The organism is Spirosoma taeanense (assembly GCF_013127955.1).
Lineage (GTDB): Bacteria > Bacteroidota > Bacteroidia > Cytophagales > Spirosomataceae > Spirosoma > Spirosoma taeanense.
Map to the genome: position 1 here is coordinate 1,614,346 of NZ_CP053435.1, position 57,671 is coordinate 1,672,016.

Below are 57,671 nucleotides of genomic sequence, written 5' to 3' on the forward strand. Positions count from 1 at the left end.
ATACACGCTGAGTTTGCAGGAGGCTCAGTCGCTGGAAGCTATGGAGCGAATGCGGCTCAATACGGCCCGGCGACTGCTCCGCTATAAGGTGGCGTTCCTGAACGATGTAAACGCATCGGCAGCCGGGCGGGCGCTCGGTACGTCGGGCAGTGCCCTAACCGGACTGTCGGGGCTGGAACGACGCATTTTCCGCAAAACCGGCCTGATGCAGCAGCAACGCCGGAAAATTACCACGCCCCTGACCGATTTCTTCGAGGTGCAGAACGCGGGCGCAGGACTCCAAACGTTCCGGCTCAAAGATGCTGCCAGTACTGTGCTGCTCGTCAGTGCAGAGACCTTTGCGACGGCTCCCGAACGGACAGTGTTCGACGGCATCCGGACAGTCATTCGCTTCGGCAGCGAGCCCGGTTATTATGTAATCGAGCAAACAGGAGCCGCCCAATGGCGGGTCGCTCTGACCAACGGCAACGGGGATGCCATCGCCCGCCGATCAACGCCGTTTGCCAGTCCGGCCGAGGCTAACGCCTTCATCAATTCAACCGCTACGTTCCTGTACGACACCTACAGCACCGAAGGCTGCTACCTGATTGAGCACGTGCTGCTGCGCCCAACCCGCCCCGGCGACAACACGCTGAAAGGCCCCGACCCGTATTCGCACCAGTTAACCCTGGTGTTTCCGTCGGGTTTTGAGCGCGATTTTGCTAACCCGGCCGATTCGCCCAAGCCAAGTCTGCCTTACCGATACCAGGCCAAAGATTTTCGGAACTATGTCGAAGCGGTTATCGAGCAGGAATGCCCCGCGCACCTGATTCCAACGGTTTTCTGGCTGGACCTGAACACCAATTCCGCGGCTGCCAACGCTGTGTCGTTCCAGGCCATTGAAGCGCAGTACCTGTCCTGGCTGGGCCATTTTACCGGCGGAACACTGGCTACTCAGCCCGGACGAAACGCCCGCGCCGGACTGATCGATCTGCTGAACACGCTACGCCAAACCCTCGCCTAAGCCATGACTGCCCTGAACCGACATATTATTCAGCGCCAAACCGTCTGGCTCGACACCCCTGGTCTGGAGCCTCCGTTCGCGTTGCAGGAGCGCGTTTCGGCCTATTGCCGACACCAGCTACCGGCCGTGCTGGAAACCCTGTTCGACCAACTGGCCGATGCCGACACGACTATCCGGCTGGACCAGCTGATCATTGATGCCGGACGATTGTCGGCCCAAAATCTGGAGGAAGAACTAACCCAACAGGTAATTCGGCAAATCGAAACGGCGTTTGGGCAGAATAGTGACTCGATGAATGGCTCGGCGGCAGGATTCTATCGCCTAAACCGGAACGAACAGATGGCGCAGCAGCTTCGGTATTTTCTGCAAAAAGGTCTTTTGTCGGCCTGGATGGATACCCGCGATTTTGCGCAGGTGGACGCATGGCTTAGAACACCCGCAGCCGTTCCGTTCAGAAGCGAACTAAGAAGCATGCTGTCTACAAATCCAGATCAGCTTCGGCGGTTCATGGGGCACAGCAGTAATGAAACCCTGGTGATGCTGGCGTTTTCGGAGGAAGAGAACGTATCCGACGAGACCATCCGGCAGTTACTGACAAGTACTCATTCGCTAACCCAACAACCCGTAACGGTCCTGCACGAACGCTACTGGGGCGCGGTTCTGACCGTAGCAGTAAGAAAGGGCACAATGACTTTTGCCGACAGTCTGCGAACGTTACAGCAGATAGCGGCACCCGCTGAATCAGCAAGAGCGTTCTTTGGTCAAATGCTGTCACTGTTGCCGCAACAACACATTTCACCTGGTTCGACAGTGAAGAATCAACTGGTGCAGACGCTGACGCAACTGCTTGCTGGTACGCCGTCGGCTGGTCGCTCCAGCATCGATCAACAAGGTCCCATAGACATACCCAGCCCGGTAGCTCCGAGTGATGGCGAGGATCAGACGCAGACTTATCCTTATTCCGAAGAAGCGGAAGATCGCTTAGAGACCAGGCCAGCGCAGCCGGACCGCGAACCCACTACGTTCCTAACCGACGAATACGATACGGAGCAGGATGTCCTGCTAAGTCAACCGGCCTATCCTTCACCTGAGCAGCCACGGCCGGTGAAAAAAGCTAGCAGAGAGGTCGATGCTGAAGAAGGGTTATTCGTGCCGATGGCGGGCGTGGTTCTGCTGCACCCGTTTCTGGTTACGCTGTTTTCGGAGATGAGCCTGCTGACGACTAACCGGCAATGGGCCGACGAAGCCGCAGCCGCAAGAGCCGTGCAGAGGCTGGCCTTTCTGGCTACTGGTCAGGAATACTGCCCCGAATATGAAATGCCGCTGCTCAAGTTTCTCTGTGGGATACCGGTCGAAACGGTGGTTTCGCCCCAGCTATCGCTGACCGACACCGACCGGCAGCTAACCACCGAACTGCTCGAAGCCGTCATAAAGCATTGGAACGCCCTGGGTAACGTATCGCCCGATGGACTGCGTGAAGCCTTTCTGCAACGCGAGGGCAAGCTCGTTCAAACCGAAACCGGCTGGCGGCTAACCGTTGAACGGAAGACGCTCGATATCCTGCTGGGGCGGCTGCCGTGGGGGTTTTCGATGATAAAACTACCGTATATGCCCGACCTGCTCGTTGTTGACTGGAACTAATCACTAACACTAAAATCGCCTAATTCCATGACCCCGCATTTGCTTCAACGTATCCGTTTAGCCTGTCTGGCCCTGCTGTTCGCCACTATTGTCCGGGCGGCCGATCAGGACATCGATTTCAATCAGGATCTGCCAACGTTCAACATCACGCTGATTGTGGGTGCCCCCCAGGTGATCAACATTGGAGTGCTGGGGGCGCCGGGTAACGTTACCTGGGATTACTTTCTGGCGCCAACGCCTATTGGTGTGCCGGGGTGTGCATCTTCACCGACCAATCCGTATATCTGTCAGGGCCTTACCATTACCCTGCCTACCGGCTCCGTGTCGAGCGCAGCAACCGCTACGGTTAACTGGAATGGGTCGGCACCGCCATCCGGGGCTCTTGATTTCAGCCTGATCGTTGATGGGCATGCTCGTGGGTATCATATCGACTTCCGGCGACCGCTGGATATCACCTTTGTGCTCGATAAGTCGGGCAGCATGGGGCTGGCCTCCTCCGGGGGCGGTGGCGTCACCCGCTGGGATGCCCTGAAAACAGCGGTCAATAACTTTATGCTGAAACTCTCAAACCCGGCCTTTGCCCAGGCCGGCGACCGCGTTGGATTGACCTTTTTCGACAATGGCATTACGCCTTCTACCTTCGGTAACAGCCTGGTTCCGCTCGACCCCGGATCGGCTACGCTCGTGCAGACTGCCTTAAATGCGCTTGCGCCGGGCGGGGGTACGGCTATGGGTGCCGGTCTTAACGATGGCAAAGCCAAACTTGCCGACGCGGCCCGATCGAGGGATGTGCTGCTGTTTACGGATGGCGAGCAAAACGTAGCGCCCCTGGTGAACACCAATGGCTGCGACATCGGTGGTACGGCCATCAACGCCAACTGCCCGATTTTACCTGGCTCGTCGGGCAACCTCAAGATGTTTACCATCGGCATCGGCAATCCCAGCCCTACCTATCTGTCGACGCTTCAGAACCTGGCCACTAAAAACGGCGGCAACTGCCTCTTAACCTCAAACGGCAGCGCCTTTACCAACACCACCAGCATGGTTATTGGTGATATCAACGCGGTTTTCACCCAGGCGTTCATTGATTTGCTGCGAAACAACAGCCCACAGCTGATCAGTACCCGCGTAGGCACTATTGGTAATGACGTTCAGAAACTTGTTGACTTTCCGCTCAATAAAAACGTCGATAAACTGCTCATCGAAGTTTCTCTGGGCAAGGGATTCGAGATTCCCCAGCTTGCCCGGGTGCTGAATGACATACGCGTGAGCCGAAACGGACAAACCGTGACCTCGGTAGCTGTGCCCCGCTGGGTAGGCAACGCACCGGATACTTATATACTGGTGTTTTCGTTCAATACGGCCCGGGCCATCACGGCCAAACTGCGCTCAGAAGGCCAGTGGGACGTAACCGCTCAGCCCAATCCTCTGACGAACGGCCTGAACTACCGCATTACGGTTATTGCCGATGACCATTTGCTGGACTATAGCTGCAGGCAGCAGGTTGCCCAGCCCAGCGCGGGTAGCACCCAGCGGTTTGTGGTTGAGCTCAACGACCGAGGTAAACCCATTACGAATGCGACCGTTACGGCTACTGTTTATCAGCCCGGCGACGATGTGGGCGACCGATTGGCGCGTAATCCGCTGAAAGTGAGAGCCGATGCCCGCCAGCAGGACCGGACGGCCGTTGGAATTTTAAAATACAATACCCTGCTCGCGCGCGACCCCGACTTCGTGCGGGCGCTCCTGCCTAAAGAACAGGTCATTACGTTGACGTCCATGGGGAATGGCCGTTACGAAGGAAGCTATCCGGTTCCGAATATAGCCGGGATATACCAGATGGTGTATCGGCTGCAGGGCAACGACAGTCTGCATGGAGCCTACAGTCGCATCGAGATGCAGAGTATGTATGTTCAACCGGGGCAAATTGATCCCGGCAAATCGCTGATCGATAAGGCCGTTGTCAATGGGCGATTGGTGGTAACCATGCGGCCGGTCACCACCTATGATCGGTTCCTGGGTCCGGCCGCAGCCGACGCCTTCGACGTGAACGCAGCGTCGGCTAAGCTCAACAACGTAGTCGATAACCAGGATGGGAGTTACACGCTCACGTTTGCGGGCAATGCGAAGTCGAATGCTACGATTTCAATTCTGCAAAAACCCGTGTTTGCGGGGCGGCTGGACAGACTACAGGTGAGCGAAAGGATTCCGGATGTAGCCAGGCCGTTCCGACCGAACGCAACCAATGTCCTGATTCAAAATCCCAACCTCAACCGGATTAACCGCGTCAACCGTATACCGAGGTAAGGTTTGGGAGAAGCAAAAGAGCAAATGGCCCGGCGAGTGAAGTTATATCGCAAAGAATCGCCTACCCTTTCGGCACAGGAGGGGCCAGCCTTTGTTGCGCCCCTGCTGAATCAGCCCGCTGAGTCATTCTTTGGCCCACTGGCTTCATCGCCATCACTGGAAATCAGCCAGCCCGGCGACGCTCACGAACGCGAAGCCGACGCCGTGGCTGAGCAGGTAAACGCATCGGGATATCAGTTACGGTCGGGCTTTGGGAGTAACCTGTCCGGCGTTCGGTTGCATACCGACCAGCGAGCCGCCGAACTGAGCCAGGCGCTCAATGCCGATGCGTTTACGCTGGGTCGCGACATCTATTTTGCCGAGGGTAAATACGCTCCCCAGTCATCTGAAGGGCAGAAACTGCTGGCTCACGAGCTTACCCACGTAGCGCAGCAGCAACGTGGTTCGGCCCGGCTTGACCGGAAAGTTAGTGACGCCGACGTAGAGGCAGACTTTCAGGCGTGGGCGACGAAGGCGACCCGGAAGGTTAATAAAGGCGACCCGCAGGATCTCTGGGATTTTGTGTACAGTCTGATCTTCGATCCCACTACGTATCTGCCCCTTGCCAAACCAGCTAAAGCGGCCGCGGTGCCCGAGTGGCAGAAGAAGTTTGAGAAAGCGGAGGTCGTAGCGCGGTGGCTTTTTCAGATTAAAAGTACCAGCAAGTCAACCGATGTGCAGGGGCAGGCCGACAGCCGCGGATTTGGCGTTCTCGACGCGCTGGTTCAGGCCGGATTCGTGGGGCAGGCCATGGCGCAGTCGAGCGGGCTGAGCGATGAGAAAAAGAAGCTGCTCTTCGAAACGGTGCTGAAAACGCCATCGGCCGCGTCGGCCACCGACCTCGAAACCATCGTAACGGCCCAATGTACGGGCGTAGCCGACCCTGCCAGCGTCCCGATTGTGCAGACTCTGACCGACGGTAACAAAAGCCCGCTCAAAAGCCTCGACGCTGCGCGTACGAAAGCCATCCTGAACGTATTGATTAAGCAGTACGGGTCTAAAGATAGTATCATCAAGGCGATTGCGCAGGTGCTGATGTTCAACCCGGCCATTCGGGTTGCAATCTCCGATGCCCTGATGGCGAGTCAGATCGGCTCGCCGGATCTGCTGTTCAAGGTACTGAAACAGCCTTATTTCGTTGAGCCGGGCTACGAAGGGGCGGAACTGCTCCAGGCACTGCTCCCGAGTGGTAAATCAACTACTGATTACGATACCGAACGGATGAAGAACGACATGCCGTGGGTCTATACCTATAAGCAGAAGTACTACGTCCAGTTCCTGATCGATCTGGCTAAAGGACAGAAGATTACAATTGCGCCCCCGGCCAAGTTTGACGCGCCCACCCTACGAAGCTGGCTGGAATCCAATAACGCAAACATTGCCGCAGCCGCGCAGGGAGCCTACGCCAGTAAGCCAGCGGATATGTTTGAGCTGTACCGGAACATATCCGATATTTTCTTCTACCACATCCCCCACGACCGCAATGTAGACCCCGACCTGGAAGGTAAAATCAGCCATCTGGTGCCGGGAGAGCCATCGAAGCAGCGACTCGAAGCCGACTGCGACGTATTCGCGACCTACGCCATGCGGTTGTTTACCAGTACGGGCTTTGAGCCAGTCGGCTACCTGGCCATTGTGCCCACCGGAGCCGACAAAGCGCGGGCGGCCCACGTGGCAGGCCTTGTTCGCAAAAGCAATCAATACTATATCATCAACAACAAGAACATCCTGAATCCGGGCCTGGCCGACACCAAGCCTAACGATAAGAAAGCCGACGCCATCAAAAAGCTGTATAGTATGGCCCTCGCCGATGCCTATGCGTCGCCTTACCCGACCAGCGTGGAAGTTTTCTACGAAGACGCCGGGGCAAAGGGCCAGATGTCGCCCGATTTCAAAAAGCAGGACCGTAAGCTCTTGCGAACGGATATACCGTAATCATTATCATTCATGAACCGGGTTAAACAACGTCATTCGGGCAGAAAGCCCGCGCCGGTACGTCCCAGCTCGACTCCGTTTGTTGCCCCGAGTCGGCAGACGGAATCGGCCGTGGTGGAGCCGTCGTTTGTGTCGCCCGTTGTTCAACCTAAATTCAGCATTAGCCAGCCCGGTGATGCGCTTGAACTGGAAGCCGACACTACCGCCGATCGGGTTATGCGCATGACCAGCCCTTCGACGGGTGCCACTCCGCCCGATGATCCCACCGATACGCCGATTCTGCCGAAGAGACATGATAACGTAACGGTTATGCCCAAGTGCGCAGCCTGCGAGGAGGACGAAAAAGAAAAGCCGGATGTGCAGGCTAAAGAACAGTCCGGCGGTCTGGCTGACTTTTTTTCGATCATGCGGCAGCCGCTTGAGGAAGAAGACGAACGGCCCAACCTTATTCAGGCCAAGCCAATGGCCGGGGTTACCCACCTGATGCTCAAATGCAGCCACTGCGAGGAAGAAGAGCGTCAGCAGCAGGGCGTACACCGTAAACCCAACAGCGATGGCCCGGCAGCGGGCTTTCGGCTGGATAGTTACCTCCAGAACAGCCGTTCGGGCGGGGAGCCGATGGACAGAACGACCCAGTCGTTTATGGAGTCCCGGTTCGGGGCCGACCTGTCTGGCGTTCGGATTCATAGCGGTTCGCAGGCGGGTCAGGCGTCCGAAGCGATCCGGGCACGAGCCTTCACGCACGGGCAGTCGATTCACTTCAACCGGGGCGAATACCAGCCCCAGACTGATAGTGGCCGGTGGCTGCTGGCCCATGAGTTGACCCATACGCTTCAGCAGGGTAGTAGCTCCGTTCGGCCCATTATGCGAAAGGCCAAACCCGACGAACCGGCCTTTTACGTGGATATAATGGGTGGTAAAGAGGCTTATGCCGTAGCCAAAACCGCTAATCTGGACAGCTGGTATGAGGGCTATAAATTCTTTAACCTCTTTCTGGAAGAAGAAATTTATCCCGGCTCTCACCCGAATGCCTACGCCACCCGGGTCTATGAACTTCAGGAAAAATTACACCTGTATTACGGCGAAAAATTCCCCAAGGAAAACATCACGGGGATGCTTGAGCCGAGCTTTCTGACCAGCCCCACACTGAATGCCTTATTGGGCGTGGCGGCTAATTACGTCAAGCAGAACGGCGACGCGAAGGCCACAGAAGCGGGCTTTAACGTCGACATGCTGAAGCGGATAAATCGGCTCAACACCTCCTTCGATCCGAAAGCCCCTCCACTGGAATCACGGCTGCTTCAGGGAGTGCCGCAACTGAACATGGTCAACAGCAGCCCCAATTTCACGATTGGCAAAGGCGACCGGGGCTTTTATGTTTCCTTGATTCAGTCGGCATTGCTGCAGCTAAACTATTCGTTAGGTAAAGATTATGTGCTGGCGAAAGGCCAAACCGAAAAGACCGTAACGGGTATTTTCGGTGACGATACGCGCAAGGCCGTCGAGCAGTTTCAGATTGACTCCGGCATGGAGGGAAAAGATGTCGACGGCGTGGTTGGCCAGATTACCCTTCGCCTGCTCGACCGAAGACTCGAAAAGCGCGTCAGGACAAATCTCTCCTACGACCTGGCGAACGTTATTGGCGTTATGGTGCCCGTAACCGAGGCCGATATTCCAACGGATGCCTCGAAAGCCGAAGAAATCAAGCGGTCTATGCTGATTCGGTCCATCATGACGGCTATGCCGTTATCCCAGAAAGAGGCTGAGAACCTGCTTGCCAGTGGCTGGAAGTGGCAGAACTACCGCGACGTAAACCGGAATGACGTGGCGAAGGGCTATATCGTCAACGCCATCACCAAGGAGGACTATGAAAAGATTATGGGCAAACCCAAAGGAAGTACCGGCGGGATTACGGCCCAGCAGTTATCCGAGCAGATCGTCGATCAGGCCCTTGAGCTGCAAACGACAACCGATCTGTACCAGCTTAACAAAGAAGTGAAAGCCCTTCAGGATGAGCGCGATTCTGTTCAGAGCATCATTAGTATGCACGAAAAGTATGTTCCGCAAAGTCTGTACGATCAACTCCATAGCCTGAACAGGAGACTAACGGCCAAAATCGAGGCCCGCGACCGCGAACTCAAGCGACTGGGCTATAAGAGCATGGACGAGTACACGGCCAGGAACGAGCAGTTTGTCAAGACGTTCCTGCAGTATGCCGCCATGATTGCCTTTCAGATGCTGTCCAGAAACGAAGCCAAGGCCAGCGTCGAGTATCAGCACTATGAGAACCCGGATGAGATCAAAGCCCTGAAAGATACGATCACCCAGCTAAATACGTATTACGCCAACAGCGAGACGTATCTGATGCAGGGCGTTAGTTACGAGGAAACTAACGGGGCGGATACCAACAAATACAAAACCCGCAGTGATTACGTCCTGGCCAATGAATACTGCGACGATATGGGCTGCAACGGGGCCGCCTATGAGGCTATTCTCAAGTCGCGCTGGGAGGCCAACGTTAAGGAGAAATCAACGAAAAACCAGTATTACGCCAAACTATTCGACGAAGAAGCTACGGCCTTCAAATACCTGAAAGAAAACAGCGAACGCTTCCCGATTCTGGGTAATCCCAAATTCAATGTCCGGGATAAGGGTCCGGCTTACGTTAAAAAACCAGATACCTCCCTGCGCGACGATATAAAGGAAATCATCGGTACCCGCACCTCCGGCGACGGTATCATGCAGAACATCGCCAACACCCGCGAACGTATTCGGGGCGATGTGGAATTACTCTGGGAAATGCCGCCCGTTATTGCGCAGGCCAAGGCCGAACTGGGTATTATCGACGGAACGGTGCTGGACAACATCATCACCGACGCCTATAAAGCGCATCAGGACAAAGGGTTCTGGAGTACCGTTTTCAAGGCGGCACTGGGTATCGGGCTGGGGCTGCTCGCTCTGGTATCGGGTCCGATCGGCTGGATAGCGCTCGGCGCCAGCATTGCCTATGGGGCTTACGATGCTTACCAGACCTACCAGGATATTAAGATGAAGCGCGAAGCTTCCGAGACGGCTGTCGACGAGGAAGCCATGGCACTCATGCACGAGAAACCGTCGTATTTCTGGTTTGTGGTCAGCCTGGTCGGGGTAGGACTGGATGCGCTGCAGGCTGTTAAAGTGATGAAAGCAATTGGTCAGGGCATTGAACTGGCTGAAACCGCTCAGAAAGGCATCCGGGCCGAAATTGCCGCCAGCGAACTTGAAAAATCGGCGTTGAAGGAAGGCAGCAAGGAAGCGGTGGCTATCAGCCGACGCATCGAGCGGCTGAACAAGGCGCTGACCGAAATTGACTGGGTGCAGTACACCAAACACGGGGAGATTCTGAAATTCCTGAAAGACAGCCCATTTGCCATGCGCTTTATGGCCGACGCCCTCAAAGAGTCTGGTCTGGCAAAAGCCTTTACGAAGCTGACAAAACTCGGTTTGTCGGAAGACCTGATGAAAACGGTGGTGGGGATGTATGCCGGCGTGGGAAAGAAAGCCGTGGGTGAGTTTCCGGAAGTGATGCGGTTAATTGAAAGCGGCAAACTGGCCGGCAATTCGACCTTAGTAAAAACCCTGCTGACGGATCTGAAAGCGCAGCGGGCCCTGCTCGACAGCGGTGATCCGGCCAAAATTGCCAGCCTCTTTGCCGAATGGGAAGGCAAATCAGGCAGCAAAGCGCTGAGTTTCGCCGAGCATCTGGCCCAGCAGGGCATGAATACGACCTTCCGGAAAGGGATTGTTCTGACGGAACGCTACGGTCCCGAGTTTGCCGAAATGAGTAATCTGCTGAAGAATAAACTCATTCTGCGCGAAATAGAGCCCTCACTCGTCGGAGCGCTGAATGCCAAACGCCTGCCGCCAGCGGTGCAGCGGTCGCTGGAAGTTACCCTGCAGCGCGATGTGCTGGGGCTGACCAACGACCTGGGTATTGCGCAGGAGCGCATGATGAAGCAGCTTTCGGCACTGGGCGAAACCCTGCAGTTCCAGAGCGAGTACCTGGCGGTAACGTCCTTGCTGCAGAATTCCCGCTCCCGTAAGGTTCTCTGGGAAGCCGCCGTGAACCTGCCCGGCCGGGCCGATTACCTCAAAATCATGGATGAGGTGGCGAAGGCCAATCCGGATAAGATGGGCAAGATCATGGACGATCTGATCCGGATTGGCCCCCTGACCGACAAAGCCACGCTGGAACGGCTGGTAGCAGATGACGTCCTGCGGAAAACCCTTGCCGACAATCCGCTGGCGGTGCTGGCCCTGAAAAAATGCGCATCGCCCTGCTTTCCGCCGGCTCTCACCCCCGACCAGATTCCCCGATTGACGAAAGTGATGTCGGGCAAAACCGGTGATGAAATTACCAAAATCAATAACCTGATCTACCAGAGCCGGGCGACAAAAGATACGCTCGAAGTGGCCATTAGAAATCTGGAAACTAACTTCGATGAGGCTATTAAAGCGGTAAAAAGCATTGATGTCGCCTTTCCGAAGGGCCTGAACGTAACCGAGAACATGCGCACAATGGCCAATGTGCTCGTGTCGATGGGACTGCCGCCGGATCAGGTTAGCAACATCATTAAGAACGTAGTCAGGCATGGCGGCACCAGCAGTTCGCGGGTCGAAAATCTGCTCGACAGCATGAGCCGGATACTGAAGCTGAAAAACCTGAACGTTGTGCTGGGCGGACTGGAAAGCAGCGATAAGAGCCTGTTTAAAACCGCCGAGTTTCTGGTCGATGAGATCGTATCGCACACCAACCCGTCGGACCTCGATAAAGTACAGGGTATCCTTAAGTATCCGGGACTGCTTAAAACCGACTCACTGCTGTCAAACTTCACTCTGGCGGAGCTGCGTGACCTCCGGACGGCCCTCAGCAACCAGACCGAGTTTGTCAATAATCTCTATTACGTAACCCAGAAAGTCAGCGGGACCAAGACCGAGTGGATTAGTGTGATCAAGCAGGCGGGCACGGGCGGCAAGACCGATATTGAGCGGATGATTGCGGTTCTGGAGAGCCAGACGGGGAAACTGACCTACCAGCAGGCTATTGATACGATTGCAAAGTCAAAAGCGTTTGCGGGAGAGGTGGCGAAGGCTATGGACGACCCGGTACATGGCTACCAGAGTTTAGCCAAACTCATCTGGGAAGTGCCCGACGATGTGGCGAAAAATTTAAAGGCTGGCGACGCCATCAGCGTACCGCAGAAGTTTATTGATTCGGGCAGTGCCGCCTATACGCAGGTAATCAAGACGCATGGCGTTGACCTGGCTAATAAAATGCTGAGCGGGAACACCGTCGACTATTCCCGCTGGAAAGTGGTGAAAAGCATTATTGAAAAGTCGAACATCGACAATTCGATCAAGAACGGCATCATCGGAGATTTGTGGGAAATCGTGCATGGGCAGGCTTACCGGAAGATGGACTTCGATTTTGTCCTGACGGACGTAAAACTAACCGATGGCACCGAGCACATTTTTGCCGATATCGTGGCCGTGAAAGGCAATCAGGTCTATATAGTCGAGTTGAAGTCTATGGGGGCTACATTGAGTACTGGGCAGGCCAAAATCTATCCCCTGCTCAGGAGTGATAAGATCAAGACGCTCAAGTTCTCAACCAACCCGAAGCTGGATGCCATTTTTGCCGCCAATCTGGACAAAGTATCGTTCAACATGATTGAAGAAGCCGTTGTCGCGCCATAGTATTTAACGACCCGTAACCTATGTCCTGGAAATTTGGCGGTATTTACCTGAAGCACGATTTCGGCTGTGATCCCGTGCTGGCCCTGAACCGGCTGGATATCAATAAACGGTTCACGTATGAACGGGTGCGGTTTTCGGATACTGTAGCGCATTTCTTTGAGCCGACGGCCATTGGTATTATCGGAGACGTAACGCTTGTTCATAATCGGCCGCTGGCTTATGACCATAGCTATAACGCCGATACCTATACCAATGCCGACCACCGTCTGCTGGTGCTGAGCCGGGAGATTGAGTGCGTGGTTTTTTATTTGGATGGCAGCACCGACAGCTACGGTCTGGCTCACTTTCGCGACGGTCGGCGGGTGGGCCATTTCAGTCAGCTAGGGGGGGAGGTCGTGGTGCAGGAAGGGGATTTTGATCGGAAAGATAGTACCGCTGAAGCCGCGATGTTTGACCGGCTCGAACAGTTTACGGGAATATCATTTAATCAATTAATGCTGGACGAGAAGCCGATTATGTATGTGTTCACCGAAACGGGTTTTTGATCGCCATGAAAAGCATGCTATCCAGAAAATTGGAGCCGGAACGACGTAAAGCCAGTGGTTCTTTCATTAGTTCGGGGCTGACTATCAGCCAGCCGGGCGATGCGGCCGAACGCGAAGCCTATGCGGTAGCCGAGCAAGTGGTAGGGAGTGGGCGGACCACTACGTTGCCAAACAGCGGAACGTTTGTGTCGTCCGCTGTTCAGCGGAAATGCGCCGAATGCGAACGGGAAGAAAAAGAGCAGAGTGTACACCGTAAAGAAACCACAACGGCTGCACCTGTAACGGGTTCGTTTGCCCTGAAAAGTCAGCTGGAAGCCGCGCGGGGTCAGGGGTCGGCGTTACCGGATCAGACCCGCCACCAGATGGAGAGCGCGTTCGGGGCTGACTTTGGTGGAGTGCGCCTGCATACCGACAGTCAGGCCGTGATGCTGAGCCGTCAGCTCAACGCCCATGCCTTTACGTATGGCCAGGATATCTTCTTCAACAGCGGCAAATACGACAGCCGATCGACCGACGGGCAGAAACTGCTGGCTCACGAACTAACCCACGTGGTGCAGCAGAGCGGTTCAGTACAGCGTCAGATTCAGCGGCAGACCCAGGTTAAGGTTACGGTAGATAACGTGCCGGGCGCGTGTTCGCTCGACCAGCACCACAAGATTGAGCCCGCCGTCCGGCAGGCGACTACCTGGCTGCAGGGCACATTGCGCCGTCTGGATAATTTTATCAGCACGCCCGCCCGGGAACCCGGTGTTCAGGCTGCACTGGAGCGGCATTTTCACTCGTCAACGCCCGAAACCGCCGGACGGGTGCGCCGGATACTCAACCGGATTAACAGCGAAATCCTTACGCGTCCCGACCTGCAGGTTGAGTGCCATACGGCGACCGATACTAGTTGTAGTTCGGCCGGTGCCTACGTAACGGGCAATCTCCTTGCTTTTTGCCCTAATTATTTTGAGGGGTCGGCGGGGTGGCAGGCTTCTACGCTGATTCATGAAATGGCCCATACACTCACCGGCGTTACCGATATAACCGACCGGGCGTACCGGAACGATCGGTACTACGCTCAGGAATCACCCATCGAAGCACTGACTAATGCCGCTGCCTACGAATATTTTTGTGTAGAGATCGGGTCCGGAACGGTGCAGGCAAGCATGGCCCCGCGCGATGAACTTAACGACTGCTCAGACCGGCAGGCAATACCGGCCCGGCGTTCCATCGCAATGTTTGAACGCTGGAACCGGAACGCACAGGTGCTGACCGATGATCAGCGGCCTGGTATGCTGTCGCAGTGGCAGGATTTACAGACGCGGCATCTGGGCGGTACAACCGCGGCCCATATCCGGCGCGCCAAGGCAGCCTACGACCGCATTTACAACCGAATGAAATCGGCGCTGACGTTTGAGTGCGAGCGGCATTGTGACGAAAACGTATCGGGCTACTATCGGTATTTCCTGTTCATTACCAGCGACACCCTGCACCTTTGTCCTCTTCTGTTCTCGTTGAACGAAGACGACCGGACGCTGGAAATGTATAAACTGGTTCTGATCCGCTACGGCGATGTTTCAGAAGCCGTTGCCGCCGAACTGGCCAGTATGGCCCACTCACTTACGAACCGATTCTGGGCCGTACCGGCATCACTGACGGGTTTTGATTAACGTACTCTCTCATGTCAACCTACCGACATCCAGCCTCGTCAGTTCCGGTTCTGCAGGCCGGTCTGGACTACCTCGAAGCCTACGTTCGCGAACGGCTCGATGTGCATTTCGGCCGCAAGCCGGCGTTTCAGATTCCGCCGTCGCCCGCCTTCGAAGTCACTTCGGCGCTGTCATCGTTTGTCATCAGCAATAATCTGTCGGCGGAGGAGTTTGTGGTGCTGATGCTGGCGTTGGTACCCCACCTCAGTCCGGCCCTGCTTACCAACTGCGTTAGTTCATATTTGCCGCAGGGGGGCGATTTTGTGGAGCTTGGGGGCGTAAAAGGAATCAATCATCGGGGAATTCTGCCCACTGGCGAAACCGCGCTGTTCGTGCTGGCGGGCGACAATCTGCACCAGCGGGTGGAGCTACAGAAACTGTTCAGCCGAACCCATCTCTTCGCGAAAAACCGGGTTCTGGCGCTCGAATCCCTTAAACCCGGCGAACCGCCCCTGAGCGGCCGACTGCTGATCGACGCCGAGTTTCTGTCGCATGTGCTGTATCAGACCAGCTACATCGAAACGTTCAGCGCCGAGTTCCCGGCCGAACTGCTGACGACCAGCCTGGAATGGGATGACCTGGTCCTGAGCCCGGCCACCATGCGTCAGATTCGCGAACTCGAAACCTGGATCAGCTACAACGACGTCTTGCTGTATGAATGGGGCATGCAGCGGCAGCTTAAACCGGGTTACAGGGCCTTATTTCATGGCCCCCCCGGCACCGGCAAAACCCTGACGGCGAGCCTGCTGGGGAAGTTCGCCAACCGGCCCGTGTTTCGGGTCGATCTATCGGCCATCGTGTCCAAATACATCGGTGAGACAGAAAAGAACCTGGCCGGACTGTTCGACAAAGCCCAGAATAAAAACTGGATTCTGTTCTTCGACGAAGCCGATGCGGTGTTCAGCAAACGGACCAACGTAAAGGACGCCCACGACAAATACGCCAATCAGGAAGCTTCCTATCTGCTGCAACGGGTGGAAGCTTACGCGGGCATCGTGATTCTGGCCTCGAATTTTAAACAGAATATTGATGAAGCGTTTCTGCGTCGGTTTCAGTCGGTGATTTATTTCCCCATGCCGGCGGTTCAGGAGCGGCTGCAACTCTGGCAGAAAGCCTTTCCGAAGCAGGTCGAGCTGGACGAGGCCATTCAACTGGTGAAAATAGCCGAAAAATACGACCTCACGGGTTCCAGCATCATCAACATAGTGCACTACTGCTGCCTTCAGACGCTGGCTTTGAACACCCGTACTATTACCCTGAACAACCTGCTCACGGCGATTGAGCGGGAATACGTAAAAGAAGGACGCATGTTATAGTCAGTCTGGTGCAATTAGCCCGTTTTGACGGACGGCTGCGGCAGGCGAGTCAATCTCGCTAATTGGTTGCCGTTTGCTAAACGGAATCCAATTGCAGTGGAGGGAAGCCATACATTCGGGTAAGCTAACCTCCGCGCTATATGACTCCCGTTGATCTGGTCAAATACGTAAAAACCAACGAGGCCCGTATCTACGGCTTCGACGAAACGACTCGTGCCCGCAAAACCCGCGCGGTCAATCGGGTGCTGATGGGTACCTATCTCAAGATTACGTTCGAGGAGGGTGACTATTACTTTGCCATCACGGCTGGTCCTGATGGATGGATCCGAAAAAGCGACACTACCGACCAGATGGGGCTGAAAGTATTCTATCTGGACGTAGGGCAGGGGGACGGGTCGCTGCTGGAGGTCGGGCCGTTTCGGATTCTGATTGATGGGGGACCGGGCGCGAACATGAAGAATTACCTGACGCACTGGCAGTACACCTACCTGCTGCGCGTCAACCAGAAAGTCCATATTGACGCGATCTATATCAGTCACTTCGATTCAGATCATTACTCGGGTCTGATTGACGTGCTGGAGAACGTAAACTTCACCTTTGGCACGGTGTATCATAACGGCATCGGCAAATTTGTGGGGAAAGACCGGCCCGATAAATACAACACGACCCTGGGCGAAACGCGCAAGGAAGGCGGCAAAGAGTTTCTGAAAACCTGCTTTAATACGCTCGACGACATGCTGGCCCTGCAGGAAGAAGGCTTTCTGCAGGACGAGTTTACGCGGTTCGTATTTGCCCTCAAAAATGCGCGTAGCCAGCAGCGGCTACAGGCCGTCAAGCGCTTACGTCGAGGAGATATCATCCCCGATACGGTGGTGGATGGCAAGCCGTTCCAGATACAGGTGCTGGGCCCCGTCTGCACCGACCTCGACGATTTTCCGTACTTCAAAGACGAATCGCATACGGTCAATGGCCACAGTCTGGTGCTCAAAATCACCTTCGGGACATGCACCTTTCTGTTTGGTGGTGACCTGAACACGGATTCCGAGGACTATCTGCTCGATACATATAAGGACCAGCCTGGTATTCTAGAGGTCGACGTTGCTAAAAGTTGCCACCACGGCGCTTCCGAGTTTACGGTTCCCTTCATGGCCGCCGTGAACCCCTACGCAACGGTAATTTCATCGGGCGACAATGAAACGTATTCGCACCCCCGGGCCGACGCCATCGGCTGCGCCGGACGATACAGCAAAGGCGAACGTCCGCTGGTGTTTTCGACGGAACTGGCCCGTTCGGTTTCCAAAGAGAAGATCATTTTTGGGATGATCAATCTGCGCTGCAATGGCGAATCCATCTATATGGCCCAGATGAAAGAAGCAAACACGCCCAGCGATATCTGGGATTCGTATTTAGTGAAGTAATCAGGTAATTGCCTCCAGCAGAGCCCATCCATCAGAGCCAACCATCGATTTAAACCGTCAGTCTGTCGGTATTTCTAAGCTAATAGTCGAGCCTATTTGTACTTTCTGCTGAAAAGATATTGCTTTGACGAATGGCGAATACCGTCAGGTGGAGGAGTATCTCAGTAAAAAAGTCTGACTAAGTGCTTAAGAGATTATTAGGTGGTTACGAATAAAAAGCCTAAGGGTTAGTCGGTTCTGATGGTATAATGAAACATTTCAATGCAGTTCAGTTGACCGTCGCCCTGGGCGCGGTTTCGTTGCTGGCGTTCATGGGGGCCGACCCCGTCCAGCAAATTCGGTTACAGCAGCATTTCGCGGCCGATACCCTTCCCCGGCTTACTCTGCCTGAGGGCGCCAATCCCGATGACCCGGATTGGAAAGATATTGATCTGGAGCCGAAAGCGCCCGTGCAGCCGTTAACGCCCGCCGAAGAAGCCAAACGGTTTCTGCTGCCACCCGGCTACAAAATTGAGCCCATTCTGACCGAGCCGGCTATTGAGCAGCCCGCAGCCATCTCGTTCGATGCCAACGGACGGATGTACGTGCTGGAACTTCGTACCTATATGCTCAACGCCGACTCGAAAGATGAGTTGAATCCAACGAGCCGGATTTCGCGCTGGGAGGATAAAAACAACGATGGCGTCTACGAAACCGGCACTACGTTTGTCGACAACCTGGTCTTCCCGCGGTTTGTGCTGCCCTACGGAAAAGACTGTATTCTGACCATGGAGTCAGATGCCGACAATGTCTATAAATACACCGATACCAACGGCGACGGTAAGGCCGACAAGAAAGAGTTTTTTACCAACAAGTATGGCCGGTCGGGTAACGTAGAACACCAGCAGGCGTTCATGTACTGGGGCATGGATAACTGGCTCTACAGCACTGTCAATGCGTTCCGGATTCGGGAAACGCCCAACGGAATCATCCGCGAAAAAACTGGCTTCAACCGGGCGCAGTGGGGCGTTACGCACGACGACGACGGTAAACTATGGTTCCAGGGCGGAGCCAGTGGCCTGCCATCTTACTTCCAGTTCCCGATTCACTACGGCAATTTCGAAGTGCCGAACGAGTTTGCGCAGGGCTTCGACGTGCCGTGGGGCGCTCCGGTGAAACTTGCGGATATGCAGGGCGGCATGGACGAAGTTCGCCAGCCCGATGGCTCGCTGAAACGGGTGACGGGTGCGGCCGGGAATGACGTCTATCGTGGTGATCGGCTGCCCGCCGACCTGAAAGGCCAGTATTTTTACGGTGAACCCGTAGCCCGGATTGTCCGCCAGATCAATCCCGTCGTTACGGATGGACTCACGACGCTGCACAACGTCTATCAGGACAAGCAGGCCGAGTTTCTGCGCTCGACCGATCCGCTGTTCCGCCCCGTCGATATGACAACGGCCCCGGATGGTACGATGTATATCACGGATATGTACCACGGAATCATTCAGGAAGGACAGTGGACGCAGAAAGGAACATATCTGCGGACCAAAATCGAGCAGTATCAGTTGGACAAAGTCGTGGGACTAGGCCGAATCTGGCGGATTACCTACGAGGGGAAGGAGCGTAACAAAACGCGGCCGACTATGTACAGCGATAAAACGGCCGCTCTGGTTAAACACCTCGAACACCCCAATGGCTGGTGGCGCGATGCGGCTCAGCAGGTGATGGTGCAGCGTAAAGACCTGTCAGTAGTGCCGCAGCTAACCGCCCTGGCGCTCACCAGTCAAAACCTGCCTGCCCGGATGCACGCCTTATGGACACTCGAAGGACTGGGCGCGTTAAAAGTGGATGTTGTTCAGAAACTGCTGAAAGACGCTAACCCGCGCCTGCGTATACAGGCGCTCCGGGCGGGCGAAACGCTGTATAAAGCCGGCGACAAAACGCTGGAGGCTGATTATAACCGGGCCTTCGCTGATTCAGATACCGATGTACAGATTCAGGCCATGCTGTCGGCTAAGGTGCTGAAGCTGCCCGACATGGAAACGGGGATCAAAACCGCGATGGCCAGCAATAAGGCTGCGGGTGTCAAACTGGTGGGTGAACAGATTCTCACCCCGCCCAAGTCGCGGAACATGGGGCCTTTTGGCGCCCCCGAACTGGCGGCCAGTCAAAAAGCAATGGTAGAGCGTGGCACGTTGATTTATAACGAGCTGTGTTCGCAATGCCACGGCAACAATGGTATGGGTACCCCCGCCGGCGATGGTCGGCTGCTGGCTCCGGCGCTGGCAGGTTCGCAGCACATACAGGCGCATCCGGAGTATGCCATCCGCGTAGTGCTGCACGGGCTGGAAGGTGCCATTGAGGGCAAGACCTACGCGGGTGGCCTGATGGCCAGTATGAAAGAACAGTCAGACGAGTGGGTGGCCGACGTGCTTTCGTACATTCGGAACGGGTTGTCGAACGATGCATCGCTGGTTTCTCCGCAACAGGTCGCCAAAGTTCGTCAGAAAACGGCAGCCCAGAAGGGACCATATCAGTACACCCAACTGGCGAAGCTGACCCCGTTTGAGGTGCAGCCGCAAACCCTGAAAGTGACCGCCAGCCACACGAATTCAACCCGGATCGGGGGCAATGCGTCGCCCGCGAGCGCCTTTACGTACGAAGGCTGGTCGACGGGCGGCCGTCAGGAAAAGGGCATGTGGTACCAGATCGAATTTCCGCAGGAAGTGAACGTGGCCGAACTGCATTTTACGGCTCCGCAGTCGATCAAGCCCGGCTGGCGACGTGATCCTAACAAGCCAAACGTACCCCCGCCCTTTATTCAGGCTTATCCGCGAGCCTACACTATCGAGGTGTCGCCGGACGGCCAGCACTGGCAGGCGGTCATGGCCGACGTAAAAGGCGTAGAGGGCGACAATATCGTCTCGATTAATGCGCCAAAATCCCGGTTTATGAAGATACGGCTCAACGAAAGCCTGGCCAGCGATGGCGAAGCCATTCCGTGGTCCATGCGGCAGTTGAAAGTTTTTGCACAGAATTAACCGGGCCCGTAGCTACACGGGTTACAGCCTAAACCCTAACAACTAAAACTATGAAAGAACAACAGACCCGTCGTCAGTTTCTGGGCGCATCAACTGCTCTGGCCGCCAGTGCCGTTATCGGCACCAACAAACTGTTTGGCGCTCCCGCCATTATCCGGAACCTGAACAAGCCTAACTCCATGTTCAATGGTGTCCAGATCGGAGTCATTACGTATTCGTTCCGGGATATGCCCGACCAAAGCGCCGAGGCTACTTTACAGTACGTACTGGACAGCGGCATCAGCGCCATTGAGTTGATGGGCGGTCCCGCCGAGTCGTTTGCGGGTGCGCCAAAGAGCACGGTCGACATGCGGTCGGTGTTTCCGTTGATGCGAAAGCGACGCGAGAATCAGGCGCTGACCGAAGACGAACAGAAAACCCTGGCCGAAGCCGAAGCGCAGATGAAAGCATATCGGGCGGAAGTGTCCAGGTGGCGGCTTTCGGCGCCTATGGCCAAGTTTGAACAGGTTCGGAAAATGTACAACCAGGCGGGCGTTTCGATCTATGGATTCAAGCCCGATGCGTTTGGGATGCAAAGCACCGACGCGGATATTGACTACGGCATGCGGGCTGCCAAAGCCCTGGGCGCGAACCAGGTAACGCTTGAGCACCCGGCTAACGATGCGCATACGCTGAAATTGGGGCAAATGGCCCAGAAACACGGCCTGCGCGTGGGCTATCACGGCCATGAGCAGCAAACGCCCACCTTTTGGGATACGGCGCTCGCGCAGTCGCCGGGTAACGCGATGAACTTTGACTTAGGCCACTACATAGCCGCCGGTCAGCCCGATCCGCTGGGATTAATCCGGCAGAAGCACAATCGCATTGCCAGCATGCACATCAAAGACCGCCAGAACCCGGCGCACGGCAAGGGCAATCTGCCGTGGGGGCAGGGCGATACGCCCCTAACCGAGGTCTTGAACCTGATGCGTGAGCAGAAATACACCTTCCCGGCTACGGTCGAACTGGAATACCAGGTACCCGCCGGCTCCAGCTCCGTTGCCGAAGTGAAGAAGTGCCTGGAAATATGCCGGAAGGTGCTGACGTAGATTATCCTAGTTTGATAGTCAGATTATAAAACCCGGATTCTCAACCCATCGTTTTGAGCTGAGAATCCGGGTTTTGCTGTATTCGTTATTCTTAAGTTGGACAGTCGGTCAGACTAAATTCCGTTTTTGCAACTGGTTGTTAATGAAGGGCAGAATGGGCAAACAGCAGTTAATTGGTGAGCGCTGGATGGCCTTAGTGCGATCTGCAGGCCATGCAGCTTATCTATAGTTCCTGATTAATCTATTAGGTTCGCTGAGTATATTCACATACGCTAATCTGCGGGCATATGAAAGAATGGTTTACGCTGGATAGGTATGATGTTTTCGTCATGGTAGTGAGCTACCCAGCGGTATTTCTAGCTAATTATCTGATTCTTGAATCGTCTTATTTTAGGGATATAACGGTGTTTGTACCAGTTACGCTAGGGTCCACGGTGCTGTATGTCCTCTTTGCCTGGGGCGACGATGCCTGGATGAAATACATGCGTTACCGGTACAGGGAACACAATCAGCTCATCCAGCGGCTTGTTTACTGCCTGGTCGCTTATGTGGCCCTGATGGTTGTGCTGGTGTGTTCTATTTTCTGGCTATACGATCTGCTTCGCATACCTGGCTATCAGTTCGACGCGGATAAGTTTCGTCTGGTATTGTTCATTGGTTTCATCTGTAATATCGTATCGGTCGGGATTTCGGAAGCCATTTATTCGTATCGTAAGTGGCAGGAGAGCGTAGCGCGGGAGTATGAGCTGAAGCAGTTGCACATGCAGCAGCAACTAGACGTCCTGAAGCAGCAGGTAAACCCGCACTTTCTTTTTAATAGTCTCAACTCGCTTATCTCACTCATTGGCGAGAATCCGCAACAGGCTGAGGTCTATGCTGAAGAACTGAGTTCGGTGTACCGGTATGTGCTGCGTGCCAATGAGCAGAACCTGACGGACCTCGACACGGAGCTGGATTTTATCCGTTCGTATTATCACCTGCTCAAAACCCGACATGGGAACGGTCTGGATCTGGTGGTATCCGTCGAGGAGCGATTTGGCCGTTACCAACTGCCGCCCCTGACCTTACAGCTACTGGTCGAGAACGCCGTTAAACACAATATTGTCTTACCCGATCAACCACTCCGGATTAAGATCGGGACCGACGGTCAGGCTCATCTGTCGGTGTGCAATTCGTTGCAGAAGAAGTCGGTTCGGGTTTTAAGCAACGGAGTAGGACTAACAAACATCATGGCCAAGTACCAGATGCTGGGCTACCCGGTTCCGACCATCCGGGAAGCGGATGGCCAGTTTGTGGTGACGTTACCACTGATTGCCGGCACAAAATAACGCGCGTACAAACCGAACACTTCCCTAAGCCGCTTCACAGGCGGCTTTTTCCGTTTCAACCGGTCAATCATTGAGCAGGAGCGGGCGGTCGGCCAATTTTGAGCCGTAAACAACACAAACGCGACGACGTACCGTCCTCTTCTAAACCAATGAAAAAGTTATGGTTCTGCATTCCCGTGCTCGCGCTGCTCTTTGTAGCGGCCTTCAGCGTAAGCTGTAAAAAAGATCCGGATATCGTGCCGGGTGGCCACATGGCTCCGGAAGCGGTAGGCAAATGGATGTATGGCTCCTTCTCAATGGCCGACTTCTGGTCGTATGACGGCGCGTACCAGGGAAAACCATTCGAGCTGGCCGTCGTTTTCGATTTCAAAGCCAATGGAACCTACGAGAAGTATTTTGTGGCTTCCACCCGCGACTACGCGAACTGCCGGACCGAAGCCTTTACGTATGAAAAAGGCCGGGTGGATTTCAACGAAGCCGACGGGTCGTTCACGACTACGCCCACCGAGGGTACCTACCGGGGCTTTTACTCATGCTTTCCGCGGAAAAACATCGACCGGAAAATGAACCGATCGGAGCTCACTGCGCAGACGTATTACTACGAGGTCAACCGGGGAAGCAATGGACAACCCAACCTGGTTGTGCGGTTTGAGAAAAGCGGTACCAATGTCAGCACCTTCCTGCCGACGTCCTGGTAAGTGCAGGTCTAACCTGCACCTTCAGCTTATTGAGAGGCCGCTTTGATAGCTCTGTCCGGCCGTATGTCTAGACGTCTGTTTCACTATGTGCCGATAGACTCCCAAATGGTCGGCCGACTATTCGGAAATCTATCGGCGTACTGATCATTGCCTGGCAAGCAAGCTTTTTTGCTCGGCTGGCCGGGTCAGCAGCACAACACGTTCGGTTTGCCGCGGCATAATCTGAAATTCCTGCCGGTGCTGAAGGGACGACGTACTAAGCTCAACGGTATAAGTCCCGTATGGAAGTGCTGACACGTCGAACCGACCCGCGAACTCGGGTCCTGATGCATACTCGTCGTACACCGCCTTTTGCTCTTCATTTATAAGCCGAATCCGTACGGTTCTGGACGACCGGTTTTCAATGCGGATGTTGATGACTGACTTTTTCTGAGCCGGAAAGACAAACGCCTGAAAGTCGATGGGAAATTCAGCGAGGTAATCCCGACCGATGAAGGTCTGGGCAGACAGCGATGGCGAAGCCAGGCTGATACTGGCGAACAGCAAGCAGCCGATGAAGCCGCGCGGCTTTGGGAAGGCGTAAGTTGCATGCATGGTGTGGAAGGGTTTTTAGTTAACGCAGCAAACGTATCCCGTGAGCAAACGAACTAAAGCTCCTGAGGATGAATATGTTTACGTTGCGCCTGAATAGTCGGTGTTTCGAGCCGTTAAGCAAACAGCAGTAATGAATAACATGTCTGAATACTGCTTTGCAACAGATGGTATGGCTATTTCAGTAGGTTCGTTATATTTGAATGAAAATAACGCCTGCTCTGGCCGAGCTGTTCTTTATGGTGCAGGCTCGCATCGTCTAATCAAGCTATAATGAACCGACCCGTCGTATTTCTTTTGGGCCTGCTACTGATGGTGAGTAAAGTCTACGCTCAGACACTGACCGTTTCTGGCGAAGTAACCAAACCGCTCACGCTACAGGCTGCTGAGCTGAAAGCCATGCCGCATACGGACGTAACCAGCCCGGACCGTGATGGCAAGGAGCACCGTTACTCGGGAGTTCCGGTGATTGAGTTGCTGAAGCAGGCGGGCATCAGTACGGGCAGCGAACTGCGGGGTAAACACCTGACCAAATATGCCGTGGTTAAAGCCGCCGATGGTTATGAAGTGGTGTTTGCGCTGCCGGAACTTGATCCGGCGTTTGCCACCCGAACTATTCTTCTGGCCGACAGCGTTGATGGGACTGCCTTACCGGCGGGCACGGGGCCGTATCGGGTTATCGTGCCCGGCGAGAAAAAGCCCACCCGCTGGGTTCGGGTAGTGAAAGCTATTGAGGTGCGAATCGCTGAATAAGCCCTGCCTGAGGTTCTGTCCACTCTGAATTACCATGACCAAAACGATTCTTTTTTTTCTTTTACTCTGGACAAGCAGCTTACAGGCGCAGTCGCTTCGGGTAGCCGTGGCGGCCAATGCCCAATTTGTCATGGAATCGCTGAAGGCGGCTTTCCAGAAACAGACGGGCATCAGAATCGAGTCCATTGTCAGCTCCTCCGGTAAACTCACGACGCAGATTCAGCAGGGGGCGCCCTACGACGTGTTTTTATCGGCGGATATGGATTATCCCCGTACGCTGCACCAGCAAAACCTGACCACAACCGCTCCGGTTATCTATGCCTATGGTTCGCTGGTGCTCTGGACGCTGGGCAACCTGCCGCTTTCGGCGGATTTGAGCGTTCTGCAAAACCCAGCCGTTCGGCATATCGCCATTGCCAATCCTGCCACCGCTCCCTATGGCGAAGCCGCCGTTTCGCTGCTGAAATACCGGAAACTGCTGGACCCGGTAAAACCCCGGCTGGTTTACGGTGAAAGCATTTCTCAGGTGAACCGGTACGTGCTGTCGGGTGCCGCCGAGGTCGGGATTACGGCCAAATCGGTCGTGCAGGACCCCAGCCTGAAAGGGCGCGGCCACTGGATTGACCTGCCACTACCGGGGTACACGCCCATTGCCCAGGGCGTCGTTGTGTTGAAACGAACGAACCAGGCCAAAGCCGCCGGACAGTTCATGCAGTTTTTGCGGAGTCCGGCCGCCCGGCGTATTTTGCAGCAATATGGGTATCGTGCACCCACCTCTTAATCGTCTATTCTGAGTTATGCCCATCGACTGGGAACCCATCTGGCTCACTCTGCAACTGGCCAGCGTCACAACCGTATTACTGCTCCTTATTGGCATACCACTGGCCAGCTGGCTGGCGCTCAGTCGATTTCGGCTCAAGCCTATCGTCGAAGCGCTGGTTAGTCTGCCGCTGGTGCTGCCGCCTTCGGTCGTGGGGTTTTACCTGCTGCTGGCCTTCAGCCCAACCAGTCGGTTAGGGGCGTGGCTGCTGCAAACCTTTGATCTGCAGCTCGTCTTTTCATTCGAAGGACTGGTCGTGGCGTCGCTGCTGTATAGCCTGCCGTTTATGGTGCATCCCATTCAGGCGGGGCTGGAAAATCTGCCCGTGTCCTGGCGGGAAGCCGCCTATACGCTGGGGCAATCGCCCGTCCGGACGCTCTGGCGGGTGCTGCTGCCCAACTGCAAACCGGCCCTGCTGACGGGGATCGTGTTATCGTTTGCGCACACCATCGGTGAGTTCGGGCTGGTTTTGATGATCGGTGGTAACCTGCCGGGGCAAACGCGGGTCGCTTCGATTGCCATTTACGACGAAGTTGAGCTGCTGCATTTTGACACGGCCCATGCCTATGCCGCCCTGCTGCTGGCTCTGTCGTTCGTTATTCTACTGCTCGTCTATAGCATCAACAAACGCGTTACGGTATGATTTCGGCCGATCTGACCCTTGCCCGCCTGTTTGCCGAAGGGGCCGGAACGCTGCACGTGCAGATAACACTGGCGACAGGAAGCCTGACGGCCCTGGTCGGTGCGTCGGGTTCGGGCAAGACGACGCTGCTGCGGCTGCTGGCCGGGCTGGAAACACCCAGCCGGGGCCGGATTACGGTAGACGACGTCGTATGGCTGGATACAGGTCAGGGCATTAACCAGCGCCCCCAGCAGCGTTCGGTGGGGTATATCTTTCAGGATGCGGCTCTGTTTCCCAACCTGACCGTTTGGGAGAATATCCTGTTTGTTACCCCAAAAGGGCAGCAGGCTCTGGCCAGCGAACTCATTGAAGCTACCGGTCTGGGGCCGTTCATGCACCAGAAACCGGTGCTGCTTTCGGGGGGGCAGCAGCAGCGGGTAGCTCTGGCCCGTGCGCTGGTTCGTCGGCCCCGGCTCCTGCTCCTGGATGAACCTTTTGCCGCTCTGGACGACGAAGCCGCCCGACAGTTGCGGCAGGTGCTGCTGGAACTGCACCGCGCCTGGGGAACGACGACGGTTCTGGTCAGCCACCACGAAGCCGAAGTGCAGGCGCTGGCCGACCGGGTTGTCCGGCTCCGGCAGGGGCAAATTCAATCCGACCAGACCCCGGTACGTAAGGCCGGGCAAGACCGGCAGAACGAACGGATCAACCGGGTCTGGTTCGACGAAGCCGATCAGCAGTGGGTGCTGGAAACAGATACCCTGCAACTACGCTCGGCTGATTCTAAGTGGGGCCAGTTACAGGTGGGAACGCGTTTTCAACTGGGGTGGGACAAATAGACCTGTCCGCATTCGGGTGTATATTCGTTACCGGGTCAGAACTAACCTTCCGTTAACGCGTTTAAACTATACCCAGACTCATGTGGGCGTTCCTGCTACTTATGCTGACATCCCGACTCAGTGCTGAGCACAGCCATATTCCGCCCGAACTTGCCGAGTTCAGAACTAACAAAGTAATACCGGCGGTAATTGAAAAAAACGTTCTGACCGCCCTGGCGTTCTATCCGCAGTTAAAGAACACGACCATTCGGTTTGTCTTCAAACGTAAAATAAAGTCATCGGTCATGCAGGCTCAGCCGGTATTTCGGTCACTCGTGGGCCGTCGCCAAAGCCGGGCCTACCGGATCAATATCAGTGCGTTGTTCAAACTGACCCATTCGGCGGTACCTATCCATCAGCTTCCCGACGAGATCATGATCGGCTGGATTGGGCATGAACTGGGGCATATTATGGACTATGAGCAGAAAAGCAGTTTCGGCATGATTGGTTTTGGCGTTTCCTACGTGTTTTCGCCGGAGTACGTAAAAAAAGCCGAGCGGATTGCCGATCAGTATGCGGTTGATCACGGCCTTGGCAACTACATCGTCGCCACAAAACGATTCATTCTGGATCATGCCGAACTGCCGCAGGCCTATAAAGACAAAATCGCCCGGCTGTACGTATCGCCGGACGAGATTGTTGAGCAGGTGAAAAAGCTGGAAGAAGAAAAGCTGGCCCAGCAGAAAGCGGCCCTATGACAGGCTTTTGACGTACTGTTCAAATTCGAGGAAATCGTCTTCCTTCATCACCCGCGGAATCTTGGTCTGGCCGCCCAGCTTTTTATACTCCTCGCTCCAGCGATAAAAGCGTTCAACCGGAATAACCTCGGCCTCCACCCCTTTCAAAGATTTGCTCCGGGCTACTTTATAATTCTTGTTGGTTTCGCACAGTTCACTATCCAGCGAAGCGGCAAACGGCTGACCATCTACCTGTTTATCGGCACCGATCATCCATTTATTGATGTACTCGCCGTCTTTACGAATGGCCGAAACGACAAACTCCTGAATCTCAATATCGAACTGTTTCTGCATTTTCTGCATGGCCTGATTCATCTGATAGACAGACAACTGTTCGCCAACTACGTTCAGGAAATGCTTGGTCCGGCCGGTGATTTTTATCTCGGAGCGCTGCTTATCGGTAAGCATGACCGTATCGCCGATCATATACCGCCAGGTGCCCGAAACGGTCGAAATCAGGAGCACGTAATCTTGGTTTTCTTCGGCTTCTTCCAGCGTAAGAACTTTAGCGTCCTGTTTAACCCGGCCGTCTTCATCCATGTTCTCGTCGGTGAAGGGGACAAACTCGAAGAAGATTCCATTATCCAGAATCAGCGCCATCGACGACGTATCGGGCCGTTTCTGCGTGGCCAGATAGCCCTCTGAAGTCAGGTAGGTGTCGATATAGGTTAAGGGTCTGGCGAGAAGCTTTTCAAAGCTTTTCCGGTAAGGTTCGAAGGCCACTCCGCCCGTGGTATATACCTGTAGGTTTGGCCAGATGTCGTGGATGGTATTGAGCTTGTTGTGGGCAATGACTTCCTTGAGCATCATCTCGATCCACGACGGAATCCCGCTTAGGCTGCCAATGTCCCAACTGGGTGCTTCTTCGGCAATCCGGCGCACCTTTTCGTCCCAGTCTTTGATAGCAGCAATCTCAACTCCCGGCTTGTAAAAGCTTCGGAACCAGGTGGGCAGATTGGCCGCGCTGATGCCGCTGATCTCGCCTTCCTCATGGTCGTCTTTCTGAATGAGGCTGACGCTGCTTCCGAGCATCAGGATCTGCTTTTCGAAGAAATCGGCGGGCAGATCGAAGTTTTTCAGGCTCGCCACCTGCTGCAAACCCGATTTGCGGATGGCGTCCAGCATATCGTCCGTGACGGGAATCGATTTGCTGTTACTGGTAGTGCCGCTGCTCAGAGCAAAATACTGCTGGCCGCCCGGCCACGTAACGTTCTGGTGACCTTCCAGCAGGTAATGCCACCAGTCGTTGTAGAGTTTATCGTAGTCATGGACCGGAACTACCTGCTGGAACGCCTTGACCGGATCGGCGCTGGCCAGGATTTCACTAAAGTTGTGTTTTTTGCCAAAAGCCGTCAGCTTTGCTTTCGTCAGTAGATTCTGTAATACTTCGCGCTGGGCCTGAGCCGGGTCCGGGTCCGACGTAATGAAGCCATAAACATCAATTGCCTTTCGAATTAACTCACCAATAACGGCCATAAACAATCTGAATCGGATGGTATATCTCTCCGACTAACCAGAATCCATGGGCTTTGTTCTTTTTTCGGAAAGGCCTGTGAGGCTACTATTTTTTGCTTTCTTCTACTTTCTGTTCGGTAGGGATGGTGGCCACTTCGCGCTCGCGTTCAGTTTGTTCGACATACACGGCATAATCCGCCGGTTCAATCTTTACCCCGAAATGGTTGGCGTAGGCCAGCGTAAACTCAGCTCCGAAATACAGGATGGCAGCCGTATAGTACACCCAGGTCAGAATGACGATCAGCGAACCGGCCGCGCCATAGGTCGAGCTTGTACTGGTGGTCTCAATGTACAGTCCAATCAGGTAGCGCCCCAGCATGAAGAGCAGGGCCGTAAAGAAAGCGCCCCAGCGAACATCCTTCCAGGCAATCTTGGCATCAGGCAACACCTTGAAGATGACACCAAAGAGCACCGTAACGACCAGTGTACTGATGGCAAAGTTTAACCCGCTAACCAACACAACGCCTATCTGGGGCAGGAAACGCGTCAGTACGTCGCTCAGGGCAAGAATCAAGCCGTTAATTAACAGCGAAACCAGGAGCAGAAACCCTAAGCTGACAACCAGCGAAGAGGATAGCAGCCGATCTTTGATGATTTTGAGCCAGCCCCGCTTGGGTTTGGCTTTGACGCGCCAGATTAAGTTAACGGAGTCCTGAATCTCCACGAAAATGCTGGTCGCACCGAGCAACAGGGTAAGAATACTAATGATTAAGGCCGTGTTGGTTTCGTTCGACAGCTTCACGTTCTTGATCATGTCCTGAAGCTGTTTGGCCGCTTCATTGCCGATCAGACCATTGATCTGGCCAAAAACCTGGCCCTGAATAGCTTCCTCGCCCAGAAAGATGCTCAGCAGCGACATGACCAGCACTAACAGCGGAGCCAGCGAAAACACAGTATAATAGGCCAGGGCCGCGCTTAATTTCAGGCAGCGATCGTCCAGAAACCCATTGAAGGCATCCCGGATTACAATCCAGCTATTGCTAAAGAAAGTCTTGACGTTTTTAGCATCCATAAACGATGAGTTATTTGCAGGACAAGGGCAATGTCTTATCCGCGACGTAACGGTGTCGCCGTACAGGACTAACCAGAATCCGGGGCAGTTGTTACCATTTGAAGGGGCAATGGCCCCGGTGGAACGTCCCTGCCCAGACAGTAAACGGCAATGCCGCTCATCTTTCCCTAGGAAGAGCCTGCGAAAGGAGCACTCGGAAAGCCTAGCCGAAGTCAACAAAAGATCCTGGTCGGGGTAAGTCGACCGGATAAATCAACAGCTGGCTATGGATTTTATGGCTAACCGTCAATCGGTATTTAACAAAACAGAAATTAGCAAGAAATGAAGTGTCTCAGTGCCCCGTGTTTCCTGATTTGCCTGCTCATTACGCTTACGGGTACTGCCAGTTACGCCCAGAAGAAAACCGCCAAAAAGTCGGCCAGCGTAACGTCGCTGGTTAGCGACCGCCAGTTCTGGCTGGCCGAAATGGACCGGATGGTTCGGCCGGTGGTGTACAGCCTGGCACAGGACAGCCTCCGGATCATGATGCCAAAGGTAGTTGCCAAACGGGCCGACAACCCGGAACAACGGATTCAGGTGCAGTACCTCGAAGTGCTGGGTCGGGTGCTCAGCGGGATTGCGCCCTGGCTGCAGGGCGAAGGCGGCTCCCCGCAGGAAGTGGCTCTACGGAACCAGTACCGGCAGTGGGTCTTGAAAGGACTATCTCATGCACTCGATTCAACGGCGAAGGATTATATGCGCTTTGATCTGGGGGGACAGCAACTGGTGGATGCGTCGTTTCTGGCGTATGCGTTTGTACGGGCGCCCTGGCTCTGGGAACACCTGGACAAAACCGATCAGGTCAAAATGGTCAATGCCCTGAAAGCGACCCGCCGGTACAAGCCGGTATTTTCCAACTGGCTGCTGTTTTCGGCCATGACCGAAGCCTTCTTCTGCAAGTACGGCTACGAATGGGACCCCATGCGGGTCGATTACGCGCTTCAGCAACTGGAGCAGTGGTACGTAGGCGACGGCATGTACACCGATGGCGTTCATTATGCCTTTGACTACTATAACAGTTACGTAATCCATCCGTATCTGGCTACCATTGTTGAGGTCATCGGCCAGAAAACGACTGCCTATACCGGCATGATTGCCAAGATCAGGAAGCGTAACGAACGGTATGCCGTTATTCAGGAGCGGCTGATCAATGCCGACGGGTCGTTCCCGCCAACGGGGCGGTCGCTGATCTATCGGGGGGCGGCCTTCCACCATCTGGCCGATATGGCCTGGCGGAAAGCCCTGCCGAATGAACTGAAACCGGCTCAGGTGCGCGGTGCCCTGACGGCGGTCATTAAGAAAACCCTGGAAAGTCCTTCCACGTATCAGAACGGCTGGCTGACTATTGGCCTTTACGGCGCGCAGCCGGATATTGCGGATGTTTATAACAATCAGGGGAGTATGTACCTTGCGTCGACTATCTTCCTACCGCTCGGCTTACCCGAATCGGATCCGTTCTGGGCCGATGCGCCGGTCAAATGGAGCGCCCTGCGGGTCTGGAGTGGCGAAGATTTCCCGCACGACCACAGTGTTGACCTGCGCTAACCAAACAAGTTGATGGTACGTTTATTTTTTTTGGGGCTGCTGTTCCTTAGTCTGCGAACGGCGGCTCAGATTCCGGCCGCGCCGACGGCCCTCCGCACCGATTTGCTGCTCCATACCGACCGGGTGTGGAGCAATGGTTTTTTAACGAACCTGACCCTCGAAGCCGCCGACTCGACCCACTTTCCGGGGCAGTTGGCCCTGATCCGCAGTGCCCGGCCGTCCTTCAGCTGGGTACTGCCCGATGCCGGTATGTTTGGTCGGCAAACGGCCTACCGTATCCTGCTGTCCTCGTCCCTGAAAAACAGTCGGGCCATGGTGGGCGATGTGTGGGATTCGGACCGGGTGACGAGCGGGCAGAGCGTAGGGGTACTACTGCCTGCCGATCGCCAGCTGGATACGAACCGGATTTACTACTGGACAGTAAGCGTCTGGAACGCGCAGAACGTCCAAAGCCTGTTTGCGCACCCTAAAGCCTTCCGTACCGCTCCGGCGCTGTCGACATACGAAACGTCGTATTACCCGCTGGTCAAGACCGAAGATCAGCCCCGTTCGCAGAAGCTACTGGGGAGTCGGAGAACGTTGTATGATTTTGGCAAAGACACGTTCGGGCAGGTATTCCTGACGGTTACGGCCACCGCCGAGCAGGACACGCTGGTGCTGCACGTAGGGGAGGCCCTCACGCCCAACGGGCACATAGACACCAAACCGGCGGGGACGATTCGCTATCGCCGGATTTCGCTGCCGCTGCAAAAAGGCCAGCACCGCTACGCCCTGCAGTTCAAACCCGACAAACGCAACACGGGTCCCAAAGCCATCCGAATGCCCGATTACATTGGCGAGGTGCTGCCGCTCCGTTACGTCGAAGTCGAGCCGTCGGCCGGCAGCGCGCGGGTTGAACAGATTGTCCGCCATACGGTCACTTATCCCTTTGACGAAACCGCAACGATTTTTACCAGTTCCGATACGACGCTGAACCAGATCTGGGACCTGTGCAAGCACACCATCAAAGCCACTACGTTCAGCGGGTATTACGTGGATGGTGACCGCGAGCGGATTCCCTACGAAGGCGACGCTCTTCTGAATCAGCTCTCGCATTACGCCACCGATGCCGAATTCAACATGGTCAAGCGGTCGCTGAATTACCTGATTTTTCACGCAACCTGGCCGACCGAATGGTCGCTGCAAAACGTCTTGATTGCCTGGTATGACTTCCTGTATTCGGGCGATTCGCGCCTGGTCGAAGCCTTGTACCCGGAACTGAAAGCCAAGCTGCTCCTGCCGCTCGCCCGACCGGATGGCCTGATCAGTACGCGCACCGGATTACAGACCCCGGCTTTTACCAAATCGATTCATTACGATACGTTCGATGGCCGCCCCATTATTCAGGACATCGTCGACTGGCCGCAGCAGGGCGTTTTAGGACTGGGCAAGAAAGAAGTGGGCGAAACCGACGGGTTTGTCTTTCAGGACTATAACGCGGTCGTGAACGCCATGCATTATCAGGGGCTGGTGTTCATGGCCCAACTGGCAACCCGTTTAGGGAAACCAGAAGATGCCCTGTTTTATAAAAATCAGGCCAGTCGGGTTAGAGCCGCGTATCAGGCTACGTTCCTGGATGCCAGAACCGGCCTGGTTCACGACGGCGAAAAGACGGAGCATTCGTCCCTGCACGCCAACATGATGGCCCTGGCCTTCGGATTGGTTCCGGAGAAAAACCAAGCGGCCGTGCTGGCGCATATCCGGTCGCGAGGCATGGCGTGCAGCGTGTACGGGTCGCAGTTTCTGCTGGATGCCCTGTATAACGCCCACGAAAGCGCTTATGCTCTGGCGCTGATGACCTCCACCGAAGAGCGAAGCTGGTATAACATGATCCGCACGGGCTCGACCATGACGACCGAAGCCTGGGACACGCGCTATAAACCCAATCAGGACTGGAATCACGCCTGGGGATCGGCTCCGGCCAACATCATCGTGCGGAAACTGATGGGTATTGAGCCCCTGTCGCCCGCTTTCGAAACTGTACAGATCAAACCCCAACCCGATACGCTGCGACAGGCGTCGCTGCAACTGGCAACGCTGCGCGGTCCGATCAACGTTGCCTTTACCAACACGCCGGAACACTTCCAGTTACGTACCACGCTGCCCGGCAATACGCAGGCGGTGGTGTATCTGCCCCGTAGAAAGGCCAAAAGCCAGGTCCGGCAAAACGGTGTTGTCGTCAAAGCTGTTCCGGCGGGCAACTTCTGGAAGATCGACAACGTAAGCGCGGGCACCTACGAGTGGGACGTCAATTAATCCGTTACCAAGAATCGACCCGTCCTGTTGGCGGGTCGTCTGAACCAAAAAGCTATGCAAGCCGAACCGAACACACGCACAACCGACCAGACCGACAGCCATTTGTCGTTTGAGAGCCGCTACGCCAGCTCGCCCAATGAAGTCAAAGGCATGACCACCGACCAGCTTCGGCAGAATTTTCTAATTGAGAAGCTATTCGTGCCCGACCAGTTTAGCTGGACGCTCACTTTCTTCGATCGCTACCTGACGGGGGGCGTCATGCCCGTATCCGGCCCGTTGGCGCTCGAAGCGCCCGAGCAGCTCAAGGCCACTTACTTTCTGGAACGCCGGGAGCTGGGCATGATCAATGTGGGTGGAGCAGGCCGGGTAGTGGCGGACGGCGTCACCTACGATCTGGACTATAAAGAAGCGCTCTATATCGGGCAGGGGACGCAGAACGTGCAGTTCATGTCGCTCGATGCCAATACACCGGCCAAGTTTTACCTCAACTCAACCCCCGCGCATACGAACTATCCAACCCGGAAAGTGTCGCGGGCCGAGGCCAACAAGCTGGAGATGGGCAGTCCGGAAACGGCCAACAACCGCACCATTAACCAGATGCTGATCAACAAAGTCCTGCCTACCTGCCAGTTACAGATGGGCATGACCGAACTGAAAACCGGGAGTGTCTGGAACACGATGCCCGCCCACACCCACGACAGGCGCATGGAAGTTTACTTCTATTTTGAGGTGCCTGAGGGGCAGGCCGTCTGTCATTTCATGGGGCAGCCGCAGGAAACCCGCCACATCTGGATGCAGAACGAGCAGGCCGTGATCTCGCCCAACTGGTCGATTCATGCCGGAGCCGGTACGTCGAATTACACCTTCATCTGGGGTATGGCTGGCGAAAACCTCGATTACGGCGACATGGATTTCTGCGCTATCTCGGATCTGAAGTAAGGCGCGGGTCTCGATTATATTGCCTGGGAGGCTCATTCCATCCGGGCAATAAGTTCTTTTTCAATAGCAATCAAGCATGGATTTAGTCTTAAATACATTCTCCCTGGCGGGCAAGGTCGCCCTGGTAACCGGCTGCAAACGCGGCATTGGTAAAGCCATGGCCGAAGCCTTAGCCGAAGCAGGGGCCGACATTATCGGCGTATCGGCCAATCTCGAGCGCGAAGGCAGCGACGTCGCCAGGGCCATTGAGGCCCGGGGACGTCAGTTCGTCGCCTACCAAGCCGATTTTGGCAAACGGGACGCACTCTATGCGTTCATCGAACAGGTGAAGCAGGCGCACCCGGTCATCGACATTCTGGTAAACAATGCCGGTACGATCCTGCGCAAACCAGCCGCCGAACACCCGGACGAATACTGGGATGAGGTGATTGCCATCAACCAGACGGCCCAGTTTGTGCTGACGCGTGAGATTGGCCGGGACATGGTCGCGCGGGGGAGCGGCAAGGTAATCTTTACGGCCTCGCTGCTGACATTTCAGGGCGGTATCAACGTGCCGGGTTATGCGGCCAGCAAAGGAGCCATTGGAAGCCTGGTCAAAGCCTTCGCCAATGAGTGGGCCGGGCAGGGGGTGAACGTAAACGCCATAGCTCCCGGCTATATCGCTACCGACAATACCGAAGCCCTGCGGGCCGACCCCGCCCGCAGTCAGGCCATCCTGAGCCGGATTCCCGCCAACCGCTGGGGTGAGTCGGACGATTTCAAAGGCCCCGCCGTTTTCCTGGCTTCCGACGCGGCTAAATACGTCCACGGCACGATCCTGACCGTTGACGGCGGCTGGATGGGCCGTTGATGGAGTAGCTGATAAAGAGACAGCCCGTTTTTGGCCTGCATAACGTGTTTGCAGGCCAAAAAAACGGGCTGTTTTCTATTCCGTTGTTACATATTCCGCCGGTACTGTCCGCCTACGGCGTAGAGCGCGTTCGACAACTGGCCCAGCGAGCATACTTTGGCGGCTTCCATGAGACTCTCAAACAGGTTGCCGTTAGCGAGTGCCGTAGCCTGTAAGTCTTTTAGGGCAAGCTCGGCTGCCTCGGTATGCCGTTCCTGAAACGCGCGGCAACTTTCCACCTGGTAGCGTTTTTCTTCGTCCGTCGAGCGGATCACCTCGCCCGGAACGGTGGTCGGTGAGCCATTTGGGTCGAGGAACGTATTGACGCCAACAATGGGCAACTGCCCGTTATGCTTCAGCGTCTCGTAGTACATCGACTCTTCCTGAATCTTGCTGCGCTGGTACATCCGCTCCATGGCACCCAGCACTCCTCCGCGCTCATTGATCGCCAGAAATTCCTGATACACCGCTTCTTCGACCAGATCGGTCAGCTCTTCGACGACGAACGACCCTTGCAGCGGGTTTTCATTTTTTGTCAGGCCAAACTCGCGGTTAATAATCAGCTGAATCGCCATGGCCCGGCGGACCGATTCTTCGGTTGGGGTCGTAATGGCTTCGTCATAGGCGTTGGTATGCAACGAGTTCGTGTTGTCGTAAATCGCCAGCAGGGCCTGCAAAGTAGTGCGGATGTCGTTGAAGGCGATCTCCTGCGCATGCAGGCTCCGTCCCGAGGTCTGAATGTGGTACTTGAGCTTCTGCGACCGGTCGTTGGCCCTGTATTTATGCTTCATCGCCTTCGCCCAGATTCGGCGCGCGACCCGGCCCAGCACCGTGTATTCGGGGTCCATGCCGTTCGAGAAAAAGAACGACAGGTTGGGTGCAAAATCGTCTACGTTCATGCCCCGGCTGAGGTAGTATTCCACGAACGTAAACCCATTGGAGAGCGTAAAGGCCAGCTGCGAAATGGGGTTGGCCCCCGCTTCGGCGATGTGATAGCCCGAAATGGAAACCGAATAGAAGTTCTGCACCCGGTTGTCGGTGAAATACTGCTGAATGTCGCCCATCATTTTCAGGGCAAATTCGGTCGAGAAAATGCAGGTGTTCTGCGCCTGATCTTCCTTCAGGATATCGGCCTGCACGGTGCCGCGCACCTTACGTAACGTATCAGCTTTAATCTGCTCATATACCTCGCGGGGCAGAATCTTATCGCCCGTTGTACCGAGCAGCATCAGGCCCAGTCCGTCGTTGCCTTCGGGTAATTCGCCCTGATAGCTGGGGGCTTGGGGGGACTCGCCACCCTTTTCCCCTTGCTCCATGCCCTGCGCCCTTAACCATTTCTCGCACTGCTGGTCGATGGCTGCATTCAGGAAAAAGGCCAGCAGCATGGGCGCGGGGCCGTTGATGGTCATGGATACCGACGTGGCCGGATCGCAGAGGTCAAAGCCGGAATACAGTTTCTTGGCGTCGTCGAGCGTACAGATGCTGACGCCCGAATTGCCCACCTTGCCGAAAATGTCGGGCCGCATGGCCGGGTCCTCGCCATAGAGCGTAACCGAGTCGAAGGCCGTCGACAGCCGCTTAGCGGGCATGTTTTTCGAGACGTAATGGAACCGGCGGTTGGTGCGTTCAGGGCCGCCCTCACCCGCGAACATACGGGTCGGGTCTTCGCCTTCGCGCTTGAGTGGAAATACCCCGGCCGCAAACGGAAACTCGCCCGGTACGTTCTCGGTCAGCAGCCAGCGCAGGATATCGCCCCAGTCGTGGTACCTGGGCAGACTGACCTTCGGAATTTTCAGGTGCGATAAGGTTTCGGAATAGAGCGGCTGCCGAATAACCCGGTCGCGTACCTTAAACTCGTAAAACTCGGCGGTGTAGCGTTTCTGCATATCCGGCCACTGCTGCAGCAACGCCCGGCAATCGCTCGAAAGCCGGTTTTTGCGCTCGGTATACAGTTGCTGTAGCTCGTGCTTTAGCGGGCCGTCCGGCAGGGCTTTCAACGTTCCATCAATCTGGTACAATTGCCGCGCCAGGGTTGTTTGCTCGCTGACAAACGCATCGTAGCGCCGGCTTTCCTCGACGATTTCAGCCAGATACCGTACCCGATCAGCAGGGATAATCGCCTGGGGTCTGGAGCCCGCCGATTGAGTTGAAACTTCGGTCCCGCCCAGCCCGATGCGCTGCATCAACTGGTCGAACAGGGCGTTCATGCCCGCGTCGTTAAACTGCGAGGCAATGGCACCCAGAATGGGCAGTTCCTCGTCGGGCACGTCCCAGAGATTGTGATTACGGCGATACTGTTTCCGAACGTCACGCAGAGCGTCCAGCGAACCGCGCTTGTCGAATTTATTGATGGCAATTACGTCGGCAAAGTCGAGCATGTCGATCTTTTCGAGCTGCGTAGCCGCGCCATACTCGGCGGTCATGACGTAGAGCGTCTTGTCGGCATGTTCGGTGATTTCCGTGTCCGACTGCCCGATACCCGATGTTTCGACAACAATCAGGTCGAACCGGGCCGCCTTGCAGACATCGATCGCATCCTGTACGTGCCGGCTCAGGGCCAGATTCGACTGCCGCGTCGCCAGTGAGCGCATATACACGCGGGCCGGGCCACCGTTGTGGTTATGAATAGCGTTCATCCGGATACGGTCGCCGAGAAGCGCCCCGCCCGTTTTCCGTTTCGAGGGGTCGACAGAAATAATGGCCAGCGTCTTGTCCGGATACGTCCGCAGGAACCGAAGCACCAGCTCATCGACGAGTGAGGACTTGCCCGCGCCACCGGTGCCGGTAATACCCAGGACGGGGGGGGCTGTTACCGCTGAAACCTGCAAAGTCTTTGAGACTTTACAGGTTTGGTAGGCATCCGGGTCGTTTTCGGCGGTGGTGATGAGCCGGGCAATCAGGTTCGTGTCTTTTGTTTCGGGCAGCGTAGCGATTGGCGCGTTCCGGTCGTCAAGCCGAACGGGAAAGTCGCACTGACGGAGCAGATCATCGATCATGCCCTGCAACCCCATCGCCCGGCCGTCGTCGGGGCTATAGATGCGGGTGATGCCGTAAGCGTGCAGTTCTTTAATCTCTGAGGGAAGAATCGTGCCGCCCCCGCCCCCGAAAATCCTGATATGACCCGCACCCCGCTCGTTGAGCAGGTCATACATATATTTGAAAAACTCCACGTGACCACCCTGGTAGCTCGTTACGGCGATGCCCTGCACGTCTTCCTGAATGGCGCAGTCCACAATTTCGGCTACCGAGCGGTTGTGACCAAGGTGAATCACCTCCGCGCCCGATGCCTGCATCAGCCGGCGCATCAGGTTAATGGCCGCGTCGTGACCATCAAACAGCGAAGCGGCCGTAACGATACGGATTTTATGCTGCCAGGCCGGACTGGTCGGTGGTTCGGGTTTGGCGGGTTGAGCAATCATACGAAGGTCAAGAGATTATTCGTTTGTTGATGTCATATCCTGAAATCAGACAAAGGTACGAACTTAAGCACAACCCGTTTTATCCATGTCCAATCGTTATGGATAGGGGGCAACGCAGAGACTATCTAATTTGTGGCGATCCAACCGGACAAACCTCTAGCTTTGTCTTAACGAATAACAGAAACAACACGGTATCATGAAAAACCTGATTACGGCCGCCTTGCTGCTGATTGGTTTGGGAACCAGCGGAACCAGCGCGCAGGATAAGGCCCTGCTTTATAAAGTAACGGGTCCGGGGCTGGACAAACCCTCGTATCTGTACGGTACGTTCCACCTGGTGTGCCCGGATGACCTGAGGATCACCGACGCGCTGAAAAACGCCATTGGCGATGCGCAGCAGGTGTATCTGGAACTCGATATGGACGATCCGGCCCTGATGGGGCAGATGATGAAGTCGGTGATGATGACCGACGGTAAAACTCTGAAGACTCTGCTTAAGCCCGAGGAGTACGAACTGCTGGATGGCTATCTGAAAAAGACGATGAATACGGGCCTCGCGCCTTTCAACACAATGAAGCCCCTGTATCTGATGTCGCTGCTGTACACGACCCTGCTGCCCTGCCAGCCCCAGCCCTACGATGTGGTGTTTGCGCAGATGGCTGCCAACGACAAAAAAGAAGTTCGGGGGCTCGAATCGCTCGAGGCCGAAATGGCGGCACTGGATAAAATTCCTCTTCGCGAACAGCTTAGCGCCCTGGTCGATATGGCTCGCAAGCCCGACGAAGCTAAGAAGGAATTCACGGCTTTGCTGGACGCGTACAAAGCGCACGACCTCACTAAGCTGATGCAGTTGACCAAGGATAGCCAGTTCAGCGGGGGTGATTTCAGCCAGTTTGAGGATAGCCTGCTCGGCGAGCGTAACGCCAACTGGATTCCGGTCATCGAGAAAGCGGCTAAAGAAAAGCCAACGTTTTTTGCCTTCGGGGCGGGCCATCTGGGCACCGGGAAAGGCATCATCAACCTGCTGCGTCAGAAAGGCTATACCGTAACGCCGATTCAGTAGGTTTTACTTTTTAAACGCCAGCGCCTTCACCGGCTGAATCCGGTTGATGATGAACGTCGGCAGCCACAGCACCAGGGCAATCAGAACGACGGCCGCGCCATTGAGCGCCAGAATCGTCGGCCAGTCCCAGACGATGGGCACGTAGTTCATGAAATAGTTCTTGGCGTCGAGCGGAATCAGCTTATACCGATCCTGCAGGAAACACAGCCCCAGTCCGACGACGTTGCCGATCAGCAGCCCCCAGCCGACCATGTTCAGGCCGACGTACACAAACATGCGCCGGATCAGCGAGTCCGAGCCGCCCAAGGCTTTCAGCAGACCGATCATAGGCGTACGTTCCATCATCAAGACCAGCAGGACCGACACCATGTTGAACGAGGCAACGAACGTAATCAGGAACAGAAGAATGACCATGTTCCGGTCGAGCAGCACCATCCAGTCGAACAGCGGGCGGTACTGATCCGTTACGCGGGTCAGCCGCATATCGGGCGTCATCCGGTCGAATACGTTTGAGGCCGTGGCTTCGAGCTGCTTGAAGTCATTGACGAAAATCTCGTAGCTCCCCACCGAATCGGGGCCCCAGTTATTCAGGCGCTGAACGAGCCGGATGTCGCCCAGCGCAATGGTTTTGTCGAACTCTTCCAGACCGGTTTCGTAGATACCCACAATGGTCATTTTACGGGCGCGGGGCGGGTTGCCCAGAAAATACAGCGGGATGCTTTGCCCCACCTTTACCTGCAACTGATTGGCCATGTACTGACTAATCAGCAGTTGCGTAGAACCGTTACCCGTATCGGCCCCGACCGTCGGCACGGTTCCGGCTACGAGTGATTCCCGCAGCAGGTCCCAGTCGTAATCCCGGCCTACGCCTTTGAGCACTACGCCCGATAACTCGTCTTTCGTTTTCAGGATACCGGCTTTAATGCCCACCGCCTGTATGTGCCGAACGCCGGGAATCCGTCCCCGCTCGCGGTAAAGCTCCGTATTGAGCGCCAGGGGCGACTCTTCGTAGGACATATTGTTGGTAAACTTGGCTACCTGCAGGTGGGCACCAAACAGAAAAATCTTCTGCTGGATGGTTTGTTTGAAACCGAACAGCACGGCAAACGCCACAATCAGGATCGCCAGACCCAGCGCGATGCTGATAACCCCCACGCGCGTAACGGTGGCCGAGAAACTTCCTTCGGGCGCGTGGCGCACCTTACGGGCAAGAAAAACCGGGACGTTCAATAAAATAGCGGTTTAAATACGTTACAAAGCTAACGGACAAGCCGGCGAACTTTGCAAAAAATAAGCAGAACTATCGGGGTCACGGGGGGGGTGTTTGGGAGTTGCGGGAGCTTGGTCGGGCATTCCGCCGGTTTTTGGGCGCTTCAGCGTACCTTTGCCACCAGCCGTCGTACCCGGTACGTCCGGTTTGCGATTTCATGAAACCAATTCCTATGCTGTCCTATTGGTCTGATAACCGCTTTTCATGCTCCTGGTCGTCTGCGCGAACAAAGAGTTTTTTGGTGGCGGGCATTACGTTCTATCTCATTACGGCCGGATGGCTATCGACGCAGGCGGTGGCCCAGACCAGCCGTAATGGTCAATCGTCCATTCAGACCGGGGCGAGCCAGACGGCGCTGTATCTGCCCGCCCTGCAGGGCAGGCGCGTCGGGATGGTGGTGAACCAGACGTCGGTTATCAACCAGACGCATATCGTGGATAGCCTGAAAACGCTGGGGGTAACGATCAAAACGATCTTCGCGCCTGAACACGGTTTCCGGGGGCAGGCCAGCGCGGGCGAGAAAGTTGCCAGCAGCCGCGACCCCCAAACGGGCATCAATATCATCTCGCTCTACGGCAAAAATCTGAAACCAACGCCCGCCCAGCTCGATTCGCTGGATGTCGTGGTGTTTGATATTCAGGACGTTGGCGTTCGGTTCTATACCTATATCAGCACGCTTCATTACGTGATGGAAGCCTGCGCCGAAACGAATAAACCGCTGATTCTACTCGACCGGCCCAATCCCAACGGGCATTACGTAGACGGCCCCGTCCTCGACCCGAAATTCAAGTCGTTCGTCGGCATGCACCCCATACCCATTGTACACGGCCTGACGGTGGGCGAACTGGCCCGGATGATTAACGGAGAAGGCTGGCTGAGTGGGAGTAAAACGGCGCAGCTGACCGTAGTGCCGGTCAAGAACTACACCCACCAGACCCCCTACGACCTGCCCGTGCCGCCCTCGCCTAATCTGCCCAATACTCAGGCCATCCTGCTCTACCCGTCGCTGTGTCTGTTCGAGGGGACGGTGGTCAGCGTCGGGCGAGGCACCGACAAACAGTTTCAGGTCATTGGTTCGCCGAATCCCAAAAATGGTCCTTTTCAGTTTACGCCCGTAGACAAGCCGGGGGCTGTAAACCCACCCAACGAAGGGCAGCTTTGCTACGGTCTCGATCTGTCCGGTATTGACGCTCGTCGGCAGGGGTTTACCCTGAGATACCTGGTTGATTTTTACAACAAAGCCGCTAACAAAGACAAGTTTATCTTGGCTAGTAACTTTATTGACAAGCTCTACGGCAGCGATCAGCTGCGGATGCAGTTGAAACTGGGCATTTCGGAAGAAAAAATACGCAGAAGCTGGCAGCCCGCCCTGAATGCCTATAAACTAAAACGCAAAAAATACGTCTTATATCCATAGGGCCGTTGTCCTCTGCTCTGATTAGTGCAGCTGTTTTTTGAGTGTCACCAGTAATCTGAAGCTAGAAGCCGGTATGTTTGTCTTTGTTTCATACCGTAATTCTGTGAGACTATTCGTTTTTACGCTTGTTTTCGCCGGTATGGCGGCTGTTCCGGGCTGGGGGCAGGCGGTGGTCACGCTGCGCGAATGGCCCGCCCGGCTGCAGCTTTATCAACGGAATCCGACCACCAGCCAGTGTAATGTTGCCATTTCCGGTCGCGTTCCGGCGAAGACCGTAACGGCCATTTCGCTGGTGGTGTACCGGAATCAGCAGCGTCAGCAGTACGCCCGCACGAGTCCTGATTCCCTGACCGGCTCGTTTGCGTTCAGTCCCCTTATTAAGGCCGAACTGGCTGAATATAGCTTTCGGTTGTTTGCCCATTCGTCGGCGGGGGATTCGGTACAGGTGGCCGGGCGCGACAGCATCGTTTGTGGCGACGTGTACCTGATCATGGGCCAGTCGAACGCCATTGGCCGATTCGATACCAACGCCTACCGGAACGAGTTCTGCCGGACGTTCGGGGTCAATCAGGGCGACAAACCCTATAATCCCGCCGACACGGCCTGGTGCCTGACTAATACCAGCGAGGGGATCAATAGCCTGTGGGGTGTTGAGTTGCAGCGGCTGATCTGCCAGCAGCAGGGAATTCCAACGGCGGTTATCAATGGGGCTGCGGGCTCAACGAGCCTGTATAACCACACAACCCGCGACGCTGGGCAGCCCGATAACCTCAATACGCTCTACGGTCGGCTGCTCTACCGGGTACGGAGAGCGGGCGTCGCCAATCAGGTGCAGACAATGATCTGGCGGCAGGGCGAAGCCGAGGCCGCCGGTAACCCGGACGATTATGCGCGTCTGTATCCGCAGTTGTATAGCTACTGGAAACAGGACTATCCCAACCTGAAGCGGGTCTATCATACGCAGATTAACCTGCTGACCGATGCATCGGTGCGGGCGGGGGCGCTGCGCGATTATCAACGGCGTTCCAATGAGCTGTTTCCGGATAACGTGTCTATCGCAACGGTGGGCTTGCCTGCCTATCAGGGCCTTCATTACGGCGAGGCTGGTTACCGGCAGTTTGGGGCCGAGCTCTATCGGCTCGTCGCCCGGGATTTTTACGGTTCTACGGACACCAGCAACATTCAGTCGCCGAACGTCCGGCGTATTTTTTACAGCACGCCCGATCAGAGCGAGATTACGCTTGAGTTTGAGCCGGGGCAGGTCATGCACTGGCCGATGGACACCATCCTGCTAAGTCCCGCTAATGGCGGTCTTTTTACGCAGTCGCTTAACAACTACATCTATACCGATTACCCGAATGGTGAAACTGGCCTGCTGAAATCCGTAACGGAGCAGGGTAACCGGCTGATTCTTAAACTGAATAAATCGGTCAATGCGCGGCATCTGACATACCTGCCATCGTCGTACCGCGATTCGCCGGTGGGTTTTTACACCGGACCGGTGATTCAGAATCAGAGGGGAATGCGGGCGCTGACGTTCCATCAGGTCTCCATTGCCGCCCCCCTGCCCGTAGCCGCCGATCTGCGGGCTATTCCGATTGATACCAGCGCCATTCAACTAGCCTGGAGCGAGACGACTCCTGACGTTGAACAGTGGCTGATTGAGCGGGCCGACTCAAGCGGGATATTCAAACTGCTGGCTCGTGTACCCGGCTCTGCGAAGCAGTACGAGGACCTTCGGCGTTCGGGACAGAAAGACTCCCTGCAACTTGGAGCTGTGTACCGCTACCGGGTTCGGTCGGTAGGTCGGCAGGCCGAAGCCGCTTATTCGCCCGTGGTGTCGGCATCGCTGCAACTGGTGCTGGCCGTGGAGGAACCCCGGCCGCTGGTGTCGGATACCATCTTCGGCCCTGCTACGCTGGTGTACCCGAATCCCGCCAGCGACCAGGTCTGGGTGCGGCTGCCGCTGGACTGGTATGGCGACGCGGTTGCGCTTACCTTAACCAGCGAGGCCGGATTGGTAGTTCTTCACCGGACGGAACGGATCAGCGCGGGCGCAACATCAGTCAGATTTTCGGTGGCTGACTTGCCCACCGGCGTTTATATACTGACCATGCAGCACCGCTTGGGTGGGGTGCGCTGCCGACTGGTGGTGAGTCGCTGATGAGCCGACTACGGCACAGTTTAGGCGAGTGAATCGAAAAAATGCCCTAACTTTGCATTTTAGAGACCAATCCATGGCCACAGAACAAATTCTGATTCTGGATTTCGGTTCACAGTACACCCAGCTCATTGCCCGTCGGGTGCGCGAACTGAACGTCTATTGCGAAATCCATCCTTACAATCACCTGCCTCCTATCTCTGCCGACGTTAAAGGCATTATCCTGTCCGGCAGTCCGTCGTCGGTTCGCGACGCCGATGCGCCGGAAGTGCATCTGGCCGCGTTCCGGCATAAAATGCCCGTTCTGGGCGTGTGTTACGGCGCACAGCTGCTGGCGCATACCAGCGGGGGCGAAGTGCAGGCATCGGCTATCCGGGAGTATGGCCGGGCTAAACTAGGTACTGTTGAGACAGAGAGTCCGCTGATGCACGGCATTGACCCGCATTCGCAGGTCTGGATGTCGCACGCCGACACCATCACGAGCGTTCCGGAAAATTTCAAGGTCATTGCATCGACCGATACGGTGAAAGTAGCCGCTTTTCAGGTGGATGGCGAGCCGACCTATGGCATTCAGTTCCACCCCGAAGTAACGCACTCGATTCAGGGCAAAACCCTTCTGAAAAACTTCGTAGTCGACATCTGCGGCTGTTCGCAGGACTGGACCGCCGAGTCGTTCGTGGAAACGACCGTGGCGCAGCTGAAGCAGAAACTCGGCGATGATAAGGTGGTCCTGGGGCTATCGGGCGGGGTCGATTCATCGGTGGCGGCCATGCTTATTCACCAGGCCATCGGCAAAAATCTGTACTGCATTTTCGTGGACAACGGCGTGCTGCGGAAAAACGAGTTTGAGGACGTCCTCGAATCGTACCGGACGCTGGGTCTGAACGTAAAAGGCGTTGACGCAAAAGATCGGTTTTATACGGCACTCACCGGTCTGTCGGACCCGGAGGCCAAGCGTAAAGCCATAGGTAAAACCTTTATCGACGTTTTCGACCACGAGGCTCATTTGATTGAGGGCGTATCGTGGCTGGGGCAGGGAACCATCTACCCCGACGTGATTGAATCGGTTTCGGTAAAAGGACCATCGGCAACGATTAAATCGCACCATAACGTGGGTGGCCTGCCCGACTTCATGAAGCTGAAGGTGGTGGAGCCGCTCAATACGCTCTTCAAAGACGAGGTGCGGGCCGTTGGCCGGACGCTCGGTTTGCCCGAAGCGATTCTGGGTCGGCATCCATTCCCCGGCCCCGGTCTGGCGATCCGGATTCTGGGCGACATTACGCCTGAGAAAGTTCAGATTCTGCAGCAGGTCGACGCCCTGTTTATTGAAGGGCTGAAGCGCGAGGGCCTGTACGATAAAGTCTGGCAGGCGGGCGCCATGCTGCTGCCGGTGCAGTCGGTAGGCGTCATGGGCGACGAGCGGACCTATGAGCGCGTTGTGGCGCTGCGGGCTGTAACGAGCGTTGACGGCATGACGGCCGACTGGGCGCATCTGCCCTACGAATTCCTCGCCAATATCTCGAACGAAATCATCAACCGGGTCAAGGGCGTCAACCGCGTTGTATACGATATTTCCTCTAAGCCACCTGCTACCATTGAGTGGGAATAAGGCTGGTTAATGGCAAACTTTTGTTCAAACTGCCCGACATCCTACGTCGGGCAGTTTGTTTTTAACGCTCCGGGTTACAGCCTTCGGGCGCCGGTTTGCCACGTAAGTCCGCCCACCTGCTGCTTCCGGTAATATTGACTAAGCATAAGCTGGAACGGCCGCTTGCGCAGCTCTTTTGGAATGTGCAGCAATAACTGACATTTGCCCCGGTACTTGGCCGGCAGTTTCATGCCTTTCAGCAGGGTTTGCTGGAAGGGGTTCAGTTGAGCCCGGGCTTCCTGACGATTAATAAGCTCTGCTTTCGGCAAAAACTGACGGGCCTGCCGGAACAGATCAATCGGCATCTGGAACAGCAGCCGCGCCCCTTCGGGCAGTTTTCCTTCAATGGTAATATCGAACGCCCGGGCTTTGTCGGGCGCGCCCACCAGCAAGAACGGTAGGGCGACAAAATCCGGTAGCGGTGCATCGGGGCCGGGCTCAGCGCTGACGACGTTGAAGTTTCGCCAGGTTACGTTATTGTTATTGCGGATAAACAGCTGGAAATTGTTCCAGTTTAGGAAATCAACTGGGGTAGGAGCCGGGTCAAGAGCGTTTCCAATAAGGCCAACATAACAGTAATGCCCAACCGGCGGTATGCTGGCGGCAGGCCAGGTGATGGCATCCGATACAGTCAGCTGGCTGCCATTGGGTACGGTTGGCAGGTTGACCGATCCGGCCAGCGTCCACAAATCAGGGGTGACGAGCGAAGCCGGTGGCGACCAGTACACAGTTGCCTGTACGTTCGTTGCAGCCGAACCGCCCCGGTTGCGCATGCGAACGTAAATAAAATGATCGGTAGACGCCACCACACGGCTGCCGAGGGTGTTGCTGTTTTCGGTGCCGCTGCCTTCGCCAAAAGCCGCCTGTGGATTTGCCTCGGCAGCTGGCCGAACGATAATGTCGGGGCTGGCCGAGATCGCTCCTGAATGGGAATTGCCCGTATCACCCACAAAATCACGCACATATACGTCTGGTGCAACGTTCATCAGCAGATTGCCAATAATCTGGCGCAGATTAGGCATTACGCTAATCTGCGACGTTTCGGTAGCGGCAGGAGCCGTGCCGGTGGCCGGATTACGTAAAATGGTCCGCATCTGACGAGGCCCAAACCGGAAACCCAGGTTAGCTTCAGCAATGCCGTTGATAGACAGGGCCGCGCCGGTGATCATGGGCGATGCCCCCGACGTACCGCCAAAACTCGTGCTGTAGAGGTTGGTTGCCCCGCTGCTGTCTGAGTTAAGGGTATTGATGTTTTGGCCCCAGGCGTAGTTGTCAATTCGCTGACCGTGGGGAGCCCAGGGCATGCGGGTGTGCGGAGCCGCCGAGGTCGCGGCACTGACAATGATGGCGCCCGAATCCCGGAAGCCTGCTCCGCCAGGATTCAGAATCGCGTCGCCACCCGGCGAAACATAGGTGTCCAGCGCAAACGGGGGCGTAGAACCGTTGTTAGTACCGTTTCCGCCTGCTTCTACGACGATAATGCCCAGCGCCGTTGCCAGCCGGATGGCCTCGTAGGCCGCATCCAGCACCTCAATCGGCCCCAGCATCATCGGGATACCGGGTACCCAGTTCTGGGCTTCGAGCAGGATAACATCGCCAAACGATAAGTTGGCTACGGCAACGAGAATGGCATCCTGCTGAGTACTGCCCGAAAAGGAGGAGCCGCGTACGCTGGCAATGTGGGGCGTAATTCCGACGCAGCCGATGGCGTTATCAACGGCGCAGATTTCGCCCAGTACCGACGTGCCGTGCCCGCGGTCGGCGTCCAGAATGGATCCGTTCAGGTTGGTAAGGCTCGCATGCGCCACCAGGTCTTCGTGATTAAAAGTCCAGCCGCGTTCGATGTCAATCAGGCGCTGGCCCTGTCCGTCACCACCCACGAAATTCCAGGCGTAACGGGCATCAATGCCACCCGGGGCCGCATCAAGGTAAGTCTGATTAACCGCCCGCACATCGTCGGCTGCGTTGACGAATGGCGACGGGGCAGGTACGTAAACGGTGGCATGCTCTACCTCTTTCCAGCGCTGCATCTCTTTGGCGATGGCGGGTAACTGAGCCGGATCGTCGTATTCAACCTTGAAATAGCTGAACAGCGGCCCCGGCCGGTAGGTCTCGTCGACCTCCTGCGCGCGCTTCACAAGGTCGCCTAGTTTATCAGGGGGCAGAGCCTGATATAGGCGGGTCATGCGAAGACCCGGAAACCTGGTGGTCAGGCGTTTCAGGGGAGCAAACTGCCGTTCGGTAAGCTGTTTGACACCGTCATCGTCGTAGGTCAGCTTTACGTCGGGCGCGAACCGAACCGCTACGTAAGGCGGCTCCGCGGCCAGAATTTCGGGGTGATTCCGGCGCATATACTCCAATTCTTTTTCCATTGGATAAGAGGTTTAGAAACAAAAATTGATCATTAGACAATCGGACTGTCGAGCACTAACTCCCGGTTCAGGCCGCATTTCTCCATGAACTCGTTGGTAAATACCGCCCGGGTGGGCGCGTCCAGTAGCTGCTGACGCGCCATGAGCCAGGCATCTATGTTCGGCTCGCCATACATGCGCCGGACGCGCTGTTCGCTAAGGCCAAAGTTGATCTTGCCCCAGTGCATCGTAAAGGGAATGTCCAGCGCGTCGAGCCGATTCCAGGTGCGTTCGAGAAACTCGTTGGTCAGTTTTGAATCGATGCCGTCGAGTTCCAGAACGCACGTAATTGGAAACCGGGTGAACCCCAGCGTAGCGGCCGTTTGCTTCACCCAGCGCAGACCCAGCACGCCTGGATACGCCGATTGGGCGTTGAGAGCCGCGATTTCTTCCAGCACCCGGGGGCTATCGGTCGCGTTGATGCCAATCGCTGCGCTGGATGCTTTACCGCGAATGTTGGTGTTACCAAAGAAATCGCTCATGGTGCCGATCCAGCCGTCAGTATCTTCCAGCGCCTGCGGGTACAGTAGATTGACCAGGGCCGGTACCGATTTTTTGGGCTTTAATCTGTCTAGAAGCGTCTGAATCAGCCCCATCGTATCGTCGCCATACGTAAAGCCGGGTTTGAGCGGGGGCGGCAGGGCACCGGAGGGCTTCGCGCGGTACCGGTATAAAATGCGTGCAAATGGTCCCCGTTCCGGATTGGCTCCGGTCAGATCGAGCTGGTGCGGATTAACGATCAGCTGAAAATGATACGGTTCGGCGTCCGGCGTGGCCAGGGGCAGACCAAGTGCCTGAGCGATGCCCGAAAAGTCGCAGTGGGTCATGGCTTTTTTCAGCTCGGTCGTGTACGGCACACTCTTCGCACTGTAGGACTTGAGCCAGAATAGGTCCGAGATTTCGAGCATAATCCCGTGAATGAATCCGAACGAGCCAAAACTCACGACGGCCGCGTTGAAGAGGGCGTCGTCGCGCAGCACCTCCGTTACGCCCAGTACATCGGTAAATTGCCGGGAAGCTACCGGATAGGATGCGCGCTCCAGCCAGACATGCTTCTGGGGACCACAAACAATATGCAGACCAACAATGGTATCGTGGACAGAGCCGAGATCGAATGCCGCGCCATGCGTACCGGTGGAGGTAGCCCCGGCGATGGTTTGCCCGTTACTGGCTCCCGATGCCCGGATGGATTTATTCCGTCCTTCGAGCAGTTGCTCCAGAATGTGAATCGTTGTGCCGCATTCAGCAAAAAACAGGTTCTCCGGCGACTTCCCTGCTGCGAGGTATTCGGGCGCAACCGACCCCTGGCGGATGGCGAACGTCTGCATCAGCGCGTCGGTATCGACCATCCCCCCGTTCGTAACGCCAACTCTGGTGAACGACCAGTTCTTGCCGATGGCCCGCAGGCGGATGTTCTGATCAATGGCGTGCTGGATGAGCCACTGAAAATTGGCGGTCGTCTGCCGATACTCCGATTTGCTGTCGGGTAGCCCGCTCGGAATGGTGAGCTTGAACGAATTGCCGGGCAGAAGCGGCTGCGTGAAGTTTTCGTGGCGGTTGGTTAGTTCCGAGATCGGTAACCGCTGGAGTCCGTTAGGAAGGCTCATGGTCGCAGGGCGTTGGGCGTGGAAACAATCAGATGGAATCGGTTGGGGGGACGTACGGCGCACAGCACCAGCGAACGTGCCGCCGGTTTACCATGCCGAGCGTAACCGTCGCCAGCAGATAATGGCCGAAGGTTGACTTTACCGTCACGCCGTTCAGGTGGTTGAAGCGACGACCGGGATTACAGAGCGAATCGCAGTGGGGCTGAATGTCGGTTGGCTGCTTCAGACCCCAGAAGTAGGCCGTTACGGTCGTCTGCGAGTAAGAGACGTTGGCAGGTGTGCAGCAGTCGGGTTCGGTCATGATCCGCGTGGTTATGCAACCGGGCAGAGCCAGACTTGTCAGCAGCATTAGCCCAATTTGTCGACACCGGGCACGAGTGGATAGGAGGGAGTAGCAGTCTGTAATCATGGGCTTGAGAACCTTATGCCTTATCAGTCGGGAAAGAAAGGTCCGGCGCCAACACGCTGGCTAACTCATTGAGGAATCGGTAGGTAGGTTTAGGTAACGGTGGGCTGGGAGAGGTAGCGGGGTTGTCTGGCAACCAGACGCTTGAATGCTGGCCAGCCGCAAATGGTGTAACAACAGAACGGGGAGCAGGACGATATGTCCTGCTCCCCGTTCTGTTGTTACTGAGATTACGTTAGCGCTTCTCGGCAATTACTTCCCGAATGTCGCTGATGATCTTCCCGGCGAGGTGGTCGGCAGTAGCCAGCGTGTCCGATTCGGAATAGATGCGGATAATCGGCTCAGTGTTCGATTTACGCAGGTGAACCCACTCCTTGTCGAACTCAATCTTCACGCCGTCGACGGTGCTGATGGGGTTGCGGGCATACTTGGTTTGAATTCGCTGCAGCACGGCGTCTACGTCGATGTCGGGCGTGAGTTCAATCTTGTTTTTGGAGATGTAGTAGTTCGGATACGTCCGGCGCAGCATGGAGGCCGACTTGCCCGACCTGGCCAGGTGGCTCAGAAAGAGGGCGATACCTACCAGCGCGTCGCGGCCGTGGTGCAGGTCGGGGTAGATAATCCCGCCGTTGCCTTCTCCGCCGATAACCGCGTTCTGCTCTTTCATCATTTCCACGACGTTGACCTCACCCACGGCCGATGCGTAATGCTTACCGCCGTGCTTCTGCGTTACGTCGCGCAGGGCTACCGTACTCGACAGGTTCGAAACCGTGTTCCCGACATTTCCATTTTTCAGAACGTAATCCGCAACGGCCACCAGCGTGTATTCTTCACCGAACGGGGAGCCATCCTCACAGATGAGCGCCAGACGGTCTACGTCGGGGTCCACCACAATTCCCAGATCGGCATTACCTTTTTCCATCTCCTTGATGATGTCGCGGAGGTTTTCGGGCAAGGGCTCCGGGTTGTGGGCAAAATTGCCCGTTGGTTCGCAGTGCAGTTTCGAGATCTGTTCTATACCCAGGGCTTCCAGCAGCATGGGCACCGCCAGACCACCCGTGGAGTTGACAGCGTCCACCACAATCCGGAAGTTGCGCTTCGCGATGGCTTCGCGGTCAACCAGCGGCAGGGCCAGAATCTGGTCGATGTGTTTCTGCAGCCAGGTTGTATCGGTGCGGTACTGGCCAAGTTTTCGAACTTCGGCAAACTCAAACGATTCGGTATGGGCAATAGCCAGCACATCGGCACCGTCCTGGGCGGAAATAAACTCGCCGGTTTCGTTCAGCAGTTTCAGGGCGTTCCATTGAATGGGGTTGTGGCTGGCCGTGAGGATAATCCCGCCCGCAGCGTTTTCGCCCGCTACCGCCAGTTCAACGGTTGGGGTTGTTGAAAGGCCCAGATCAATGACGTTCAGGCCAAGTCCCTGCAGCGTAGCCGCTACCAGTTTGGAAACCATTTCGCCCGATAGCCGACCATCGCGCCCAATGACAACGGTTTGTTGGTCAGGGTTTCGCTGCCGGAGCCACTGGCCAAATGCGGCCGTAAACTTTACCACATCCAGGGGTGTCAGTCCGTCTCCGCTGCGCCCGCCAATCGTTCCCCGAATTCCAGAAATAGACTTGATTAATGCCACGTGATGGGTCAGGTAAAAGAATTTGATAAGTCTACAAAGATACGGGGCAGGCAGCACGGGGCAAGCCGGTGAGCCGCTTAGCCCGGAAAAACTTTGTGTTCGTGTGCGCTTTGCCCGCGTTATATATATTCCTTACAGAAAGGTTAACTCTGACCGCAGCGTTGAATTGGCCTGCCCCACAAACGTACCACTGATGGGGGCCGCCAGTTCGGGTTTTGCCGTTGAGGTCAGAAAAACATGCCGATTAACAACCACCGAGCCTTCGGTAGGATCGAAACCCCGCCAGCCGGCACCGGGCAGATACACCTCCGCCCAGGCATGGAGCTGGTGTTCCTGCTGCGGATTACCGAACAGGTAGCCACTGACGAAGCGGGCGCCAATGCCCAGGCTCCGGCAGGCGGCAATGAACAGGGTCGTGTAATCGCGGCACGAGCCTCTCCGTAGGATCAGGGTCTGCTCCGGCGGAAAAGGTGCGCCGAGTTCCCGGATTTCATACGTAAACTCCCGGATTTTCTGGTTCAGGGTCGTCAGGAAGCCGGTTGTCTGCCAACTGGCACTGGCTGCAATCTGCCGGGCCCAGTCATCAACGCGCGGAGTAACGCCAATACGCTCCAGGTAGGGCTGTAATATATCCTCAACCGACTTTGGGTAACGAAACGGCACCATCTGAGTCTCGAAGGGGAACAGCACAAAGTCGAACGAATTGAACTCGTCGGACTGGAGCTGCATCTCGGCCGTTACGCAGAGGTGCTTCGTTGGATGATCGAAATACACCAGCTGCTGCACATTCCCTTCCACGTCAATATTTCGAACAACGCGCGACGGCTTCGGATCAATCGTCAGTTGATAATCGAGCAAACGCTGGTAAGGGTACATCCTGGGATACAGGTACAGCGTTTGTGGGCCGAGCGCGACGGGAAAATCGTACGTGTATTCGGATTCGTGCCGAACATGAAGGTGCATAAGTATGGTTGAGTACGTACAATACGTAGAGCCAAAGCGGCCATCCCTGGAAGAATGACCCGTATTGGCCCGCTGAATCGAACAGAGTTAATGCTTCACGGAACGCACCTTATCGAAAATGGGGTCCATCCAATACGTAGGCAGTTTTCGGACCGAGTTACTGAGCAGTGCGCTCCACTGGTGAGATACCTCGTCCATATCGTCTTTCTCCAGCCGATATTCGGTCATGTGAAAGGAATCTTTCGGGTACACCACGACATCCAGTGGGTAGTCTACGTCGTTGGCGCTGACGCGGGTCGCGTCGAAAGCCAGAAAGCCAATCTTCAGGGCATCTGGCAGGCTGGTATCATACGATAGGTTCCGGAACAGCAGGGGCTTGCCGTAACCTGAATTACCGATAATCTTGAACGGAGCACCCTGGTCTACCTCGACCCAGTTGCCTTCCGGGTACAGCAGAAAGAGTTTATGCTCATCATCGTCTTCCAACTGTCCACCAACAATGGCGTTCAGGTTGAAATTCAGGCCGTTGGCCATGATGGATGCTTTGTCTTCCTGAGCAACGCGTTTGACCTGCTCGCCGAAGGCATTGACGGCTTTGTAAAGTTTGTTGAACGAACGATCCTGCTCGGCAAGCACTTCCTTAAAATACGTAATGGCCTTGTCGCGCACGGAGCGCAAACCCGAGGTCATGATGAACAGGGAGTGGTTTTCAACTTCGTGAACCGAAATTTTTCGATTCGACGAGACTTCGGTGCCGGAGGTCAGCCGCGTATCGGCGATGGCAACCAAGCCCGACGCGACCTTGATTCCTAAACAATACGTCATTTTAAACGTGCAAAAGCAGGTGGTATACCCAACAAATATACAGGTTGCCCCCGTTTTTGTTTGGTATACCCTCTGCTTTTCTCAAAAAACGTGATTATTTACTTTTCGCTGCCCCTCCAAAATCGATGCGGTACGGAATCGGCTGAGCCAATGGCCATGGGTTGCGCCGGGGTTGCAGGTGGCTTATCTGATGCGGCCCTCCGCGCGGCCGATGTGCCGTTGGTGCGGAGGGTCAGCCGGGCCGTGTCGTCTTCACCGTTGGTAGTACCGTTACCGGGTTTACTGTCGGGATCAGGCTGGTCGACGCTGCTGATCTGCGCTGCATTGGTAAGCGAACCGCTGCTAGTCACCGTAGCGACAAACGATAGTTTCGCTTCCTGTCCGGAGGCAAGCTGAGCAATAGTACCGCTGACGACCGAGCCGGTAACTGTCATGCCTGATGCCGACGATGAGAATTGCAAACCGGTCGGCAGATCATTCTGCAGAGTAACATTCGTGGCCGTCTGAGCACCCCGGTTGCGGACCAGCAGCGTAATGGTGACCTTCTGGCCAGCCCTGACGTATTGCCGGCTGGCGTGCATCGTCAGGCTCAGATCTGCTTTTGTGCCATCCATAACGGGTTGATTCCCGCGTACGGGCGGCAGCGTCGTTTGCAGGGGATTGGGCGAGGCAAACAGGCGAAGCGAATCGGTATTGAGCGTCCGCAGATGCACCATCATGGCGTCGTCCTGACCGTCGCCGGTGCCGGAATTGGGCTGGCTGTCGGGGTCGCGGCCAGCCTGCGCCGTTAGCTGGGCGGCATTCTGATAGGCACCGGCCGCCGTCAGCCGGGCAACGTACCGACGGGTAACGGATTGTCCTACCGGAATATTCGTTACGTTCCCGGTTACGATGCTATCGGCCACCGTTAGATCAGCCGACGACACAAACGTCAGGTTGGGTGGCAGCCGGTTCTGAATCGTTACCGCGCCTGATTCGCAGGCGCCCTCGTTCCGAACGGTGATGATGAAGGTTACGGTATCGCCCCGGCTGACGATCCGTCGACTGGCCCGTAAGGCCAGCGATAAATCCGTTCCGGCTGCAGAAACCGTAAAATAGGACGGCTCCGACAGACAACCGTAAGCCGCCCCCCGCGCCTGAACGGAGTAGGTGCCCGTACCCGCTACTGCCAGCGTAGCGCTGGTTACGCCGGTGTTCCAGAGGTTTTGCCCGGTGTGGCTAGACTCCAGGATAAGCTTGCCGGGCTGGCAGTACGTGCCGGGGCCATTGGCGGTAATGGTCGGAAAGTCGGGCTGAACACCAGTCGGTACGGTTACGGCCGGTGGAAAAACTACCTGTTTCTGCGGGTTGCGCAGTCGGGCCGAATAAGTGCCCGCGCCTACGGTCAGGCTCTGGTCGCTGCTGCCCGTGTTCCAGGTGTATTCATACCCGGCGGGCTGCGTGAGCGTCAACTGGTTGTCCGTGGCGCAGGCAACGCTCGTCAGGGGCTGCTGCTGAGCCAGATACGGCTGTACCGTCCGGAGAAAATCATCAGTGATGGCGTTGGCCCATAGTTCACCGGCTTTTCGCTGACCCGAAGGGGAATAGTGAATGCCATCGGGCCGGTCTTCGCGGGAGCTGATGTTGTCGAGGTCAGGTCCCTGGTAGGTCTGGTAGTTGGATCGGTTGATAACCTGCAACTGGGCCGAGCGGACGTTATCAAACGGGCCGCTGACAAACGACGACAGGGCAATGATCCAGGCCAGGTTTGGCTTGTTGAATTCCTGCCGGGCTTTGTCGATGACCCCGTAATGGTGCGTTACGATGAGGTCGGTTGGGTTGCCCCGGTCGTTTTCGCCGTGGTTGAGAATGACCGCCCGGATGCCCGTTGAGCCAACGTACAGGTTCATCAGGTTGCGCAGGTTCACGAACGGCATCCGTAGGTCGTAGCGGCAGAAGCCGTGTTCGAACGGAATGTCGTAGGCGGCCTTGTAATTATGCTCCATGTTGGTACCGCCAAAGCCCGCATTGTAAATCAGCACCGGTACGTTGATGCGCTGCACCAGTACATCGCCCATGCGGCCCCAGAACCAGGCCACTTTGGCGAACGGCGAGATACCGCTGAATGTAGCTAACTGGTTAAAAGTCAGACCCGGCAGGTAGCGCGTGTCGGCGGTGTTTTCGTACTGCCTGAATTCGGGCGTACTCTGGTCAACAGGCACGACCGTAACCCGGTCGTCGGCAGCGCCGTCCATCGTGGGGCAATTATCGACACCGTCAATGATGCAGCTTGACCCCTGGGCGTTGGAGTGACCGACAATGGCGAAGACCTCGCCCACGCCGAACCGTTCAATGGCATCCGATGCCACAACCTGTCCGTTACGCAGTCCCCGCACTTCGACCCGATACCAGCCTCCACGCACGGTCAGCGTGCCGGTAAACTGCCCGTTGGTAGGCTTGGCCTTA

The 57,671-nt window shown here is 55.9% G+C and carries 38 protein-coding genes (2 of these 38 only partly in view); 26 read left to right on the forward strand and 12 right to left on the reverse strand.

The features are described 5' to 3' along the window. The 13 genes from HNV11_RS06910 to HNV11_RS06970 form a co-directional block, all read left to right on the forward strand. Positions 1 to 1,003, forward strand: the end of a protein-coding gene (locus HNV11_RS06910) for a hypothetical protein (RefSeq protein ID WP_171738978.1). It extends 1,901 nt beyond the left edge of the window; 1,003 of the gene's 2,904 nt are visible here — the last part of the coding sequence; its start codon lies off the left edge, out of view; the stop codon is at positions 1,001 to 1,003. A gap of 3 nt (positions 1,004 to 1,006) precedes the next feature. Further along, complete coding sequence (locus HNV11_RS06915) at positions 1,007 to 2,644, forward strand: contractile injection system tape measure protein (protein ID WP_171738979.1); 1,638 nt, start codon at positions 1,007 to 1,009, stop codon at positions 2,642 to 2,644. A gap of 27 nt (positions 2,645 to 2,671) precedes the next feature. Beyond that, the gene (locus HNV11_RS06920) at positions 2,672 to 4,951 is read left to right on the forward strand and encodes a vWA domain-containing protein (protein ID WP_171738980.1); all 2,280 of its coding nucleotides are present in this window, start codon (positions 2,672 to 2,674) and stop codon (positions 4,949 to 4,951) included. 36 nt (positions 4,952 to 4,987) lie between these two features. Then, a complete protein-coding gene (locus HNV11_RS06925; protein WP_240163812.1) occupies positions 4,988 to 6,925 on the forward strand; it encodes an eCIS core domain-containing protein in 1,938 nt (645 codons plus the stop codon). A gap of 12 nt (positions 6,926 to 6,937) precedes the next feature. Beyond that, a complete protein-coding gene (locus tag HNV11_RS06930) occupies positions 6,938 to 12,661 on the forward strand; it encodes an eCIS core domain-containing protein (protein WP_171738981.1) in 5,724 nt (1,907 codons plus the stop codon). A gap of 20 nt (positions 12,662 to 12,681) precedes the next feature. Continuing rightward, on the forward strand, positions 12,682 to 13,206 hold the full coding sequence (locus HNV11_RS06935; RefSeq protein WP_171738982.1) for a hypothetical protein: 525 nt from the start codon (positions 12,682 to 12,684) through the stop codon (positions 13,204 to 13,206). A gap of 5 nt (positions 13,207 to 13,211) precedes the next feature. After that, entirely contained in the window at positions 13,212 to 14,861 is a 1,650-nt protein-coding gene (locus HNV11_RS06940; RefSeq protein WP_171738983.1) for an eCIS core domain-containing protein, read from the forward strand. A gap of 11 nt (positions 14,862 to 14,872) precedes the next feature. Then, positions 14,873 to 16,216: an ATP-binding protein gene (locus tag HNV11_RS06945; RefSeq protein WP_171738984.1), complete on the forward strand. Its 1,344-nt coding sequence runs from the start codon at positions 14,873 to 14,875 to the stop codon at positions 16,214 to 16,216. Between the two features lie 140 nt (positions 16,217 to 16,356). Beyond that, complete coding sequence (locus HNV11_RS06950; RefSeq protein ID WP_171738985.1) at positions 16,357 to 17,634, forward strand: ComEC/Rec2 family competence protein; 1,278 nt, start codon at positions 16,357 to 16,359, stop codon at positions 17,632 to 17,634. Between the two features lie 248 nt (positions 17,635 to 17,882). Continuing rightward, positions 17,883 to 20,654, forward strand: a complete 2,772-nt coding sequence (locus HNV11_RS06955; protein WP_171738986.1) for a DUF7133 domain-containing protein — start codon at positions 17,883 to 17,885, stop codon at positions 20,652 to 20,654. A gap of 50 nt (positions 20,655 to 20,704) precedes the next feature. Next, positions 20,705 to 21,742: a sugar phosphate isomerase/epimerase family protein gene (locus tag HNV11_RS06960; protein WP_171738987.1), complete on the forward strand. Its 1,038-nt coding sequence runs from the start codon at positions 20,705 to 20,707 to the stop codon at positions 21,740 to 21,742. A 287-nt stretch (positions 21,743 to 22,029) separates the two neighbouring features. Then, a complete protein-coding gene (locus HNV11_RS06965) occupies positions 22,030 to 23,070 on the forward strand; it encodes a sensor histidine kinase (protein ID WP_171738988.1) in 1,041 nt (346 codons plus the stop codon). A gap of 149 nt (positions 23,071 to 23,219) precedes the next feature. Beyond that, positions 23,220 to 23,768: a hypothetical protein gene (locus HNV11_RS06970; RefSeq protein WP_171738989.1), complete on the forward strand. Its 549-nt coding sequence runs from the start codon at positions 23,220 to 23,222 to the stop codon at positions 23,766 to 23,768. A gap of 144 nt (positions 23,769 to 23,912) precedes the next feature. Here HNV11_RS06970 and HNV11_RS06975 read toward each other — a convergent pair whose 3' ends face one another. Beyond that, positions 23,913 to 24,362, reverse strand: a complete 450-nt coding sequence (locus tag HNV11_RS06975) for a hypothetical protein (RefSeq protein ID WP_171738990.1) — start codon at positions 24,360 to 24,362, stop codon at positions 23,913 to 23,915. Positions 24,363 to 24,632: 270 nt separating this feature from the next. On the opposite strand from HNV11_RS06975, the gene HNV11_RS06980 reads away from it, so the two are divergent. From HNV11_RS06980 to HNV11_RS07000, 5 genes are all read left to right on the forward strand, one after another. Further along, on the forward strand, positions 24,633 to 25,112 hold the full coding sequence (locus tag HNV11_RS06980; RefSeq protein ID WP_171738991.1) for a molybdopterin-dependent oxidoreductase: 480 nt from the start codon (positions 24,633 to 24,635) through the stop codon (positions 25,110 to 25,112). 34 nt (positions 25,113 to 25,146) lie between these two features. Beyond that, positions 25,147 to 25,893: a molybdate ABC transporter substrate-binding protein gene (gene modA, locus HNV11_RS06985; RefSeq protein ID WP_171738992.1), complete on the forward strand. Its 747-nt coding sequence runs from the start codon at positions 25,147 to 25,149 to the stop codon at positions 25,891 to 25,893. A gap of 16 nt (positions 25,894 to 25,909) precedes the next feature. Continuing rightward, positions 25,910 to 26,575, forward strand: a complete 666-nt coding sequence (gene modB, locus HNV11_RS06990; RefSeq protein ID WP_171738993.1) for a molybdate ABC transporter permease subunit — start codon at positions 25,910 to 25,912, stop codon at positions 26,573 to 26,575. Next, positions 26,572 to 27,393, forward strand: coding sequence for an ATP-binding cassette domain-containing protein (locus HNV11_RS06995; RefSeq protein ID WP_171738994.1), 822 nt, complete (start codon positions 26,572 to 26,574; stop codon positions 27,391 to 27,393). Before modB ends, HNV11_RS06995 begins: the two co-directional genes overlap by 4 nt. Before the next feature lie 101 nt (positions 27,394 to 27,494). Continuing rightward, entirely contained in the window at positions 27,495 to 28,130 is a 636-nt protein-coding gene (locus HNV11_RS07000; RefSeq protein WP_171738995.1) for a hypothetical protein, read from the forward strand. Here the strand turns inward: HNV11_RS07000 and HNV11_RS07005 are convergent. After that, positions 28,125 to 29,645: a GH3 family domain-containing protein gene (locus HNV11_RS07005; RefSeq protein WP_171738996.1), complete on the reverse strand. Its 1,521-nt coding sequence runs from the start codon at positions 29,643 to 29,645 to the stop codon at positions 28,125 to 28,127. The two genes, HNV11_RS07000 and HNV11_RS07005, sit on opposite strands and share 6 nt — an antisense overlap. A gap of 85 nt (positions 29,646 to 29,730) precedes the next feature. After that, positions 29,731 to 30,696, reverse strand: coding sequence for a YihY/virulence factor BrkB family protein (locus HNV11_RS07010; protein WP_171738997.1), 966 nt, complete (start codon positions 30,694 to 30,696; stop codon positions 29,731 to 29,733). 321 nt (positions 30,697 to 31,017) lie between these two features. Between HNV11_RS07010 and HNV11_RS07015 the strand changes: the two genes are divergently transcribed. The 4 genes from HNV11_RS07015 to HNV11_RS07030 all read left to right on the forward strand — a co-directional run bounded on the left by HNV11_RS07015 (position 31,018) and on the right by HNV11_RS07030 (position 36,364). After that, a complete protein-coding gene (locus tag HNV11_RS07015) occupies positions 31,018 to 32,280 on the forward strand; it encodes a DUF2264 domain-containing protein (protein WP_171738998.1) in 1,263 nt (420 codons plus the stop codon). Positions 32,281 to 32,292: 12 nt separating this feature from the next. Then, complete coding sequence (locus HNV11_RS07020; RefSeq protein WP_171738999.1) at positions 32,293 to 34,575, forward strand: family 78 glycoside hydrolase catalytic domain; 2,283 nt, start codon at positions 32,293 to 32,295, stop codon at positions 34,573 to 34,575. A 54-nt stretch (positions 34,576 to 34,629) separates the two neighbouring features. Next, positions 34,630 to 35,514: a 5-dehydro-4-deoxy-D-glucuronate isomerase gene (gene kduI, locus HNV11_RS07025; protein WP_171739000.1), complete on the forward strand. Its 885-nt coding sequence runs from the start codon at positions 34,630 to 34,632 to the stop codon at positions 35,512 to 35,514. A 76-nt stretch (positions 35,515 to 35,590) separates the two neighbouring features. After that, entirely contained in the window at positions 35,591 to 36,364 is a 774-nt protein-coding gene (locus HNV11_RS07030) for an SDR family NAD(P)-dependent oxidoreductase (protein ID WP_171739001.1), read from the forward strand. An 86-nt stretch (positions 36,365 to 36,450) separates the two neighbouring features. Here HNV11_RS07030 and HNV11_RS07035 read toward each other — a convergent pair whose 3' ends face one another. Then, positions 36,451 to 39,822 carry a methylmalonyl-CoA mutase family protein gene (locus HNV11_RS07035; protein WP_171739002.1) on the reverse strand — a complete coding sequence of 1,124 codons (3,372 nt, stop codon included), beginning with the start codon at positions 39,820 to 39,822 and terminating at the stop codon, positions 36,451 to 36,453. A gap of 196 nt (positions 39,823 to 40,018) precedes the next feature. Between HNV11_RS07035 and HNV11_RS07040 the strand changes: the two genes are divergently transcribed. Next, positions 40,019 to 40,885: a TraB/GumN family protein gene (locus HNV11_RS07040; RefSeq protein ID WP_171739003.1), complete on the forward strand. Its 867-nt coding sequence runs from the start codon at positions 40,019 to 40,021 to the stop codon at positions 40,883 to 40,885. A 3-nt stretch (positions 40,886 to 40,888) separates the two neighbouring features. Here HNV11_RS07040 and HNV11_RS07045 read toward each other — a convergent pair whose 3' ends face one another. Then, on the reverse strand, positions 40,889 to 42,115 hold the full coding sequence (locus HNV11_RS07045) for an ABC transporter permease (protein WP_171739004.1): 1,227 nt from the start codon (positions 42,113 to 42,115) through the stop codon (positions 40,889 to 40,891). A 197-nt stretch (positions 42,116 to 42,312) separates the two neighbouring features. Between HNV11_RS07045 and HNV11_RS07050 the strand changes: the two genes are divergently transcribed. The 3 genes from HNV11_RS07050 (at position 42,313) to guaA (ending at position 47,342) form a co-directional block, all read left to right on the forward strand. Further along, positions 42,313 to 43,572 carry an exo-beta-N-acetylmuramidase NamZ family protein gene (locus tag HNV11_RS07050; protein ID WP_240163813.1) on the forward strand — a complete coding sequence of 420 codons (1,260 nt, stop codon included), beginning with the start codon at positions 42,313 to 42,315 and terminating at the stop codon, positions 43,570 to 43,572. 103 nt (positions 43,573 to 43,675) lie between these two features. Beyond that, complete coding sequence (locus HNV11_RS07055) at positions 43,676 to 45,736, forward strand: sialate O-acetylesterase (RefSeq protein WP_240163814.1); 2,061 nt, start codon at positions 43,676 to 43,678, stop codon at positions 45,734 to 45,736. A 73-nt stretch (positions 45,737 to 45,809) separates the two neighbouring features. Then, on the forward strand, positions 45,810 to 47,342 hold the full coding sequence (gene guaA / locus HNV11_RS07060) for a glutamine-hydrolyzing GMP synthase (protein WP_171739006.1): 1,533 nt from the start codon (positions 45,810 to 45,812) through the stop codon (positions 47,340 to 47,342). Positions 47,343 to 47,416: 74 nt separating this feature from the next. Here guaA and HNV11_RS07065 read toward each other — a convergent pair whose 3' ends face one another. The 7 genes from HNV11_RS07065 to HNV11_RS07095 all read right to left on the reverse strand — a co-directional run. Further along, positions 47,417 to 49,753: a S8 family peptidase gene (locus HNV11_RS07065; protein WP_171739007.1), complete on the reverse strand. Its 2,337-nt coding sequence runs from the start codon at positions 49,751 to 49,753 to the stop codon at positions 47,417 to 47,419. 32 nt (positions 49,754 to 49,785) lie between these two features. Next, a complete protein-coding gene (locus HNV11_RS07070; protein WP_171739008.1) occupies positions 49,786 to 51,399 on the reverse strand; it encodes an FAD-binding protein in 1,614 nt (537 codons plus the stop codon). Between the two features lie 28 nt (positions 51,400 to 51,427). Further along, positions 51,428 to 51,700 carry a hypothetical protein gene (locus tag HNV11_RS07075; protein ID WP_171739009.1) on the reverse strand — a complete coding sequence of 91 codons (273 nt, stop codon included), beginning with the start codon at positions 51,698 to 51,700 and terminating at the stop codon, positions 51,428 to 51,430. 340 nt (positions 51,701 to 52,040) lie between these two features. Then, positions 52,041 to 53,438, reverse strand: coding sequence for a phosphoglucosamine mutase (gene glmM / locus HNV11_RS07080; RefSeq protein WP_171739010.1), 1,398 nt, complete (start codon positions 53,436 to 53,438; stop codon positions 52,041 to 52,043). Between the two features lie 132 nt (positions 53,439 to 53,570). Beyond that, positions 53,571 to 54,401, reverse strand: coding sequence for a transglutaminase family protein (locus tag HNV11_RS07085; RefSeq protein WP_171739011.1), 831 nt, complete (start codon positions 54,399 to 54,401; stop codon positions 53,571 to 53,573). An 87-nt stretch (positions 54,402 to 54,488) separates the two neighbouring features. Continuing rightward, complete coding sequence (locus tag HNV11_RS07090; RefSeq protein WP_171739012.1) at positions 54,489 to 55,226, reverse strand: peptidase; 738 nt, start codon at positions 55,224 to 55,226, stop codon at positions 54,489 to 54,491. Positions 55,227 to 55,324: 98 nt separating this feature from the next. Further along, on the reverse strand, positions 55,325 to 57,671 hold the 3' portion of the coding sequence (locus HNV11_RS07095; RefSeq protein ID WP_240163815.1) for a DUF11 domain-containing protein. 242 nt of this gene lie beyond the right edge of the window; 2,347 of the gene's 2,589 nt are visible here — the last part of the coding sequence; the start codon falls outside the window, past its right edge; it ends in the stop codon at positions 55,325 to 55,327.

What these genes read in the sequence shown, in the direction of transcription:
- HNV11_RS07030 (WP_171739001.1), top strand. Translation starts at nt 35,591, where the DNA reads ATGGATTTAGTCTTAAATACATTCTCCCTGGCGGGCAAGGTCGCCCTG.
- HNV11_RS07010 (WP_171738997.1), bottom strand. Translation starts at nt 30,696, where the DNA reads ATGGATGCTAAAAACGTCAAGACTTTCTTTAGCAATAGCTGGATTGTA.
- HNV11_RS06915 (WP_171738979.1), top strand. Translation starts at nt 1,007, where the DNA reads ATGACTGCCCTGAACCGACATATTATTCAGCGCCAAACCGTCTGGCTC.
- HNV11_RS07065 (WP_171739007.1), bottom strand. Translation starts at nt 49,753, where the DNA reads ATGGAAAAAGAATTGGAGTATATGCGCCGGAATCACCCCGAAATTCTG.
- guaA (WP_171739006.1), top strand. Translation starts at nt 45,810, where the DNA reads ATGGCCACAGAACAAATTCTGATTCTGGATTTCGGTTCACAGTACACC.
- HNV11_RS07070 (WP_171739008.1), bottom strand. Translation starts at nt 51,399, where the DNA reads ATGAGCCTTCCTAACGGACTCCAGCGGTTACCGATCTCGGAACTAACC.
- HNV11_RS07005 (WP_171738996.1), bottom strand. Translation starts at nt 29,645, where the DNA reads ATGGCCGTTATTGGTGAGTTAATTCGAAAGGCAATTGATGTTTATGGC.
- HNV11_RS06940 (WP_171738983.1), top strand. Translation starts at nt 13,212, where the DNA reads ATGAAAAGCATGCTATCCAGAAAATTGGAGCCGGAACGACGTAAAGCC.
- HNV11_RS06995 (WP_171738994.1), top strand. Translation starts at nt 26,572, where the DNA reads ATGATTTCGGCCGATCTGACCCTTGCCCGCCTGTTTGCCGAAGGGGCC.
- kduI (WP_171739000.1), top strand. Translation starts at nt 34,630, where the DNA reads ATGCAAGCCGAACCGAACACACGCACAACCGACCAGACCGACAGCCAT.
- HNV11_RS06950 (WP_171738985.1), top strand. Translation starts at nt 16,357, where the DNA reads ATGACTCCCGTTGATCTGGTCAAATACGTAAAAACCAACGAGGCCCGT.
- HNV11_RS06970 (WP_171738989.1), top strand. Translation starts at nt 23,220, where the DNA reads ATGAAAAAGTTATGGTTCTGCATTCCCGTGCTCGCGCTGCTCTTTGTA.
- HNV11_RS06945 (WP_171738984.1), top strand. Translation starts at nt 14,873, where the DNA reads ATGTCAACCTACCGACATCCAGCCTCGTCAGTTCCGGTTCTGCAGGCC.
- HNV11_RS06980 (WP_171738991.1), top strand. Translation starts at nt 24,633, where the DNA reads ATGAACCGACCCGTCGTATTTCTTTTGGGCCTGCTACTGATGGTGAGT.
- HNV11_RS07035 (WP_171739002.1), bottom strand. Translation starts at nt 39,822, where the DNA reads ATGATTGCTCAACCCGCCAAACCCGAACCACCGACCAGTCCGGCCTGG.
- HNV11_RS06975 (WP_171738990.1), bottom strand. Translation starts at nt 24,362, where the DNA reads ATGCATGCAACTTACGCCTTCCCAAAGCCGCGCGGCTTCATCGGCTGC.
- HNV11_RS06965 (WP_171738988.1), top strand. Translation starts at nt 22,030, where the DNA reads ATGAAAGAATGGTTTACGCTGGATAGGTATGATGTTTTCGTCATGGTA.
- HNV11_RS06935 (WP_171738982.1), top strand. Translation starts at nt 12,682, where the DNA reads ATGTCCTGGAAATTTGGCGGTATTTACCTGAAGCACGATTTCGGCTGT.
- HNV11_RS06960 (WP_171738987.1), top strand. Translation starts at nt 20,705, where the DNA reads ATGAAAGAACAACAGACCCGTCGTCAGTTTCTGGGCGCATCAACTGCT.
- HNV11_RS06955 (WP_171738986.1), top strand. Translation starts at nt 17,883, where the DNA reads ATGAAACATTTCAATGCAGTTCAGTTGACCGTCGCCCTGGGCGCGGTT.
- HNV11_RS07085 (WP_171739011.1), bottom strand. Translation starts at nt 54,401, where the DNA reads ATGCACCTTCATGTTCGGCACGAATCCGAATACACGTACGATTTTCCC.
- modA (WP_171738992.1), top strand. Translation starts at nt 25,147, where the DNA reads ATGACCAAAACGATTCTTTTTTTTCTTTTACTCTGGACAAGCAGCTTA.
- HNV11_RS06920 (WP_171738980.1), top strand. Translation starts at nt 2,672, where the DNA reads ATGACCCCGCATTTGCTTCAACGTATCCGTTTAGCCTGTCTGGCCCTG.
- modB (WP_171738993.1), top strand. Translation starts at nt 25,910, where the DNA reads ATGCCCATCGACTGGGAACCCATCTGGCTCACTCTGCAACTGGCCAGC.
- HNV11_RS07020 (WP_171738999.1), top strand. Translation starts at nt 32,293, where the DNA reads ATGGTACGTTTATTTTTTTTGGGGCTGCTGTTCCTTAGTCTGCGAACG.
- HNV11_RS07075 (WP_171739009.1), bottom strand. Translation starts at nt 51,700, where the DNA reads ATGACCGAACCCGACTGCTGCACACCTGCCAACGTCTCTTACTCGCAG.
- HNV11_RS07015 (WP_171738998.1), top strand. Translation starts at nt 31,018, where the DNA reads ATGAAGTGTCTCAGTGCCCCGTGTTTCCTGATTTGCCTGCTCATTACG.
- HNV11_RS07050 (WP_240163813.1), top strand. Translation starts at nt 42,313, where the DNA reads ATGAAACCAATTCCTATGCTGTCCTATTGGTCTGATAACCGCTTTTCA.
- HNV11_RS07000 (WP_171738995.1), top strand. Translation starts at nt 27,495, where the DNA reads ATGCTGACATCCCGACTCAGTGCTGAGCACAGCCATATTCCGCCCGAA.
- HNV11_RS07040 (WP_171739003.1), top strand. Translation starts at nt 40,019, where the DNA reads ATGAAAAACCTGATTACGGCCGCCTTGCTGCTGATTGGTTTGGGAACC.
- HNV11_RS06930 (WP_171738981.1), top strand. Translation starts at nt 6,938, where the DNA reads ATGAACCGGGTTAAACAACGTCATTCGGGCAGAAAGCCCGCGCCGGTA.
- HNV11_RS07090 (WP_171739012.1), bottom strand. Translation starts at nt 55,226, where the DNA reads ATGACGTATTGTTTAGGAATCAAGGTCGCGTCGGGCTTGGTTGCCATC.